General features: G+C 45.7%; 54 protein-coding genes and 1 pseudogene (1 of these 55 running past the window's edge). 24 read left to right on the forward strand and 31 right to left on the reverse strand.

What is annotated here, in order from left to right:
• Positions 1-120, forward strand: a pseudogene (locus ICN42_RS00005) (IS30 family transposase); the annotation flags it as partial.
• A gap of 363 nt (positions 121-483) precedes the next feature.
• Here ICN42_RS00005 and ICN42_RS00010 read toward each other — a convergent pair.
• From ICN42_RS00010 to ICN42_RS00020, 3 genes are all read right to left on the reverse strand, one after another.
• Positions 484-612, reverse strand: a complete 129-nt coding sequence (locus ICN42_RS00010; RefSeq protein ID WP_082783992.1) for a DUF3149 domain-containing protein — start codon at positions 610-612, stop codon at positions 484-486.
• A 113-nt stretch (positions 613-725) separates the two neighbouring features.
• A complete protein-coding gene (locus ICN42_RS00015; protein WP_062306413.1) occupies positions 726-1106 on the reverse strand; it encodes a rhodanese-like domain-containing protein in 381 nt (126 codons plus the stop codon).
• Positions 1107-1169: 63 nt separating this feature from the next.
• A complete protein-coding gene (locus ICN42_RS00020; protein ID WP_062306415.1) occupies positions 1170-1505 on the reverse strand; it encodes a hypothetical protein in 336 nt (111 codons plus the stop codon).
• Between the two features lie 151 nt (positions 1506-1656).
• Here ICN42_RS00020 and ICN42_RS00025 point away from each other — a divergent pair, with 151 nt between their 5' ends.
• Both ICN42_RS00025 and trxC read left to right on the forward strand, forming a co-directional pair.
• Positions 1657-1968: a hypothetical protein gene (locus tag ICN42_RS00025; RefSeq protein ID WP_062306418.1), complete on the forward strand. Its 312-nt coding sequence runs from the start codon at positions 1657-1659 to the stop codon at positions 1966-1968.
• A gap of 23 nt (positions 1969-1991) precedes the next feature.
• Complete coding sequence (gene trxC / locus ICN42_RS00030) at positions 1992-2411, forward strand: thioredoxin TrxC (RefSeq protein ID WP_062306420.1); 420 nt, start codon at positions 1992-1994, stop codon at positions 2409-2411.
• Between the two features lie 25 nt (positions 2412-2436).
• Here trxC and ICN42_RS00035 read toward each other — a convergent pair whose 3' ends face one another.
• On the reverse strand, positions 2437-2733 hold the full coding sequence (locus ICN42_RS00035; RefSeq protein WP_255539188.1) for a metalloregulator ArsR/SmtB family transcription factor: 297 nt from the start codon (positions 2731-2733) through the stop codon (positions 2437-2439).
• A 112-nt stretch (positions 2734-2845) separates the two neighbouring features.
• Here ICN42_RS00035 and ICN42_RS00040 point away from each other — a divergent pair, with 112 nt between their 5' ends.
• The 4 genes from ICN42_RS00040 to ICN42_RS00055 are packed head-to-tail and all read left to right on the forward strand — an operon-like array spanning position 2846 to position 8404.
• A complete protein-coding gene (locus ICN42_RS00040) occupies positions 2846-6064 on the forward strand; it encodes an efflux RND transporter permease subunit (protein WP_062306423.1) in 3219 nt (1072 codons plus the stop codon).
• A 19-nt stretch (positions 6065-6083) separates the two neighbouring features.
• Positions 6084-6293 (forward strand): DUF2892 domain-containing protein, encoded by a 210-nt coding sequence (locus tag ICN42_RS00045; protein WP_062306426.1) that lies wholly within the window; start codon positions 6084-6086, stop codon positions 6291-6293.
• Between the two features lie 15 nt (positions 6294-6308).
• Positions 6309-7691, forward strand: a complete 1383-nt coding sequence (locus tag ICN42_RS00050; protein WP_216249115.1) for a TolC family protein — start codon at positions 6309-6311, stop codon at positions 7689-7691.
• A 38-nt stretch (positions 7692-7729) separates the two neighbouring features.
• On the forward strand, positions 7730-8404 hold the full coding sequence (locus ICN42_RS00055) for a bifunctional 2-polyprenyl-6-hydroxyphenol methylase/3-demethylubiquinol 3-O-methyltransferase UbiG (protein ID WP_062306431.1): 675 nt from the start codon (positions 7730-7732) through the stop codon (positions 8402-8404).
• A gap of 43 nt (positions 8405-8447) precedes the next feature.
• Here ICN42_RS00055 and ICN42_RS00060 read toward each other — a convergent pair whose 3' ends face one another.
• From ICN42_RS00060 to ICN42_RS00075, 4 genes are all read right to left on the reverse strand, one after another.
• Complete coding sequence (locus ICN42_RS00060; RefSeq protein WP_216249118.1) at positions 8448-9164, reverse strand: Crp/Fnr family transcriptional regulator; 717 nt, start codon at positions 9162-9164, stop codon at positions 8448-8450.
• A 106-nt stretch (positions 9165-9270) separates the two neighbouring features.
• On the reverse strand, positions 9271-10287 hold the full coding sequence (locus ICN42_RS00065; RefSeq protein WP_216249121.1) for a cytochrome d ubiquinol oxidase subunit II: 1017 nt from the start codon (positions 10285-10287) through the stop codon (positions 9271-9273).
• A 3-nt stretch (positions 10288-10290) separates the two neighbouring features.
• Positions 10291-11634, reverse strand: a complete 1344-nt coding sequence (locus tag ICN42_RS00070; protein WP_255539189.1) for a cytochrome ubiquinol oxidase subunit I — start codon at positions 11632-11634, stop codon at positions 10291-10293.
• Positions 11635-12272: 638 nt separating this feature from the next.
• Entirely contained in the window at positions 12273-13394 is a 1122-nt protein-coding gene (locus tag ICN42_RS00075) for a choloylglycine hydrolase family protein (RefSeq protein ID WP_216249128.1), read from the reverse strand.
• Positions 13395-13556: 162 nt separating this feature from the next.
• Between ICN42_RS00075 and ICN42_RS00080 the strand changes: the two genes are divergently transcribed.
• The 3 genes from ICN42_RS00080 to ICN42_RS00090 are packed head-to-tail and all read left to right on the forward strand — an operon-like array spanning position 13557 to position 14793.
• Positions 13557-13754 (forward strand): hypothetical protein, encoded by a 198-nt coding sequence (locus tag ICN42_RS00080; protein WP_215310090.1) that lies wholly within the window; start codon positions 13557-13559, stop codon positions 13752-13754.
• A 2-nt stretch (positions 13755-13756) separates the two neighbouring features.
• Positions 13757-14113 (forward strand): hypothetical protein, encoded by a 357-nt coding sequence (locus ICN42_RS00085; RefSeq protein WP_216249131.1) that lies wholly within the window; start codon positions 13757-13759, stop codon positions 14111-14113.
• The gene (locus tag ICN42_RS00090) at positions 14110-14793 is read left to right on the forward strand and encodes a response regulator transcription factor (RefSeq protein ID WP_370625987.1); all 684 of its coding nucleotides are present in this window, start codon (positions 14110-14112) and stop codon (positions 14791-14793) included. The genes ICN42_RS00085 and ICN42_RS00090 overlap by 4 nt, the downstream gene beginning before the upstream one ends.
• Before the next feature lie 25 nt (positions 14794-14818).
• Here the strand turns inward: ICN42_RS00090 and ICN42_RS00095 are convergent, their stop codons facing one another.
• From ICN42_RS00095 to ICN42_RS00115, 5 genes are all read right to left on the reverse strand, one after another.
• Entirely contained in the window at positions 14819-15754 is a 936-nt protein-coding gene (locus ICN42_RS00095) for a ketopantoate reductase family protein (RefSeq protein WP_216249134.1), read from the reverse strand.
• A gap of 198 nt (positions 15755-15952) precedes the next feature.
• Positions 15953-16456 (reverse strand): hypothetical protein, encoded by a 504-nt coding sequence (locus ICN42_RS00100; RefSeq protein ID WP_216249137.1) that lies wholly within the window; start codon positions 16454-16456, stop codon positions 15953-15955.
• A gap of 43 nt (positions 16457-16499) precedes the next feature.
• Positions 16500-17027, reverse strand: a complete 528-nt coding sequence (locus ICN42_RS00105; protein WP_216249140.1) for a hypothetical protein — start codon at positions 17025-17027, stop codon at positions 16500-16502.
• Positions 17028-17037: 10 nt separating this feature from the next.
• A complete protein-coding gene (locus tag ICN42_RS00110) occupies positions 17038-17427 on the reverse strand; it encodes a hypothetical protein (RefSeq protein WP_216249144.1) in 390 nt (129 codons plus the stop codon).
• Positions 17393-17665: a hypothetical protein gene (locus ICN42_RS00115; RefSeq protein WP_216249148.1), complete on the reverse strand. Its 273-nt coding sequence runs from the start codon at positions 17663-17665 to the stop codon at positions 17393-17395. Before ICN42_RS00115 ends, ICN42_RS00110 begins: the two co-directional genes overlap by 35 nt.
• Positions 17666-17775: 110 nt before the next feature.
• Between ICN42_RS00115 and ICN42_RS00120 the strand changes: the two genes are divergently transcribed.
• Positions 17776-18729 (forward strand): hypothetical protein, encoded by a 954-nt coding sequence (locus ICN42_RS00120; protein ID WP_216249151.1) that lies wholly within the window; start codon positions 17776-17778, stop codon positions 18727-18729.
• Here ICN42_RS00120 and ICN42_RS00125 read toward each other — a convergent pair.
• The 7 genes from ICN42_RS00125 to rpsU form a co-directional block, all read right to left on the reverse strand.
• The gene (locus tag ICN42_RS00125; protein ID WP_216249153.1) at positions 18722-19294 is read right to left on the reverse strand and encodes a site-specific integrase; all 573 of its coding nucleotides are present in this window, start codon (positions 19292-19294) and stop codon (positions 18722-18724) included. The genes ICN42_RS00120 and ICN42_RS00125 overlap by 8 nt on opposite strands.
• 217 nt (positions 19295-19511) lie before the next feature.
• Positions 19512-20321 (reverse strand): hypothetical protein, encoded by an 810-nt coding sequence (locus ICN42_RS00130; RefSeq protein WP_216249156.1) that lies wholly within the window; start codon positions 20319-20321, stop codon positions 19512-19514.
• Positions 20322-20727: 406 nt separating this feature from the next.
• Positions 20728-21867, reverse strand: a complete 1140-nt coding sequence (locus tag ICN42_RS00135; protein ID WP_216249158.1) for a hypothetical protein — start codon at positions 21865-21867, stop codon at positions 20728-20730.
• Positions 21868-22487: 620 nt separating this feature from the next.
• The gene (gene rpoD / locus ICN42_RS00140) at positions 22488-25028 is read right to left on the reverse strand and encodes an RNA polymerase sigma factor RpoD (RefSeq protein WP_216249160.1); all 2541 of its coding nucleotides are present in this window, start codon (positions 25026-25028) and stop codon (positions 22488-22490) included.
• Positions 25029-25252: 224 nt separating this feature from the next.
• The gene (gene dnaG / locus ICN42_RS00145) at positions 25253-27202 is read right to left on the reverse strand and encodes a DNA primase (RefSeq protein WP_216249162.1); all 1950 of its coding nucleotides are present in this window, start codon (positions 27200-27202) and stop codon (positions 25253-25255) included.
• Positions 27203-27256: 54 nt separating this feature from the next.
• Positions 27257-27703 (reverse strand): GatB/YqeY domain-containing protein, encoded by a 447-nt coding sequence (locus ICN42_RS00150; RefSeq protein ID WP_216249164.1) that lies wholly within the window; start codon positions 27701-27703, stop codon positions 27257-27259.
• 119 nt (positions 27704-27822) lie between these two features.
• The gene (gene rpsU / locus ICN42_RS00155; RefSeq protein ID WP_011903537.1) at positions 27823-28035 is read right to left on the reverse strand and encodes a 30S ribosomal protein S21; all 213 of its coding nucleotides are present in this window, start codon (positions 28033-28035) and stop codon (positions 27823-27825) included.
• A gap of 78 nt (positions 28036-28113) precedes the next feature.
• Between rpsU and tsaD the strand changes: the two genes are divergently transcribed.
• Positions 28114-29187 carry a tRNA (adenosine(37)-N6)-threonylcarbamoyltransferase complex transferase subunit TsaD gene (gene tsaD / locus ICN42_RS00160; RefSeq protein WP_216249166.1) on the forward strand — a complete coding sequence of 358 codons (1074 nt, stop codon included), beginning with the start codon at positions 28114-28116 and terminating at the stop codon, positions 29185-29187.
• 40 nt (positions 29188-29227) lie between these two features.
• Here the strand turns inward: tsaD and folE2 are convergent, their stop codons facing one another.
• The 4 genes from folE2 to xseB are packed head-to-tail and all read right to left on the reverse strand — an operon-like array spanning position 29228 to position 33150.
• Positions 29228-30055 (reverse strand): GTP cyclohydrolase FolE2, encoded by an 828-nt coding sequence (folE2, locus tag ICN42_RS00165; RefSeq protein ID WP_216249169.1) that lies wholly within the window; start codon positions 30053-30055, stop codon positions 29228-29230.
• A 25-nt stretch (positions 30056-30080) separates the two neighbouring features.
• Positions 30081-31985, reverse strand: coding sequence for a 1-deoxy-D-xylulose-5-phosphate synthase (gene dxs, locus ICN42_RS00170; protein ID WP_216862415.1), 1905 nt, complete (start codon positions 31983-31985; stop codon positions 30081-30083).
• Positions 31986-32001: 16 nt separating this feature from the next.
• Complete coding sequence (locus ICN42_RS00175; RefSeq protein ID WP_216249171.1) at positions 32002-32895, reverse strand: polyprenyl synthetase family protein; 894 nt, start codon at positions 32893-32895, stop codon at positions 32002-32004.
• 21 nt (positions 32896-32916) lie between these two features.
• Positions 32917-33150, reverse strand: a complete 234-nt coding sequence (gene xseB / locus ICN42_RS00180) for an exodeoxyribonuclease VII small subunit (RefSeq protein WP_216249174.1) — start codon at positions 33148-33150, stop codon at positions 32917-32919.
• Positions 33151-33312: 162 nt separating this feature from the next.
• Here xseB and ICN42_RS00185 point away from each other — a divergent pair, with 162 nt between their 5' ends.
• Positions 33313-34419 carry an aromatic ring-hydroxylating dioxygenase subunit alpha gene (locus tag ICN42_RS00185; RefSeq protein ID WP_216249177.1) on the forward strand — a complete coding sequence of 369 codons (1107 nt, stop codon included), beginning with the start codon at positions 33313-33315 and terminating at the stop codon, positions 34417-34419.
• A gap of 73 nt (positions 34420-34492) precedes the next feature.
• Positions 34493-35323, forward strand: a complete 831-nt coding sequence (locus ICN42_RS00190) for a sulfurtransferase (protein ID WP_216249180.1) — start codon at positions 34493-34495, stop codon at positions 35321-35323.
• Here the strand turns inward: ICN42_RS00190 and ICN42_RS00195 are convergent.
• Genes ICN42_RS00195 through polA form a run of 3 tightly spaced genes read right to left on the reverse strand, consistent with a single transcriptional unit; the run spans position 35320 to position 39845 of the window.
• Positions 35320-36093 carry a ZIP family metal transporter gene (locus ICN42_RS00195; protein WP_216249182.1) on the reverse strand — a complete coding sequence of 258 codons (774 nt, stop codon included), beginning with the start codon at positions 36091-36093 and terminating at the stop codon, positions 35320-35322. The genes ICN42_RS00190 and ICN42_RS00195 overlap by 4 nt on opposite strands.
• A gap of 5 nt (positions 36094-36098) precedes the next feature.
• A complete protein-coding gene (locus ICN42_RS00200) occupies positions 36099-36995 on the reverse strand; it encodes a dienelactone hydrolase family protein (RefSeq protein ID WP_216249185.1) in 897 nt (298 codons plus the stop codon).
• A 21-nt stretch (positions 36996-37016) separates the two neighbouring features.
• The gene (gene polA / locus ICN42_RS00205; protein ID WP_216249187.1) at positions 37017-39845 is read right to left on the reverse strand and encodes a DNA polymerase I; all 2829 of its coding nucleotides are present in this window, start codon (positions 39843-39845) and stop codon (positions 37017-37019) included.
• 84 nt (positions 39846-39929) lie between these two features.
• Between polA and ICN42_RS00210 the strand changes: the two genes are divergently transcribed.
• The 3 genes from ICN42_RS00210 to ICN42_RS00220 are packed head-to-tail and all read left to right on the forward strand — an operon-like array spanning position 39930 to position 42137.
• The gene (locus tag ICN42_RS00210) at positions 39930-40334 is read left to right on the forward strand and encodes a hypothetical protein (RefSeq protein WP_255539190.1); all 405 of its coding nucleotides are present in this window, start codon (positions 39930-39932) and stop codon (positions 40332-40334) included.
• 46 nt (positions 40335-40380) lie between these two features.
• Positions 40381-41358 carry a homoserine kinase gene (locus ICN42_RS00215; RefSeq protein WP_216249192.1) on the forward strand — a complete coding sequence of 326 codons (978 nt, stop codon included), beginning with the start codon at positions 40381-40383 and terminating at the stop codon, positions 41356-41358.
• Positions 41355-42137, forward strand: a complete 783-nt coding sequence (locus ICN42_RS00220; protein WP_216249194.1) for a BPSS1780 family membrane protein — start codon at positions 41355-41357, stop codon at positions 42135-42137. Before ICN42_RS00215 ends, ICN42_RS00220 begins: the two co-directional genes overlap by 4 nt.
• A 22-nt stretch (positions 42138-42159) precedes the next feature.
• Here ICN42_RS00220 and ICN42_RS00225 read toward each other — a convergent pair whose 3' ends face one another.
• Positions 42160-44547 (reverse strand): UvrD-helicase domain-containing protein, encoded by a 2388-nt coding sequence (locus ICN42_RS00225; RefSeq protein ID WP_216249196.1) that lies wholly within the window; start codon positions 44545-44547, stop codon positions 42160-42162.
• Positions 44548-44571: 24 nt separating this feature from the next.
• On the opposite strand from ICN42_RS00225, the gene ICN42_RS00230 reads away from it, so the two are divergent.
• Positions 44572-47463 (forward strand): valine--tRNA ligase, encoded by a 2892-nt coding sequence (locus ICN42_RS00230; RefSeq protein ID WP_216249199.1) that lies wholly within the window; start codon positions 44572-44574, stop codon positions 47461-47463.
• A 51-nt stretch (positions 47464-47514) separates the two neighbouring features.
• Complete coding sequence (gene galU, locus ICN42_RS00235; protein ID WP_216249202.1) at positions 47515-48399, forward strand: UTP--glucose-1-phosphate uridylyltransferase GalU; 885 nt, start codon at positions 47515-47517, stop codon at positions 48397-48399.
• 97 nt (positions 48400-48496) lie between these two features.
• On the opposite strand, the gene ICN42_RS00240 is transcribed toward galU, so the two are convergent.
• The gene (locus tag ICN42_RS00240) at positions 48497-48724 is read right to left on the reverse strand and encodes a sulfurtransferase TusA family protein (RefSeq protein WP_216252777.1); all 228 of its coding nucleotides are present in this window, start codon (positions 48722-48724) and stop codon (positions 48497-48499) included.
• A gap of 8 nt (positions 48725-48732) precedes the next feature.
• Positions 48733-51357 carry an alanine--tRNA ligase gene (gene alaS, locus ICN42_RS00245; RefSeq protein WP_216249216.1) on the reverse strand — a complete coding sequence of 875 codons (2625 nt, stop codon included), beginning with the start codon at positions 51355-51357 and terminating at the stop codon, positions 48733-48735.
• A 125-nt stretch (positions 51358-51482) separates the two neighbouring features.
• Here alaS and ICN42_RS00250 point away from each other — a divergent pair, with 125 nt between their 5' ends.
• From ICN42_RS00250 to ICN42_RS00260, 3 genes are all read left to right on the forward strand, one after another.
• Entirely contained in the window at positions 51483-51941 is a 459-nt protein-coding gene (locus tag ICN42_RS00250) for a tripartite tricarboxylate transporter TctB family protein (RefSeq protein WP_216249219.1), read from the forward strand.
• A 19-nt stretch (positions 51942-51960) separates the two neighbouring features.
• A complete protein-coding gene (locus ICN42_RS00255) occupies positions 51961-53463 on the forward strand; it encodes a tripartite tricarboxylate transporter permease (protein ID WP_216225291.1) in 1503 nt (500 codons plus the stop codon).
• An 84-nt stretch (positions 53464-53547) separates the two neighbouring features.
• A complete protein-coding gene (locus tag ICN42_RS00260; RefSeq protein ID WP_216249222.1) occupies positions 53548-55320 on the forward strand; it encodes a glutamine--tRNA ligase/YqeY domain fusion protein in 1773 nt (590 codons plus the stop codon).
• Here the strand turns inward: ICN42_RS00260 and ICN42_RS00265 are convergent.
• Positions 55301-56188 carry an SDR family oxidoreductase gene (locus tag ICN42_RS00265; protein WP_216249224.1) on the reverse strand — a complete coding sequence of 296 codons (888 nt, stop codon included), beginning with the start codon at positions 56186-56188 and terminating at the stop codon, positions 55301-55303. The genes ICN42_RS00260 and ICN42_RS00265 overlap by 20 nt on opposite strands.
• A gap of 36 nt (positions 56189-56224) precedes the next feature.
• Here ICN42_RS00265 and ICN42_RS00270 point away from each other — a divergent pair, with 36 nt between their 5' ends.
• Together ICN42_RS00270 and ICN42_RS00275 are read left to right on the forward strand one after the other, a co-directional pair.
• On the forward strand, positions 56225-57265 hold the full coding sequence (locus ICN42_RS00270) for a 2Fe-2S iron-sulfur cluster-binding protein (RefSeq protein ID WP_216249227.1): 1041 nt from the start codon (positions 56225-56227) through the stop codon (positions 57263-57265).
• Positions 57266-57308: 43 nt separating this feature from the next.
• Positions 57309-57671, forward strand: partial view of an acetylornithine transaminase gene (locus ICN42_RS00275; protein WP_216249228.1) — the beginning only. Its footprint extends 831 nt past the window's final position; the window shows 363 of its 1194 coding nt (coding positions 1-363); it begins with the start codon at positions 57309-57311; its stop codon lies off the right edge, out of view.

A 57671-nucleotide genomic window follows, 5' to 3' on the forward strand; every position in this document is an offset into this window, starting at 1 on the left:
AATTACTCTCAAGCCAAGCTCAATGCAGTGGCAAGACAACTCAATGAACGACCTAGAAAAACACTAAACTATCAAACACCGGCAGAACGTTTTGCCCAATCTGTTGCATCGACGGGTTGAAATCAAGACCCATAAGAGACGGTCGCAGATAATAAAATCAGCCGAAGATGGTTTAAGCGCTTCTTAGTGGCCCGTCATGACTTGAACCTGGGACCAAAGGGTTATGAGAGCAGAAATCCAAAGAAAAACACTGGGATTTTGTGTGGTTACGCCTCCAAAATATCGGTGCGTGTATTTGTGTGACTAATTTGATAAGAGGAGAAGAAACTCAAGTTCACCCATTGGATTTCAAAAAAAGTGCTTTGGAGCAATGATCTCAATACCTCGCTACTCCAGAGCACTTTTAAAGAATGCGCCAGGCGTTACTTAAAGTAATGCTTCTTTGAAGTCTGGCAAAAACCCAGACCGATGTTGGTAAATAATCTATCCGCCCTCAGCACTTTTTTTAACAAATAGTCTGATAAAGAAAATAGCCATCCCAATCATAAATAAAATTACAGCCAAACTTAACTGACCAGCAAAAGATCCAAATAGTTCTATCCACATTTTCATTTTGACCTACCTCCTACTTTATGACTATAGAACTTTCAAATAAAGATCAATTTGACTGATATCAAAAAAATTGCCTATATCAACATGAGAGTGATAAATATTTTATGATGGTATTACTCGAATTTAATGGCTTCTGGCTTTGCAATAGGTTCGCCTGCTGCTGCCCAAGCATCGAATCCACCTGATATAGACTGCACATGAAGATAGCCCATTTCATGAAGGGCCTTAGATGCAAGTGCTGCCCTACCGCTATTCTTGCAGTACAACACAATTTTCATGTCTCGAGCGCTAAAACTCGGATCATTGCTTAACTTAAACTCCAGTAGCCCTCTAGATATATGGATTGCACCTGGGATATGGCCACTTGCATACTCATCTGTCTCACGGACGTCTAGCAATACATCTGCATCCTGAATAGCCTGCGTTGCATCAGCTAATTCAACTTCCTTTATTTCAGACTTTGCTGCTGCAACCAAATCATGTGCCGTCTTCATCTCAATCCTTATTAAATGGTGTAATTATCATTATATGATAATATATAATGATAAGCAAGAAGGTTAGACCTGAGGAAGTTCAACATCTTCCATTGGATAAGCATCAGCAACATATGCTGGTCCCTTCATCACCTTCACCAAAAATGCCCCAATGGCTATAGTAAGGATTGTGAGCCAATACACCACTAGGGTACCAATCACCAAAATATCAATTAACTTGATAGTCGATCCTGTAACCTGAATATAGTCATATGCAACTAGGGCCCTGGTCACAATAGATGGAAGGAGAATGATTAAACTTCCGATGCCCAATATTGCAGGCACGCCATGAAGAATCTTTCGCTCAACCCCAGGAGGGCATGTTACAAAGCCAGGAAGAATATTTAAGAGAGTATTCATAGGCTCTTACTCTAAGCTCAATTCATTCACGCCACTTTGTTTTAAATCAAACATATTTCACCGCCACCCATTAAGAGCGCCAACCCCACTAAGAGGAGAATTTGATCAAATACCCTATAAATTCATTCCCTGCCCGCTACAATAAAAAAATATGAATACAATTTCAGGACCAGTACAAGAAAATGATTATGAGAAAACAATTCATGAGCTTAATCGTGAAATTGTCAGACTTGCCTTTGCCTTGAATTTGGATTTATCCAATCATGCGTACTTGCATGAGTTCTTAACGGCCGATATTGATCGCACGCACGATCATTTTCATAAACGCGAAACATTGAAAGGTCTGATTGTCTTAAGAGGACAAATCTGCATGCAGGTCGGAGACGCTGGTATGGAGCCCCTACCTGGACCAATTCACGAATCAATTTATAAACTACTGCAAGTACATCAATCTATTGGGTGATTCAATAATTAAAAGGTGAAATCATGCTGATCAAGTGCCCTAGCTGTCATAAATTTAATCGCTTACCACTAGATAGAATTAATCAAAAGCCCATTTGCGGGATTTGTAAATCGAGCCTACTCTTAGGGCCTATCGACGCCGACCAAGCGAGCATTAAGGAAATCTTGAGCCAAAGCAAGATGCCTGTCCTTGTTGATTTTTGGGCTCCTTGGTGCGGTCCCTGCAAAATGTTTGCCCCCACCTTTCTATCTAGCGCTAAAAAGCATGGTGAAAGTATTCTTCATATCAAACTAGATACCGAAGCAAATCCAGCTATTGGCCAGGAATTTTTAATTAGATCCATTCCTACGCTAGCAGGCTTTAAAAATGGCACTGAAATAGAGAGGCTGAGTGGAGCGCTTTCTCCCCAACAGTTAGATCAGTTTATTTTGCGACTGCTGTAAAAAATCACATTAAACCAATCACTTACTACTGATTGCAGTAACTCTTGTAAAGAATACCCATTACATCAAGTGCAACCTCACTAGATAGCGAGTAATAAATCTGCTTGCCTTCTCTCCTAGTTCGAACCAAACCCTCATTGCGCAATATAGTTAATTGCTGAGAAAGTGTGGGTTGATGTATTCCTAAGGCACTCTCAAGATCTCCAACACACTTTTCACCCAGACTTATCTGACACAACAATAGCAATCTATCGCTATTTCCTAGCGTTTTAAGTAGCCTACAAGCCTCATTTGCAGATTCCTGCATTCTTTCCAGATCCATATTCACACCCATATCAGGCCCCAAAATTTTTGTAGAACAAACTCACACACATCATTCATTTTACTTTATTATATAATATAATTAAATAAATTAAAGAACAGAGTGCAGAGTCATGGATAACAAACTAGGGATTTCAGGCCGAATTGCAGCATTCTTTCAAGGGGCACAAATTACACCCTTGCTAGCGATCCTTGCTTTGCTTTTAGGTCTATTTGCCATTATCGTGACTCCGCGTGAAGAAGAGCCTCAAATTAATGTCACGATGGCTAATGTCATCATCCCCTTTCCCGGTGCAAGCGCTAAAAACGTAGAGGAGATGATCTCGATTCCAGCTGAGCAAGTGCTATCGCAGATTGCCGGCATCGAACATGTCATGTCGATGTCTCAAACAGGTCTTTCAGTGATCACCGTTCAATTCAAGGTTGGCGTCCCAAGAACAGAAGCTCTGGTAAGGCTGCACGATACCGTAGCAGCCAACTCAGATTGGTTGCCAAAAGGTCTCGGGGTCATGCCCGCCATCATTAAGCCCAAGGGAATTGATGACGTTCCAATACTCTCACTGACGCTATTTTCAAAAAATCCTTCAATCACATCGTATGAGTTGGAAAAAATAGCCAATGAAATTGAAATTGATTTAAAACGAGTGAAAGGGACGCGAGAAGTCACCACAATTGGCGGCCCAAAACGGGCAATCCGAATTGAGGTCAGCCCTGAGAAAATGGCACTCAAGGGTGTCACCATTCCAGAACTCAGAATGGCGCTAGAAACTGCCAATCTAGGCATGCCAGTTGGCGATCTTCTTACAGAACAAGGGACCGTTGCCATTGAAACTGGCCCTTTTCTAAGAAACTTAATAGATGTGGAGAGCATTGCCTTAGGAGTTCGCCAAGGCAACCCCGTTTACGTCAAGGATGTGGCTACAGTCATTGAGGGGCCAATGCAAAATCGACGCTTAGTTTGGCATGCGGACGTTGCTGATAAAGGCCCTGCAGATCATCCAGCGGTCACGATTTCAGTCACCAAAAAACCTGGTGAGAATGCCGTCGATGTTTCCAATCAAGTACTCAGCCAATTGCAATCCCTAAGGTCCACCCTAATACCCAAAGATATTGAGATAGCAGTCTCGCGTAATTATGGTGAAACTGCTAATGAAAAAGCTAGCAAACTCATCCAGAAACTCATTTTTGCAACATTGTCAGTAGTGGCTTTGATTTTCTTTGCATTAGGTCGTAGAGAGGCGATGATTGTTGGATCGGCGGTTGTACTTACCTTAGCCGCAACATTATTCGCCTCCTGGGCTTGGGGATTTACCATCAACAGAGTCTCCCTATTTGCCTTGATATTTTCAATTGGAATTTTGGTGGATGATGCCATTGTGGTGGTTGAAAACATTCATCGACATCAACTGCTATTCCCCAATAAACGCTTAAAAGAAATTATTCCTGGCGCAGTGGACGAAGTTGGCGGGCCCACCATTTTGGCAACACTTACCGTGATTGCTGCACTACTACCTATGGCCTTTATTAGCGGTCTGATGGGTCCATACATGAGCCCCATTCCTATTAACTCGAGTATGGGCATGCTGCTATCACTTGCAATTGCCTTCATGGTTACACCTTGGATGGCAAGAATTTGGCTTGCTCAACACTCAGATAGTCAAAAGGCACACTTTAATCTCGCTCAGTGGATCAGCCCAAAGTTTAAGAAAATATTTGATCCCCTACTGAGTGATCAATCTGGAAAAAGAAATAGGAAACTTCTCGCAGGCGGGGTGATCGGAGCAATCTTGATTTCACTCTCACTACCAATGACAGGCTTGGTGGTATTAAAGATGTTGCCATTTGATAACAAATCAGAATTTCAAGTGATCTTGGATATGCCGCCAAGTACTAGGGTCGAAAAGACCTCAGAGGTTTTGAGAGAAATGGGTGTAGCCCTATCTAAATCTCCTGAAGTAAGCAGCTACCAGATTTATGCAGGCACTTCCGCCCCGATAAACTTTAATGGCTTGGTACGCCAGTACTACTTTAGGCAAAGCCCAGCATTGGGCGATATTCAAGTTAACCTCGTAGATAAGCACCATCGGTCAGATCAAAGCCACCTCATTGCAAGCCGCATTCGTCCTGCATTGCAAGAGATAGCAAAAAAATATAACGCCAATGTCAAGGTGGTAGAAGTACCTCCAGGACCTCCAGTGCTTTCTCCTATCGTTGCTGAGATCTACGGCCCTACCCCAGAGGGCAGACTGAGTGTAAGTAAATCAGTGAGATCCGCTCTTGAGAAAACCGATGGCATTGTCGATATTGATGACAGTAGCATCGCAAAATCGCCAAAGCAGTTCTTGCTAGTTGATCGTCGGAAGGCAAGCTTAATGGGCGTTTCTCAACAAGCGATTGTGACAACCTTAAGGGCTGGTCTTGCTGGAGAAAATGTTGCTTACGTTCATGACGAATCCAAATACTCTGCGCCTACAGAAATCAGACTCCCAGAAAATAAACAGGACTCATTAAAAGAGTTGCTGAAATTGACTGTCAGAAACTCACAACGGGAGGCAGTGCCTCTTAGTCAATTAGTTTCTATCGTAGACGCGGACAGAGAGCAAACCATCTATCGCAAGGATCTTCTGCCGGTAAGCTATGTTATTGGAGATACCGCCGGAAAAGTGGATAGCCCTTTGTATGGCTTATTTAAGGCCAGATCGCTGACCAAAGAAATTAAAGATCCAAACGGCAAAGAAGTGGAAGAATTCTTTACTGCCGCCCCAAGTGATCCCTACCAAAGCTATGCCATCAAATGGGATGGTGAGTGGCAAGTTACTTATGAGACCTTCCGTGATATGGGCGCTGCTTATGCGGTTGGCTTAATACTCATATATCTACTAGTTGTAGCGCACTTTGGCTCCTATCTCACGCCACTCGTCATCATGGCGCCGATTCCCCTCACGATTGTTGGGGTGATGCCTGGGCATGCTCTGCTCGGCGCGCAATTTACAGCAACCTCCATGATTGGCATGATTGCACTGGCTGGCATCATTGTGCGTAACTCAATACTGCTGGTTGATTTTATTAACCTTCAGGTTCGCCAAGGCATTGCATTTAAGGATGCCGTGGTGGATGCCGCCATCACGCGAGCCCAACCTATTGCACTTACAGGGTTAGCAGCAATGCTGGGGGCATTCTTTATATTGGATGATCCGATTTTCAATGGCCTTGCAATCTCATTAATTTTTGGAATTCTGGTATCAACAGCGCTCACTTTGGTAGTGATTCCCCTGCTCTATTACTCAGCTTATGCACATCGAGTAGACAAAATTCTCCAATCAACCCATTAATTCATTTAAGGAATTCATCATGACATCTTGGCAAATTGTTCGCATCATTGCAGGCACATTTATTTTCATCTCAGTAGCGCTTGGCGCTCCCGGAAGTCCATGGTTTGCAAATGAATGGTTCTTAGCCTTTACCGCTTTTGTTGGCGTCAACATTTTGCAAAGTGGTTTAACTCGCTGGTGCCTCATGGAAACAATTGTTCGCAAGTTGGGCGCTAAAGCTGGCGCATAAATTCAAAGGTTACCAATGAAACTCCTCGATATAAAACCTTTTGCAGCGGCTGCGATGGCATTGCTAACCATTTCATCCAATTCGGCTATGGCAACAAGCTTAATGGAGGTATGGCGTGAAGCCCAAAATAGAGACCCAGAATTCATTGCCAGTCGCTATGAGCAGATGGTTGGAGAGAAGAGACGCGATCAGGGAACTTCCTTATGGCTTCCAAGCGTTAACTTAACCGCCCTCACCGGCAGCATGAGCTACAACACCTCAACCACTGGCGCGCAATTCTATGCACCAGGTATGGGCACCTTTAATGGGGCTAATTTCAATACCTCAGTCAATAATGGTTTCGTTAACCGATATACCGTCGGCGCTACCCAATCAATTTATAACCGCGAGCGCCTCGCCCAAAGCCGACAGCTCAATCTCTCAGCCGATGCCTCCAATCTTGGTGCTCAAGTAGCGAACCAAAATCTGATCTTGTTGGTTGCCGAACGCTATTTCGATGTCCTTAGTGCCGAAGAGTCTGTTAGATTGGTCAAAAAACAAGAAGCAGCAATTGCCAATACGCGCCAACAAATTGAGAAGCGCTTTAGGCTTGGCGATGCCAGTCAAACTGATATGCAAGAAGCAAACGAGAGATTGGACACGGTAAAAGTACGCGCTCTAGATGCAAGTAATAATCTTGCAGTCAAAAAACTTGCCTTACAGGACTTATTCGGGGGCGTAGTTAATATTGAGAAATCAAAAATCAACTTAAATGTTGCGCAACTATCACTTCCAAACCTCGAAACTCATGTAGGAAAGCTTAAGTCCCAGAATATCCAACTGCAAATGCTTTCAACGCAAGAAAAAGCTGCGAAAGAAGAGGCTGAAAAGTACGGTGCAGCAGCCTCACCTAAGTTGGATGCGGTTGCACAGTCCTCTAAAGATAGTTTAAGTGGATCTGGCAATTTTGGCCCCGCTAACAATACAGCAACCAATAATTATCTCGTTGGATTACAGCTTTCAATCCCTCTATATACCGGCGGCTACCGCACGGCTAAGCAAGAAGAGTCATTGCTCTTGGTTGAAAAGATTAAAGCCGAGTACAACAAGTCTGAGCAGAATCTAGAGAGAACCTTAAGATCAGTTTGGTATTCACTCAATAGCGCAAAGGATAAGCTGACGGCATTATCAAGTGCCCAAAAGACTGGCGAAGCAAGGTTAAGCTCTACTCGGGTCGGGTATGCGCATGGTTCTCGCACCACGATGGAACTTTTGGGAGCCGAAAGCGACCTTATTGCCAATGACTATGCGCTTTATATGGAAAAAGTGAACTATCTTCTTAATCGATTACGCCTAGCTGCGCTTACGGGTGAAATCTCAGAGCAGGATCTTTCAATGGTAAATGCATACCTTAATTGATCCAACAAAAGCAAACTTAGAAGAACGAAGGAAATCAGATGAAGAATTTAGAAGCTAAAAAAATGTGGGATGACCGCTTTAATAGCGAAGACTTTCTATTCGGAACTGAAGCAAACACATTTTTACAAGAGATGGCCCCAAAGCACCTCAAAGAAAATGCCCGAATTTTGTGTATTGCAGATGGCGAAGGCAGAAACTCTACTTGGCTAGCCCAGCAGAATCACCAAGTTGATGCGTTTGACTTTTCTGATATCGCAATTGAGAAAGCAAAAAAGTTTGCGAGCAGTAAAAATGTAGAGGTCAATTACGTTGTATCTGATTGTCAGTCAATAAATTGGGAGGCGGGCGATTACGATGCAATCATTGCGATATTCATTCAATTCTCAAACCCCAAAGAACGCTCAAGATTATTTAAAGATATGCTATTAGCATTAAAGCCGGGCGGCGTCTTAATCCTGCAGGGTTACACGCCCAAGCAATTGGAATATAAAACCGGTGGGCCAAGTCAGATTGAAAATTTGTACACAGAACGAGTTATAAAGAGTTTGCTTAAGAATACAAAAATTGAAGTCTTAAAAAGCTATGAAGCAGAATTAAGCGAGGGAAAAGCGCATTCTGGAAAATCAGCACTAATTGGGGTGGTGGCAATTAAGAAGCCAGTATCAATATGGCAGTTCGCCCTATCAGCAATCATGATGCCGATGTTTTCATAATCAGCGGTGAATTATTTTCTAGCTATTAATTACTATCAGCGAATTACAGTCCTCGTTTTGCAAAATCTTTTAGTGCATTCATATTGGGAATTTGGACTGAAAGCCTTGTAACATCTGAAATTAAGCCCAGCTCTGACATAGATGCCAAGGCCCTACTAATTGTTTCAAATTTGACATCCATCATTAAGCCCATATCCTCACGCCTAAAAAGTGGCGAGACTGTGTGGGAGCTCGATTCTTTTGCAAGCTGAATAAAAAATCTGGCTAGGCGAATTTCAATTCGCCCAGTATTGATCTCAGAGAACCATGCCTCAGATTCCGAGAGCGCCTCCCCCCATTTTTTGACTATTTGACGATGTAATCTTGGAGACCATTCTCCCAGACTTGAAATAACATTTTTAGGAATCTTACACGCACGAATATTAGTCAGCGCTGTAGCAGCGTGCTTGTAATAATCACCCAATAAGGCCTCCATCCCAAATAAATCTCCCGGTTTCACAAGCCGCACAATTCTGCTGGTGCCATCAGGATTGAGATGGAGTAACTTTAAATAACCTTGACGCAAGGTATAAACATGCTGAGCAGATTCACCCTGGGAATAAATCAAAGAATTTGCTTCATACTTTAAATCGTCAATTGGTGAATGAATTTTAGAGAAATCTACTTCATTTAACTCTGCGAACAAAGCAGAGCTTCGGATAGTGCATGACTCACAGTCACTCTGACCCTGCCAAGCAATCTTTACATCTACAGGCTTCATTATCGCAATATTCTCAAGTTAACTCTATAGACATTTTTTTATGCGTATATTTGTAAATACGTTTATGCGTATATACAGGCTGCATAATAAACAGGGTAAAACGTTACTAATAGTAAGTGAGTGCACTAGCTTTACCCTTAAAGATTCTGTATGAAAAAAGGGTATAACCCAGAATGGTAGGTAGAACTACGATTGCACCCCAAAAAATAAACCATAGAGATTCAGTAGCTGCAGCCGCTTGCCACAATGTCATTTTCCCAATAATGACATATGGAAAAATACTATAAGCAATACCAAAAAATGCCAGCCAAAAAATGGCAACAACACAGGCAAAAGGTAACCACTCTCTCTTGCTGGAGCCTTTTTCTATTGCATAAATAAAATGATTGGCGAGAAAAAATAAAATAGCAGTAGCAATGGGAATTGGGGAGAGCCAAAGAATTTGTGGCCAAGAAAACCATTTATGCATAATTTCAGGGCTGAAGTATGGCGTGGCAGCAGAGACCAATGCAATACCAAATCCAGTGAGCCACAGACTGGTTTTAGCCCATCTAAATGATTGCTGCTGAAGCTGACCTTCTGTTTTTAAGATTAGCCATGTTGATCCAAGTAGCGCGTAACCGGCAGGTAAGCACATTCCAACTAGCAGTGAAAAAACCCAACCCAAAATTCCTGAATCAAAACCCACGATCAGGCGGCCGATCATAATGCCCTGAGATGCAGAGGCAATCAGGCTGCCGATATAAAACAATAAATTCCAAAGTGGCTTTTGCTCAATATTGACTTTGACCCTAAAGTCAAATGACACACCTCGTAAAATTAACCCCATCAACATTGCCGCTACAGGTAAATAGAGCTCAGTCAGTATCGGCCCATGAGCTAATGGAAACGCAACGAGTAATAGGCCAACACCTAAAACAATCCACGTTTCATTGGCATCCCAAAAAGGGCCAATCGATGCAATCATCATATCTTTATCATGGTCCGATGCTCGATTGAGTAGCACCCCAATTCCTAAGTCGTAGCCGTCCAGAACCACATAAGACAGCATGGCAAATCCCATGGCGACAAAGAAAAATAGTGGGAGCCAAATAGATGCTTGGGTATAGTCAATTGTGGTCATAACTTAAGTCCTAAAAAGACTCCACGAAGCTTCAGATTTCTTTTCAAGATGAGTTTTGGGATTTTCTATATCGTCGGCTTGGCGAGCCAAATAGAAGACTACCCAAATGTAAGCAGCTAGCAAACCCACGTATAGGGTTAGGTAAGCAAAAAGAGTAGAAAAGACCATGCTAGTTGGCAAAGTAGTTGCAGCTTGTGCAGTAGTGAGTACTCCAGTCACCAAATAAGGTTGTCGCCCAATTTCAGTTACGTACCAACCGGCTAAGACGGCAACCCAGCCAGAAAAGGTCATCAGAACTAAGCCTTTGGCTATCAACTTTGGAAGAGGTTTATTTTGACGCATCTGCCAACGTCCTAACCATGAAAATAAGAGCATCAACACACCAATACCAACCATCACTCTAAAAGCAAAAAATACAGGGGCAACAGGCGGAATCTTATCTCCAAAGTCATTTAATCCTTTGACCTCGCCATCCCAACTATGGGTTAAGTAAAAAGACGCCAACTTAGGAATACTGATCTCATAGTCGTTGGTACGAGTTTGTTTATTGGGTATCCCAAAGATCACTGCAGGCACACCAGTACCGCCATTCCAAATTCCCTCCATAGCGGCTAGCTTTGCAGGTTGATGATGAAGGGTGTTTAGGCCATGTAGATCTCCAAGCATAATTTGAATAGGCGTTAAAACCATAGCAGCAGTGAGCGCCATTTTCATCACCATCAAATTTGCTTCCGAGCGGCTATTACGAAGGTAGCGGTAAGCAGAAATACCGGCTAAGAAAAACGATACTGTTAAAAATGAAGCTAACATCATGTGCCCCAGGCGATAAGGCATCGATGGATTAAAGATGATAGCTATCCAATCAACGGCATGCGCTCTGCCATCAATCATGGTAAAACCCTGCGGAGTTTGCATCCATGAATTTAAAGCAATAATCCAAAAGGCTGAAAGGCTCGTCCCAAAAGCCACCAAAAAAGTAGCTAATGTATGCACTCTTTGCGAAACACGCTTTGCACCAAATAGCATGACGCCTAAGAAAGTTGCCTCAAGGAAAAAGGCTGTTAGGACTTCATAGGCCAATAATGGACCGGCAATATTGCCAACGGTTTCCATGTACCCAGGCCAGTTTGTTCCAAACTGAAAGCTCATCGTGATACCACTCACGACACCTAAAGCAAATGTTAAGGCAAAGACTTTGATCCAGAACTGATATGCCTCTTTCCAGCAATCTAACCCAGTCCTGTTGTGTTTAATCTTGAAGTAGAAAAGGAACCAGCCTAAGGCAATCGAAATAGTCGGGAACAAAATATGGAAGGAAATATTTGCACCAAACTGGATTCTGCTCATAATAAGTGTGTCCAACATCCTATTGCCCCTTATTTTTGATGTACTTTTTTATTATCCTCTTAACCACTATGAATTGCTGAGCTTGGCTTTATACCCATCTCATTTAATCGACCGTTAAGACAATGCGAGCGTCAAACCTCAAAATGGATTAATTTACGGGGAGTTGATGATGGCTGACCTATAGTGCCGTGAAAATTAATGTGTAAAGTGTGTGGAGTTTGCCTACACACTTTCTAGCATGTCCAGCGTTACTTAAAGTAACGCTCAAATGACCAAACCTCACCTTTAGTCTCAAAAGCTAGCTTTTTGTGATGTTTAGGTTAACTTTAGGTTCTCTGGTTATGAGAGTAGAAGCCCATGATAGACCCCTATAAACAGGGGGTCTGCGGGTGGTCAGTGTCGGTGTGTAAGCAAATGTGTAAGCAAATTCAGGGATTTAAAAGAAGCGTGGGATCACTCTTTAGTTTTGAAAACCAAAGGTGTTTGGAGCAACCATCTAGCACTTCGTTGCTCCAAAGTTCTTTTTTTGAAGATTGATAAGCGTTACTTAAAGTAACACTCGCTTTTCTGGACGGTGGCTAACGACCCATATTAGACACCCAAAGAAAAACCACCCGAAGGTGGTTTTATGGGGTAGCTTATTTTAAGAACTCTGTCGTCACATCATTTTGTGGGTATGGTAATTTATCGACCTGCCAAGTCTTTGATTTCCCGGACTTAAATACTTCATTCAAATTAATCTCGATAAAGTTCGTACGATTTGCGTAGTTAGCAATTTTCATGCGATTATTTTTTAAATCTTTAATATTTACCCACTGCGTGTAATCAGAAACAACCTGCTTTCCATCCGTTGAACGAGCAACTCCAACAGGAATATCAACGTTATTCAATATATGATCAGCAGCTTGCATAGCATCAGCACTATTAGCTGGCTGATAGGCAAACTGCTTCAAATAAGTAGCTCTGACAAAACGTGATGGTGGAGTGTAATCCGCCGGTAAACCCAGCAAACCACCACCCTGACCCAGCTCAGTCACATTGACATTGCCTACAGTTACAGATGATGTTGCAGTCGATGTAAGCGATAGATAGTTGCGTACATTATTAAGATGCCAGTCATACGTAGGGGCATTAGTTAACACTCCCGCAACGTTGTTATGGATCATCATTTGACCCTTAACAAACTCGACCACAATACTGTCGCCACCACGATCAGTTAATACGAGGTGTAACCAAGGTGGTGTTGGTAAGCCCTTGACTTCGCTTGGGTCAAACCAAACCTTATATTTAGGGAGCTCGCTTCGCAACTCCTTAACCGAGCTAAACATTCCTAAAATAAAACCTCCTAAGTTCAAGATAGAAACATAGTTCTTATCTTGTGGAGTAACGGTTTGATATTCAGTAAAGCCAGGCAAAAAATTTCCGCTAATACCAAGGCCAGCCTCATTTTGACCCTCTAAATATGCAGGAGGGCCTGCTAATACTCCAGGCGCAATTGCGACAAAAGCATACTTACTCGATAGGCTTGTTGCAGGCAGCTTTAGTGATGCTGGTGCGCTAAGGGAAATAGGCGTGCCTTTGGGGTTTGCCGTGAGCTGCCACTTCATATCAAAAGCCCATTCCATGGTTCTACCCGCAACTACCGATCCATCTTTTGCAACTATATTTACAGCAGTACATGCATTGCTCGTAAATGGGGCAAATGCCAAAGTAGCGGAAACCGAAGCAGCCACTATTTTTCTCATCATTATTTGCTTCACGAAAACTCCTTAGCACAGGTCAAATTGAATATCAAAAGGATAGCATCGTTAAGTCAAACCAAGACTTCCTTTTAAGTACTCTTTTAATTTTGCGGCAGTGCATTATAAAAATTAGAACCAATTCTCATGCTCTGAGCGTATAGTTATTTTTAAGGGGAATAGATGAAGCGGATTGTAGATATCTACCGAAAAGAGCAAAGGGGCCAAGTTCTCTGGACTTATATCGTCTCTCTAGGCGGAGATGGTTCTCACCCTGGTCTTGAAGACTTTAAAAAAGAAGCTTTACGATTAGCCGTTATGGATAAACGTGGCTCACTTGCAAACTTAGATGCTTATGTCCATCTTGAAATCATCAAATAACCATGGGTAATAGCACATTACACGCAATCGCTATTGACGAACTTCGCTACTCAAATCCAGAGTTTTATCGAGAGTATTGCCTACTCATTGAGGGAATTAGCAATCAAATTCGAGAGTTAGCGAAAAATCAAGCTGATCGTTTAGATTACAGTAGCTTTACCGAAAGCTATGACCGAGCTAGCCATGAGCCGGTATTGCAAGTGGTCATTGGAATCCAAGAGACAGAGTTGTATATTCATATCTATATCCACAAAGACAATTACTTTGTTATCGGCAAATCTGGAAGTGGCGCGATGGCCAGAAATGCGGAAGAAGCGCTAGCACTTGTAGCGCAAAAGATAAAAGCGACTAAAAAATGAATCGGCAGCGAACAATGCTCAATCAACCCAACCCTTCCCTTACGGGAAAAGGCGGTGTGGTGTATGTCATTGATGATGATGAAGCGATTCGAGATTCCCTGGCTCTACTACTTAATGCCTATGGTTTTAGGGTCAGCCCTCATGAAAGTGCCGAGAGATTCTTGCAATCACTAGCCGCTAGTGATCAACAATCTTTGGGCTGTGCTTTAGTAGATATTCACCTTGGTGGCATGTCTGGAATCGAACTTCAAGAAACGCTTCTGAATATGGGCCTTAATATTCCCATTGCGTTTATTACTGGCCATGGGGAGATCACCACTGCGGTAAATGCACTTAAAAAGGGGGCTTTTGACTTTATTCAAAAACCAGTAGATGAAGAAAAGCTTTATAGCTTAATCAATGAAATGCTATCAAAGGCCTATCTTAGTAAAGAACAATCTACGGAGCTCAAAGAGATCAAAGAGAGATTTAGACTTCTAACCCAAAGAGAATTTGATGTGCTTGATCGCATTGTTGCTGGCAGGATTAATAAGGAAGTTGGCATGGACTTAGGTATTTCAATTAAAACCGTAGAAGCGCATCGAGCGAACCTCATGGAAAAGCTCAAGGTAAATCGTGCAGCTAAACTACTTCAGTTAACCTTGAGATATCGAGAGGCTAAAGCCAAAGGGCTTATTTAATGGGGGCCGTTACCCAAAGTAACGCTCAAATAGGCATTCTGGATTCCAACATTTTTATCATTGCATAGACTGATTCATTCAATGGGGTAGGAATTTCATATTCCTTTCCAAGCTTAACAATATAGCCGTTGAGATAATCAATTTCGGATTTCTTTCCACGCCTTAAGTCCTGCGCAGTTGACGATATCTGAGTAGACATAGTTTTTGCTATAGCATCATTAGCCGCCATTGCTTCATGCCTCTCTATATGCAGTCCTTTTTGAGCGGCTATCTGTAAAAACTCCTCAGTAATCCCGTTAATTAATTTCACAATTTCAGGAACCTTTACCATTTCCCCGTATGCAATCTGACCAATTCCTGAAATGGCGTTGTAGGAGCAATTAACCAAAAACTTTAACCACATGTCCTTTAGTATTTGGGGCGCTATTTCACAAGGCACAGCTGCACTCTGAAAAAGTTCACAAACGCCAGCAAGATTCTCAGAATCCCTTAGGAACAACTCCCCCACAGTTCCCACCAATAACTCACCCCTGCCATGATGTTTCATCACCCTATCGCCCACCATTCCACAGGCCACATAAACGACAGCGGGATATACAGCATTGGAAATAATTTGTGAGGCTACATCTACATTAGCAACCCCGTTCTGTAAACTCAGTACAACTGTTTCTTTTGGAAGAATTGGCGCTAAGTCTTTGAGTGCTTTCTCGGTATCATGCGACTTGACGCAAAGCAAAATCAAATCAGCATCAGATAAAAGTGATATGTCATTACTCGCTTTGATGGGTATGGTCTCATTAAATGTTTGACACTCCATTGCTAACCCATGATCCTGTATTGCTAGAGCGCGATCCGATCTTCCGACTAGGGTAACGTCGTGATGGGCACGAGCCAACATGCCACCAAAAAAGCAGCCCACAGCCCCAGCACCCAATACATAAATCTTCTTGAAATTCTTCAATTTCTTATTGTTTAGTTATTTTTCTCTAAAAAATATCCGCTATCTAAGCGGATACAAGCCATAGCTAGTTATGGAGGAGACTTTTTTAATCCTACGCTCACTTTTTGATGTAAGCAAGCGTTACTTAAAGTAACGCTCAAAAGACAAAACCCCAGCTATCTCTAACTGGGGTCTGCTTTTCTGGCGGTTTCGTCAGACTTAAGTTCTTGTCCCGCTTGGAAATGGATATCCAGGCGCCGTTTTATCTACCTTAACCGGATCTAATAATTCAATATTATCCTGAATTACTGCACAGGAAGATTCATCAACTATGTTGACCTTGAATGGGGCCAAAATTTGAACCCCATCCGACTCTACTTCCCAAGCGTGGTCACCGTCATACAGCCAAACCTGCCAGCCATCGTAATAAGCATCTTCGATCTCAGCCTGTTCATCCTCACCAATATCATCACTAAACTCAAATTCAGTAGCTATGGCATCATCAAACTCACATCCCCACCCTGTCTCAAGCGCACAATAAACATATCTAGCATCTTTGGTGGGCAGGTTGCATTCCTCAAACTCCAAAAATCCCTGCCCAAATCGATAGGTTGTTGAAACATTAAACCAACTTAGCGATCCATCTTCGTTTTTTCTATACATCTCCGCGTCGAATATGGCACTCTTTTTTTCTAAAGGCAATACTTGGTATAAGTTAGTCATAGTTAATTCCTTTTTATTATTTAATTGTATGTTTAATAAAGCTTTATAGGTAGTAGAACTCAGACGACTTCATTCTACGAATCCAAGTTTTAATGGTTCTTATTCCAACCTGATAATGTTCTGCGGCAGCTGTAATGGATTGGAATCTTCCATCGGGGGTCATTACAGGTTTCGGTAAACAACTCCTTCTTGATATCTCGTCCTCAGACATCTCATTAGCAAATCGAAAATTATCTGTCCGAGTTTTTGTAATCCAAACTTTCACAGCATTACCCGTTACCGCGTAATGCTGGGCGGCTGCCGTAATAGATGGAAATAGCCCTTCCGGGGTAATTACCGCCCTAGACCGTCCATTCTTTTCCCCATAGTTCCAATTAACGCGGCGAGTCCCATCTGCATAACTTGCTGTAACAATTTGACGCATTTTGTGACAATGCTCCTCTCCCCAAGTTACTTCGTGGGTATGAGGCATTAAGCTCATCCTCTGCTTATGTTGACTCCAATGCATAAATTCCTCCCAGTCAACTTGGTTTTTATTGGCTAACATAACTACAAATTTTTCTGCTTGCACAATTTTCCCCTTAAGAAAGATCATCAAGCAAGCCATTGTTGGCCATGCATTTCCAATTGTCGGGATCAGCCGTCATCAGCTGCGCAAGCTTAACTGCTGTTCTTAAGCTAACTTTATTAAGGCCCTCTAAGTTCTCATAAATGTAATCCAATACTTCATGCTGCCCACCCTCACTAAGATTAAAGTCTTTAAGTAAATTCTTTTTAATTACCATAAAACAGACTTGTTTGAATAAACTATCTTTTGTATTGTCAGCAATGCAAATTGAAAAACTGCGATCCTTTAATGCGTCTAAGTGAGCTGAAAGCTTATTTCTGCTACCACCAAAGCCAATATTTGAGATAAGAATTACGCTGCCACGAAACTCAAAGCTTGTTGGTACTTTTACCGTAGTCTTCAAATAGGTTTTTACGCACCATTTTCAATAACTCACTCTTATCACTAGCAGCGTCAAACCGTTCGACTAATTCGTATATTTTGGTTAGTAGTTCATATAGGGCTAAACGGCCAGCCACGATATATCGGTCGTTAAATTGCTCATGCTCACGTGCTAGGTCATTAGCTTGGCCAATCAAACTCTTGCTAATAACCAAGCCAGTTGCACCCCCATTTATAGCTATTACTGTTGCTTTTGTCATTTGCTTCTCCTTACTAAACATAGCGAATCTGCTATGAATTGAGTTTAGGATGTATTGACTGTTTTGTTGATTGATCTATAAATCTATGAATTAAGTGCTAATATATTTTTATGAAAAAAGAGATAAGCTCCTCAATTCCAGGACGCACGATGTCCGACTGGTCGACCAAAGGTATTCAGGGCTATGTAATGCTAATGTTGGAATTTTTGCGAATTAGCCCAAGCTATGCGTTGGCTAAAAAGATACGGGGAAGCAAGCTTAGTGAAAGCAAGATTAAGCAGCTAATCATCGAGTTATATTCAAAAGACAAACGAGAGCCTCTTTCTAAGTTAGAAATCAACCAAGCCCTTGTCGACTTTAATCAGGTATTAGAGACTTACGACCTCTTTGGGGATGTTTCCAAAACCCCATTTAAAGAATGGTGGCTAAAGCGCGGAGTAGATATCTACGGCTCACCACACAACAAACCAAAAGTTTGCCAAATCGCCCGCATTGAAAAAGATGAGGTATTTGAACCTCACTTCAATAAAAATTTAGAACAGTATCTTGGGAAGATTAGATTTACCGAAGGTAATCCAACCAGCTTGGTGCTGGGTGTGCCTCTAGGTATGCCTAAAAGCTATCTCTTGAGGCAGATATCAAAGCTAATAGACTTGGCTAAGATTCCCTTGCCCCCAAAATCCCAAAGAGCCAGCAGACCGCTTGCAGCTAAAAGACTTAGGTCAGAACCATTATTAATTCAATTAAGAACAATAATGTATAGGGCTCGACTGCCGGAGGCCCAGCTGTGGAAGATAGGAATCCATGCCAAGGTAAGCCCAAAACATAGCAAGGCATTAAATCTAGAGCTCAAGAAAAAAACAGCAGCCTCATCCCAGCCTAAAGAGCATATGGCTATGCTCACTAGTCGAGCACTTTTAAAAGCTAAGTACGTTGCAGAAAATGCCGCTAGAGGAATCTACCCTAGCTCGAAGAAGGTATTGATACCGCACTACGATTTCAACGAGCTATATGAACGAATGCGCTTATATAGACCAGAGCTAAAAGCCCGAAAAGCTAAATGAGCTCTACCGCCCTACGCTTCATATCGTCATTGACATCAATATAGGCTTGAGTCGTACTGATATTTTTATGGCCAGCCAAACTCATCAGCACCCTCACCCCAATTCCTTTACTGGCTAAATTGGTAATAAAGCTTCTGCGTCCACTATGACTAGTAGCACCCTCTATTTGACACTGCCTATAAATGGCATTCATATGCTGAGTTAAGGTATTAGCCGTAAACCCTCTTCTTGGGAATTTCTGAGTCGGAAAGAACGCCCATAGAGAATCTCTTACTTTTAAGCTATCCGCATAGCTCTGCAGCTCACCTTTTAGCTTCTCGCTAACAAATACAGCACGAGCAACTGCGCCCTTGGTCTGCTCTGCTCTCAAACGAATCTCGCTTTTAACATCGTTATTGGCGTCTAAAACGTCGCACATACGTAGCGCAGCAACTTCACCCACTCTGAGCCCAGCCCAGTGAGTTAATAAGAATATAGCGCGATTACGTAGTGCGTGCTTTGAACCCTTAACAAAATTGAGCACTAACTCTAATTCCTCAGATTTAAATGTCTTTGCTTGTGGCATATAGATAGCTCCTAAAACACATATTTACTTATCTATAAGCATATTTTCTGATGTGTCAGTTGGACAAGTGGGAGTGTCAAAATGCCACGGATTGCTAGACTTGTTGAGATTCAATGGGTTACAAGCTGAACTAATGATTTCAGCAATTTTGTGTGGTTTTTTCTTTTTTGGAATTTTCGTGGAAAACCATGGCGGAAATGGCAAAAAATAAACTGCCTTAATCCTGGCTACAGAAATAATCGTAATCAATTGGTTGTTTAGCGAAAAATTTAGAAAATATATCAATGCCTCGATCTAAATCCTCCGAAAGACTCTCGATTTGAGCAAGTGCATCGTTTAGCTCCAACTGCGTATAGCCTTCCTGATCTTCGCTGTCGTCATCATCAACATCATAATTAACTGAACTCATACCATCCCAAGGTTCTTTCGTATACAAGCCATGTATATTTGGCCCTCTTGATAACATATCTGCAATATGACCACTATCAATCTCCCTATACACAAGGTTGTAATTTGCATAAGAAATATCCGCAAGAGCATTTATGAGTGAGTCAACAACATCAGCAAAGTCAAGCTTACGAAACTCTTCATTTCTTTCTTCTATAAATTTATCAACGTACATAAGACGATCGAATGATCTGAGATCTTTTATTCCACTAGGGTGAGGTATAAAATTTTCGGCAATGTCTCCTCCTTTTTTTGTAACAGCCAATATTTGTTGAGTAGCGAGGTTAATAAAAATAAGGTTCGGCTTGATACTTTCATCATTAAATACCTCACCAAAATCTGGGTAAACAGATAGTAGCTCTTTAGTACTGATCGACTCATCAATGAAAATTGCTAATAAATGATGATGGTATTCAGCGCCATATTTCTTATCGAAAGCATCCATCATATCCAAATCTACCAAGGAGTTATTTTCATTCGACTCAATGCGATCTCGATCATAGACATCAATGAGATTTCCTGATGCATTTAGCTTTTTTATCAGTGCTAATGCTCGAGGCGTTCCGCCAGTTAACTTCATGCATAACTCCTTAGCGCTGAATTATTGATAGACAGCATTAAGGGCGAACTACATTCGCCCGTGATTTCGCTTCTCGCTCATCACATTTATTTCTTTCTATATTACATAAGAATCATGATTGGTTGATAGATTCTTTAGTCAAACGACGGCTATAGCACTTAGAAAGTCCTATTAGCCGCCGCAACGTGTAGATTGGTTCGATGAGTTCCTCAGCAACACGACCCTAAAAGAATTTACTGGAGACAGATGTACTAAAACTCCAAACCTATTGCTAGGAATTCTGCGGCCTACTTGTGGTGCATAACCTTTAGAGCGGTTATGCCAAGTGCGGGCTCATTAGCCGACGTATTACAACCCGCGTTTTTGCCATTTAAGGTGGGCTAACCTTGATAGCCTCAATAAAGATCTACATCCATGTCAAGCAATCATTATGGATGTAACCATAAATGCTTAGGTCATCATCCCAGTGAGATACGTGCCAAAATAACCCGGAATTATCCATGCCTTCAATTGAATAATTTGAATCAATTTTCACTACCCCGGGAGGCGTTAATCCTCTAATCTTGCTAGATTTGCTAGCCTTCTCATATATAGGAACGCCCTCATTTATTAATTCAATATAGAAATATTTTCTATTTGGACTTTTTGACTTTATATAACTTTGGTCTGCACATAAGAGTATCTCTGTCGTTGCATGTAATACATATTCTGCACGCTCTAAAATTCCCTCCTCATCAAATTTAGAAAGATCATTTTTGACTATCCAGGAGGATTTTTTATCACTTCGATATACCTCTGGAGTTAATCGCCAGACATTCCAGTAAGCAACCGAATCAATGTTGAGCTTCATAAGCTCCATCTCTAAAGCATTATGGTCATAAATTATGTAATCGGTCGGCTCTTTTACGTTCTCCTCAAGGTACTTTTTATTTCTCGCGAAATAGGGAACTTTTGAGGTAAGCGACATCAATCCGTTTAACTGCTTATCCTCCAAAAACTGCTTCGCATCGTAAGCGCACTCGAACTTCACATAAATTGCTTTTCTTGCATTTTCTAAGCAACCTCTAAAATCCTTAGCGTTAAAGCACTGCTCAGCCGAACCTAATAAATCCTTATACTCAGAATCTCTAAGTAACTCCACTAAGCTTATTGCAGAAAAACTTTTCCCAAAATGGGATTGACTAGCCTGGTTAAAAAACTCCCAAACAATCAAAAATAAAGGTTCCAATTCATTTTTTGCAGGCTCCAACCCATGGTGCTTTGAGTTCACGCGAAGCTTATTCAAACTATTTAAGTTTTGGCGAAAAGGCAACTCTAGTGGAGAAATTTTTTCATTTATTAATTCAATATATTTACTAAATGCGGCCTTGTCAGGCACATTAACATCCAATTTTTCACATAACCCAAGGAGAAAAGATTCCACAGAATCCTGCAAGAGGTTACATGCGATTGATATCCGTACCCCATTGTTAGATTTAATATTTTCTTGGGCTTGGAAATAAAGACTTCGAGAAAGAAGCAGTTTATTAATTAGTGACTTGTTCATTAAGACATTCTAGCGTTACTTAAAGTAACGCTTAAAAGACAAAACCCCCACCATTTCTGATGAGGGTTTGCTTTTCTGGTGGGCCCACCAGGACTTGAACCTGGGACCAAAGGATTCTGGTTTGTGTAGCTTTCACTACTCCCTGGACTATGCCTTCATCATATTCAAACTTAACGTCTGAACTTAGATGGGTGCCGTCTAGTCTCTACACCTTCAACAGCACTTTCATACTGAAGCTTGGCTCGGCGTTAGCTTGTGCAGCTTTTGGCTGCATTTAGCTTTCTCCGAATTTGACACCATCCCTTATGCAGTTTCCACGCATAAGGCACAACTTTCGCTATGAGTCCTCTGCTCTAACCAACTGAGCTATGGGCCCTAAAACTGTTTTTACTACACACCTTGCTGCTGGTGTTTACCGCTTCAAAACCACACTAAAACCGCATTTACTACACACCATGAAAAAAGCTCTGGTGTGTAAGCGGTGTGTAGTGAATTTATACCGCCTAATTCACCACTAACCTCTTGAATCTATTGAGGTCTTAGTTACAAGACCCCTAGGGCTTCTTTCTTATGAGTCCTCTGCTCTAACCAACTGAGCTATAGGCCCGTTAGTCTTTGGATCAATCTTCTTCGAGGAAGGTCTTGAGTTTATCGCTACGGCTTGGATGACGCATTTTTCTCAGAGCCTTGGCTTCGATCTGACGAATACGCTCACGCGTCACATCAAACTGCTTACCAACTTCTTCGAGGGTGTGATCTGTGCTCATCTCCACACCGAAGCGCATACGCAATACTTTTGCTTCGCGTGGAGTCAATGAATCCAATACATCCTTCACCACATCGCGCATCGAATCATGCAATGCAGCTTCAGCTGGCGCTAATGTATTGCTATCCTCAATAAAGTCGCCCAGATTGGAATCCGCATCATCGCCAATTGGAGTCTCCATGGAGATAGGCTCTTTAGCAATCTTCATAATCTTACGAATCTTGTCCTCAGGAATCTCCATCTTGAGTGCCAAGGTTGCAGCATCTGGCTCATGACCAGTTTCCTGCAAAATTTGACGGCTAATACGGTTCATCTTATTGATCGTCTCAATCATATGAACTGGAATACGGATCGTACGAGCTTGGTCGGCAATAGAACGGGTAATTGCCTGACGAATCCACCAGGTTGCATAGGTAGAGAACTTATAACCACGACGGTATTCAAACTTATCTACCGCCTTCATCAAACCGATATTACCCTCTTGAATCAAGTCCAAGAACTGCAATCCACGGTTGGTGTATTTCTTAGCAATCGAGATTACTAAACGTAAGTTGGCAACAGTCATTTCACGTTTTGCTTCACGCGCGCGCTTCTCGCCGGCGATCATTTGCTTATTTACTTCTTTTAATTCTGGAAGCGGCAAGACAACACGTGTCTGAATATCAATCAACTTCTGCTGTAGTTCCTGAACCGCTGGAACATTACGCTGCAACAATGCTGTGTATGGCTTGTTTTCTTTAAGTAGCTTGGTGGTCCACTCTAAGTTCATGGACATCTTTGGAAAGTCTTTTAATACTTCACCACGATTAACGCCAACTTTGTCTACCAACAAGCTTACGATACCGCGCTCTAGTTTCCAAACTTGGTCTACTTGCGAACGCATTGTGTCGCATAACTTCTCAACACTCTTAGCAGTCAAACGGAAACCAAGTAATTCGCCACGAATCGCTTCTTGTGCCTTGATATAAGCTGGGCAGTTGTAGCCTTCTTTATCAAAAGCCTTGCGCATCTTCTCAGCTTGGGTGCGAACAATCGCAAACTTCTCAAGTGAGATCTGCTTCAGCTCTTCTAATTGTTTAGCATTGGCTGTAGCTGCACCACCGCCACCGCCGCCTTCATCTTCACCACCTTCTTCGTCGCCCTCTTCTGCGTCTGGGTCAACTTCTGGCTCTTCTGGTCCAAGCTTAATATCTTCGGCATTAGGATCAACCAATCCATCCACGAATTGATCAATCTCCATCTCGCCACTAGCGATCTTATCTACGTTAACCAAGATCTCGCCAATCGTGACAGGGCAAGCAGCCAAAGCCATCACCATGTCTTTAAGACCAGCTTCAATCTTCTTCGCAATAACGATCTCGCCTTCACGAGTCAAGAGATCAACGGTACCCATCTCGCGCATGTACATACGCACTGGATCAGTTGTACGCCCGAACTCCGAATCCACTGTGGAGAGAGCTGCTTCAGCTTCTTCTTCCGCCTCTTCTTCGGTAGTCGCTGCAGAAGCATTTTCATTCAAGAGCAGTGTTTCAGCATCAGGAGCCTGCTCATACACGGTAATGTTGATGTCATTCAAGAGGCTGATCAGCGTTTCTAACGCATCTGCATCAGACAACTCATCTGACATCACGTCATTCATTTCGCCATGAGTTAAGTAGCCCTTGGACTTACCCATCTTGATCAATGTCTTCAGACGGGTACGACGTAATTCTTGTTGCTCTTCAGAGCCTAACTGTTGTGCTGCGAATTCTTTTAAGAGCGCCTTTTCTTTTGCCTTACGCTCGCGCGCTTTTTGACGATCAGTCAATACTGGCTCAGCGCCTTCTGCAGGAGCATCCGCTTTTGGCTTGCGGCCTTTTTTTACTTCTTCAGTAGTTTCAACTTCCGTTTCAACCTCTTTTACTTTTTTGCCCTTAGCTTCCTTAACCTCTTTAGCCTCTTTAGCAACCTTAGCTGGCTTTTCTACTTCCGCCTTAGGAGCAACAGCAGTCTTACCTTTTTTAGGCGCCTCTACTTTAGCTTCTGGTTTAACGGTCTTAGTTGGAGCTTTAGCAACTGTCTTGGCAACAGCTTTCACTGGAGCCTTTACAGGCGCTTTTGCTACTGGCTTAGCTGATCTAGCTGGTGCTTTAGCTACAACCTTGGCCACCGCCTTCGTGGGAGCTTTGGCCGCTGGCTTAGCTACCGGCTTCACTGTCTTTGCTACTGGCTTAACTGGTTTAGCGGGCGCCTTTGCTTTAGCTGCAGGCTTGGCAGCAGCCTTAACTGGTGCCTTTACTACTTTTGCGGGGGCTTTTGCTTTAGCAACTGGCTTAGCTGGTGTCTTCGCTTTAGCTACAGGCTTAGCTGCTGGCTTGGCTGATTTGGCTACTGGTTTTTTCTTAATATTAGGCATTTATTAGCACTTACTCACATTACTGATGATTGTTCTCGACTGACTAGGCACAGCCACGTTGTCCACTTGCCCCAAATTTCTTCAAAATAAAGCGCAAGTGGCTGAATTAAATCGGTTTTTTTCTGGGAATAGAGGATTATAGTCGATTGCGACTTTTTCACCCCTTCCCTTATAGAAGATATGGGGTAAATTTCGGGTTTTTCTAGGCCTAAATCAGTAAATTCTTAGGAGAATTTCAATCTTTCGCCCAACTCGCGATATCGAGCCCGATCTTGCTCTGTAGCAGTGCTTCCAGCGATCTTTTGAGCAATTTGTGTCATTTCTGTTTTGAGGTGGATGAGCTCGAGTTTTTTGAAGGCACCATCCAAATCTGCAATCGCTCCTTCAATCTCTAAATCTGAGCCCATGACCCGCTTTCTCAATACTTCATAAAGTGGGGCCAGCTCACTGCGAGATAACTGCTCTTGGAATAAAGCAAATGCGCCGGCACCAACAGCTGGTGGCTTCCCATTCTCACCAGGAATTAGCTCAACTAAATCACACTGAGCCAACAAGTCTTTCATGAGCTCCAATGCTTTTGCGGAACGTAATTCAGAAGCCTGCAAAGCAAGCGCCCGTTTGTTAGCATCCAAGGCCTTTCCTAAATGCGGAAACTGGATCAAGACTCGCAACATTTGCTCTGCTAAATCTGTAGGGGCTTGAGGAGGTGGAATATTTTGTAAGGGCGCTCTTTTAGCTGAACCCTTAGATGCTTGCCAAGGCGCACCTTGTGTCCTGTTACCACTATTGGCTTGAATAAAGTTTGGTGCGCGCTGACTTGTGCTGGCGTATGAGCCTTGCTGTACTGGTGCAGGAGCAACCGTTAAACCACAGAAGGATTCTAATTCGGCAGGCGTTGAATTGGTTCGAATGGCTAGCTCGCGCAAAATTTGCGTGCGCAAAGCTATTGGCGGCATGGATAGCAATAAAGGTTTTGCTGCGTGATGTGTTTGCGCCCTACCCTCAGGAGTTGTCAACTCATGCTCTTGGCTGACAATCTTGAAGAAGAAGCTAGAAATCGACATGGCCTCTTTAATGACCTTTTCAAAGGCGGGCGCCCCATATGCGCGAACATAACTATCGGGGTCATGCTCCGTTGGCAAGAATAAGAAACGAATCTCTTTGTCATCCGACATCAAGGGCAAACAGGCCTCAAGCGCACGTTGTGCAGCACGCTGACCAGCAGAGTCACCATCAAACGAAAAGACGACGCGATCTGTTTGACGCAACAACATGCGCACGTGATTCGCAGTACAAGCTGTACCTAGTGTGGCCACCGCATTAGGGAAGCCCAATTGCGCGAGTGCCACGACATCCATATAACCCTCGCAGACAAGTACGTACTCTTGCGAACGAATGGCCTGCCTTGCTTCGAACAATCCGTATAGCGTATTGCCTTTAGAGAACAGCGGTGTTTCTGGAGAATTTAAATACTTAGGCTCACCTTGATCCAAGATGCGTCCGCCAAAGCCAATAGTCTGACCTTTGGGATTGCGAATCGGAAACATAATGCGGTCACGAAAGCGATCATAACGACGCGCTGTTTGATTACTGTCGCCTTGCTCACTCTGAATCAGTAAGCCGCCCTCAAGCAAAGTCTTCGCCACCTCATCATTGGCATAAGTACCAAAGACCGCTTCAAGACCCTGCCAACCATCAGGCGCATAACCTAAGGCATAACGCTTAGCGATCTCACCAGTGAGACCGCGTCCCTTAAGATATTCGACTGCACGTGGCGCCACCTTCAACTGTTGGCGATACCAATCAGCAGCCGCACTCATAACTTCACTCAGTGCCATAGTCTGCTGTTGGCGTGCAACATCGTTAGCGGTGCGCTCTTCACGCGGCACATCTAATCCAGCCGAACGCGCCAAGTCTTCAATGGCATCCACATAACCAAGACCGGAATACTCCATCAGAAAACTAATGGCAGAGCCATGCGCTCCACAACCAAAGCAGTGATAGAACTGCTTAGTCGGCGATACTGAAAATGAAGGTGATTTCTCAGAATGAAAGGGGCACAAACCTTGAAAGTTCGCGCCCGCTTTTTTTAACTTAACATGCTGCCCAACGACATCAACGATATCAATCCGATTTAACAAATCGGCAATGAAGGATTGGGGTATGAGAGCCATCAGTAGTGGATGAGGCTTGGTTTTTAACTATTTACTTTTTAGCTTACTTTCAGCTTATTTAGCAAGCGCGACTTTTACTAAACCTGAAACTTTTCCCATATCCGCTTTACCTGCTAGCTGAGCTTTGAGCACGCCAATGACTTTGCCCATATCTTGTGGGCCAGCAGCACCAGTCGATGCAACCGCTGCAGCAACAGCTGCTTCTACCTCGGCATCAGATAGCTGTGCTGGTAAATAGGCTTGCAAAATCACCATCTCAGCAGCTTCAATTGCGACTAAATCATCGCGATTCGCTTTTTCAAATTGAGAAATGGAATCTTTGCGTTGCTTAATCATCTTCTCAATTGTAGAAATCACACTGGCATCATCCATCACAATGCGCTCATCGACTTCACGTTGTTTGATAGCTGCCAATAAAAGACGAATGGTTCCTAAGCGCGCCACTTCTTTTGCACGCATCGCGTTTTTCATATCTTCGGTGATTTGATCTTTCAGACTCATGGCATTTTTCCCGGTATTCAATATCTAATAAATTGCTGGCGATTCAAAAGCAAAAACCCGCTGCGTTTCACCGTCAGCGGGTTTCAAAGCCTCTCGGTGAGGAGAGCTTTTAAATTCGATTAGTAAAGCTTTTTAGGCAACATCTGGCTGCGAATACGCTTGTAATGGCGTTTAGCAGCAGCGGCCTTCTTACGCTTACGTTCAGCCGTTGGCTTCTCATAGAACTCGCGGGCACGCAAATCTGTCAAAAGACCATTTTTTTCAATGGTGCGCTTGAAACGGCGCAATGCCACTTCAAAAGGTTCGTTCTCACGGAGGCGGACTGTAGTCATACTTGTTTAACTCGTATATGCTCGAAAAATATCGAAAAATTTAACTGAAGTGCGATTCTAGCACGACCAAATGAAAAAATGATTGTTTTAGGCATAGAAACTTCTTGCGACGAGACCGGGGTGGCCGTATACAACACTACCCCCTGGGAAAATCACGCCCCAGCTCATCAGGGCATCCTAGGACAGGCTTTGCACTCTCAGATTGCCATGCACCGGGACTATGGGGGCGTTGTCCCAGAATTAGCCTCTAGAGACCATATTCGACGAGTTTTACCGCTGCTGGACGATGCTTTGCATGAGGCTGGCCTCCATTTAAAGGATATTGATGCCGTGGCCTACACCCAGGGTCCTGGGTTGGCTGGCGCTTTATTGGTGGGTAGCGCTTTTGCCAAATCCCTGGCCCAAGGCCTGAATTTGCCCTCAATCGGGGTTCATCACCTTGAGGGACACCTACTTTCCCCACTTTTAGGGGTTTCCGTCCCTGAATTCCCTTTTATTGCCCTCCTAGTCTCTGGCGGACACACTCAGCTCATGTTGGTTAGCGGGGTTGGTAAATACCAACTTCTAGGTGAAACCTTGGATGATGCCGCCGGCGAAGCCTTTGATAAAACGGCTAAGTTATTAGGTTTGGACTACCCAGGTGGAGCCGCTATCTCTAAATTAGCGGAAAAAGGGCAATCTGGACGATTTGACTTACCCAAACCGATGATGCATTCGGGAGATTTGGATTTTTCCTTCTCTGGACTTAAAACGGCGGTTCTGAATCAAGTGAAAAAATTTGAAGCACTGGGTATTACCGATTCTGCTGAGATGGCAAGCTTTCATGCGGATCTCGCACGAAGCTTTGTGGACTCACTGGTTGCAGTACTAGTCAGTAAATCAGAAAAAGCCCTCAAGCAAACTGGCTGCAAACATCTAGTGCTTGCGGGAGGTGTAGGCGCCAATTTGCAATTACGTACAGCTTTGAATGCCAGCTCCAAAAAGAATCGATTTGATGTGCACTACCCACCGGTAGATCTATGTACTGATAACGGCGTGATGATTGCGTTTGCAGGAGCATTGCGCATGTTGGCAGAAAATAATGGCTCTACTACTTCGGGCGCTTTTGATATCAAACCCCGCTGGGATTTGGCGAGTAACAATCTCTCTTAATCAGTACTTAATCGCTGATTAAGTACTGATTAGTTTTGCTTTACTTGGCGAGACTAATCTTGGCGTAAGCGCTGTGATTGTGGATAGACTCAAAATTCTCAGCCTCAACCACTAAAGACAAAATACGATCATCGTCTTTGAGATGGCCAGCGACATCGCGCACTAAGTCTTCTACAAACTTGGGATTGTCATAGGCGCGTTCGGTAACCCACTTCTCATCAGGGCGCTTGAGTAAACCCCACAACTCACTAGAGGCTTGACTCTCAGCGGCGGTGACCAAATCTTCTACTGTCATCTTAGTCTGCGAATCGAGCTCTACGGACATGGTCACGTGGGAGCGTTGATTATGTGCGCCGTATTCAGAGATCTCTTTCGAGCAAGGGCACAAACTCATTACTGGAACTTGAGCGCGTAGATTTAAATCAACATCAATCGCACCAGACGCATTTTGTTTGGCCTTCGCAGTCCAGGTCACCTCATAGTCCATCAAGCTTTCAACACCAGATACTGGCGCAGCTTTTTTCACGAAGTGTGTGTAGGTAAATTGAATACGACCTTCGCTGGCATTGAGTAGAGGCAGCATCTCGCGAACCATTGCCACAACGGATGCGCTATCAATAGGCTCATTGTGATTTTGCAAGAGCGCAATAAAACGAGACATGTGCGTACCCTTCACATGCGCAGGTAAGGCCACATCCATTTCGAAATTACCAACAGCTGGCATCACGCCAGTTTTAGTGCGGATCGTCAATGGATGACGTAGTCCCCGAATCCCCACCTGCTCAATTGGTAAGGCACGCTCATCATGCGAAGATTGCACATCCGGCATGACTTGCGGTTTGAGAAAGGCGGCATTAATGTCGTTCATGGATCTATTTTCAGGCAAAAATGACTTATTTGCCTGCGGCCACAGGATTTACGACAGATTTAACAGGAAAACGTAGGGAAATCGCCTTTGCTATCCCCTCAGAGTCCAGGCCGCATTTACTCATCAAGAGCTTGTAATCGCCATGCTCTATAAATTCATCTGGCAGGCCGAGTTGCAATAGAGGCTTGTTCATACCCATAGCGGAGAGCGCCTCTAAACACGCACTACCTGCACCGCCCTGAATAGCGCCATCCTCAATCGTCACAAAATAATCATGGTCTTGTGCCAAGGATTTGAGAAGCTCCAGATCCAATGGTTTTACAAAACGCATATTCGCGACTGAAGCATCGATTTGCTCAGCAACTTCGAGTGCTGGGTAGAGCAAAGTACCAAAAGCCAAAATTGCCAGGCGCTGACCAGCAGGCGCGCTGGACTTACGGCGCAACTCCCCTTTACCCAATGGCACAGTTCGCAATTCTTTTGAAGGAATAGTGCCAACACCAGCACCACGCGGATAGCGCACTGCACTTGGATGCGGTTGATGAAATGCCGTTGTCAATAAATCACGACACTCTGCTTCGTCAGCTGGTGTCAGCACCAACATATTTGGAATGCAGCGTAAGAATGGAATGTCATACGCGCCCGCATGTGTTGCGCCATCAGCACCCACTAAACCCGCACGGTCTAAAGCAAAGAGTACTGGCAGATCCTGAATCGCCACATCATGAATGAGTTGATCATAGGCGCGCTGTAAAAAGGTTGAGTAAATCGCCACCACTGGCTTCATACCTTCACACGCCATACCAGCAGCAAAAGTAACTGCATGCTGTTCGGCAATGCCTACGTCGTAATAACGCTTCGGAAAATTCTGTTCAAACTCAACAAGACCAGAGCCCTCACGCATTGCTGGCGTAATACCGACTAACAATGGATCGGCATGAGCCATATCGCATAACCATTCACCAAATACTTGCGTAAAGGTTTTTTGAGAAGGAGTAGTGGACTTCTTGACACCCTCTTCCGGATTGAACTTACTCGGGCCGTGATACAGAACTGGGTCTGCTTCAGCTAACTCATAGCCTTGACCCTTACGCGTCACAACATGCAAAAACTGGGGGCCACGACCTTCAAGCGCTAAACGGCGCACATTTTGCAACATCGGAATTAAGGCATCTAAATCATGACCGTCGATTGGTCCAAAGTAATTAAAGCCAAACTCTTGAAAAATCGTTGATGGCGAAACCATGCCCTTGGCATGATCCTCTAAACGTTTAGCGAACTCACGCAAAGGAGGAGCGATCGATAGAACGCTATCGATCCCTTTCTTGGTAGCGGAGTAAATATTGCCACTGAGCAATCTGGCCAAGTGGCGATTGAGCGCGCCCACTGCTGGTGAGATCGACATATCGTTGTCGTTCAGAATGACTACCAAGGGTAAGTCGTCATATACGCCCGCATTGTTCATAGCTTCAAATGCCATGCCACCAGTCATAGCGCTATCCCCAATCACCGCAACCGCAACTTGCTTCTCACCCTTAGTTTGGAAAGCGCGCGCCATACCCATCGCCGCAGAAATACTAGTAGAGGAGTGACCGGTACCAAAAGCATCGTATTCACTTTCGGCGCGACGTGGAAAACCAGACAGACCGTTGAACTGGCGCAAGGTATTCATACGCTCGCGACGACCAGTCAAAATTTTGTGCGGATAACTTTGGTGGCCCACATCCCAAACAATACGATCTGCCGGTGTATCAAATACATAATGCAAAGCAATGGATAACTCAACCGTGCCTAAATTGGAGGAGAGATGTCCCCCCGTTTTAGAAACAGAATCCAATACAAACTGACGCAACTCATCAGCAAGCGCAGGAAGCTGCTCACGTGGAAGTTTTTTTAAGTCTGCGGGGGAGTGAATGGAATTTAAAGTCATCAAATCTTCAATAATCTTATTTGCCTCTATTAACTACCAACAGAGCCAAATCTTTCAGAGCTTGGGCTTTAGGGCCAAAACTCTCTAAGCTAGCAATCGCTGTTTCTTGCAAATCTTTTGCTGCTTTCTTGGCATAGTCTAAACCCATCAAGGTGACATAGGTTGGCTTGTCATTAGCAGCATCTTTTCCAGCGGTTTTACCCAAGGTTTGACTATCCGCAGTGGCATCGAGAACATCATCCACAATTTGGAACGCTAGGCCCAGAGCTTCGGAGTAATTTTTGAGATGCGACATTTGGGTCGAATTCAGCTTAGCGGCAATTCCGCCTAGCTGGACTGAACAAGAAAGCAAAGCTCCTGTTTTCATCGCATGCATTTGCTTTAAACCCGCCAGATCTAACTTCTTGCCCACGCTTTCCAGATCGATTGCCTGGCCACCAGCCATGCCACGAGAACCGGATGCGTCAGCTAATGCACTGATCATCGCCAAGCGAGTATCAGCATCACATTGCGAATTGGCTAGAACTTCAAATGCGCGTGTTTGCAACGCATCGCCCACCAACAAAGCTGTCGCTTCGTCATAAGCTTTATGGACCGTAGGTCGACCACGACGCAAATCATCGTCATCCATAGAAGGTAAATCATCGTGCACCAAGGAATAGGCGTGAATACATTCAATCGCAACAGCTGCTGCATCCAATGCACTTTGATTTACCTGATCACCCAGATCGCCAGAGGCATAAACCAATAAAGGACGAATGCGCTTACCGCCACCCTGAGCGGCATAGCGCATTGCTTCATGCAAACGAGCGGGATTGGTATTGGCAGCATCGAGCAAGCGCTCTAAAGCCAGTTCAGTTCGCTGTCCGTGAGCCCGAACCCATTCCTCGAATAAAAGCGTGTTGTTCATGAAGGTCAATGTCAGTGCAACTTACGCTTCAAATACCCGCACTTGCTGCTCCACTTGGGCCAGCATGCCTTGGCAATGCTTCAAGAGGGCTGCACCACGTTGATAGGCCAAAAGGGTCTCTTCTAGGGAGAATTTGCCTGACTCCATGTCAGAAATCAGCTTTTCCAACTCCTTTACAGCCTGCTCATAACGTAGGTTAGGGTCGATTTGCACCTCAAGACCGGGTTTCTGACCCTCAGATTTCTTCGCTGGCATTAGCTCATTTCCTTCAAATTTCTTACAGATATAGCCCTACATATTAAAGCCAGACGTGGGTTAGATGGGTATAATCCCCTCCTTCCTTTCCAATATCGATCCGTCGATGGTTGGATTGGTTATTCCGCTTAGCTTCGGCTGACGTTTTCGGGGGTGGGGAGAATGACTAATCTGGCTACCGCGCAGCAACTTGCGCCGTCCAATTTACAACTGCCGGTTTCGGCATATTTTGACGTTGATCTCTATCAGCGTGAAATTGAACTGCTTTTTAAGCAGGGCCCAGGCTATGTTGGTCACGATCTCATGGTTCCTGAGATTGGCTCTTATCAAACCTTGACCTCAGAAAATGAGGGCCGCTTGCTGGTTCGCAACCAACAAGGTGTTGAACTCCTCTCCAATGTCTGCCGTCACCGCCAAGCACTCATGCTCAACGGCAAAGGCAAAGCCGACAATATTGTTTGCCCCCTACATCGCTGGACCTATGATTTAAATGGCCAATTATTAGGTGCACCCCATTTCGAAGATAAGCCTTGCCTCAATCTGGGTAAATCTCCTTTGCAAAATTGGCAGGGACTCCTATTTGAAGGTCCACGCGATGTGCGCACCGACCTTGCCAAACTGGGCGTCGCTGACGACCTCAACTTTGAGGGTTATGTTTTAGACCATGTTGAAGTCCATGAATGCAATTACAACTGGAAAACTTTCATCGAGGTCTATCTTGAGGACTATCACGTTGAACCGTTTCATCCGGGATTAGGGAAATTTGTTTCTTGTGAAGACTTGCGCTGGGAATTCGGTGACTGGCACAGCGTACAAACGGTTGGCATTCACAAGGACTTAGAGAAACCTGGTTCACCCGTTTACAAAAAATGGCATGAGGCTGTTTTACGTCATCATGAAGGTAAGACCCCCCGCCATGGCGCCATCTGGCTTACCTACTACCCTAATGTGATGGTGGAGTGGTACCCAGGCGTTTTATGTGTTTCCACCTTACATCCTATGGGTCCTAATAAAACACGCAATGTCGTAGAGTTTTATTACCCAGAAGAAATTGCCCTCTTTGAGCGTGAGTTTGTCGATGCGGAGCGTGCGGCCTACATGGAAACTTGCATTGAGGATGATGAGATTGCGGAGCGCATGGATGCTGGTCGCGCTGCCTTACTAGCCCGTGGTCAAAATGAGGTGGGGCCTTATCAAAGCCCAATGGAAGACGGTATGCAACATTTTCACGAATGGTACCGTCGCGCTATGGGATATCAAGGCGCATAATTTAAGCGTGCCTTGAGTTACTCGATTCGCCCAAAATAAACCTGCCGTATTTCTCTTTGAACGGGGATAGCAAATGTCACCACTGATTACCGCAAACCAGTTAGAAGAAATCCTCAATAGTGGCGAGAATGTATTGCTCTGCGATTGCCGCTTTGACTTAGTCGATCCACTAGCAGGCCGCAAGTCTTATTTAGAGGGTCATATTCCAGGTGCGATCTATATCGATCTGGATCAGGATTTATCTGGCAGCAAGACCGGCAAAAATGGTCGCCACCCACTACCCACTTCAGAGGCCTGGGCACGAACTAAATCACGCTTAGGCATTGATTCAAAAACATTGGTGGTGGCTTACGATAATCAAGGCTCGGTATACGCAAGTCGCTTATGGTGGATGCTCAAGGCTACTGGTCATGCTAATGCGCAAGTCTTAGATGGTGGCCTTGATGCTTGGAATGGTCCAATCGGCACCCTGCCACGCCAAGCTGAGCCTACAAGCACCCCTGTGCCAACGATGCCTTATGTTGGACTGGTCTTGGTAGACGGCGTCGTGGAGAACCTGCAAAGCAAACAGAGTCTCGTCGTTGATGCTCGTGCAAGCGATCGCTTTCATGGTCAAAACGAAACTTTAGATCCAGTGGGTGGACATATACCCAATGCGATCAATTATTGCTTTAGAGAAAATCTCTCAGGCAAATCTTTCAAAGCTCCTGAGCAGTTGTACAAGAATTTTCATGATCTCTTGGGATCTACCAAGGCTTCTGAAGTCATTCACCAGTGTGGCTCTGGAGTAACGGCTTGTCATAACTTGCTAGCCATGGAAGTTGCAGGCCTCAAAGGCTCACGCCTATATGCAGGCAGCTGGAGTGAATGGTGCACCGACTCGAGCCGGCCAGTCGAGATTTAATGCAGCAGCGAGAGCAAGATCACAAAGCCAACACCGCAAGCAATCAAAATCGTTTGACGTAAAGACTCAGCCCAATGCGGGCGGCGATGCATTTGTGGAATGAGATCACTCACCGCAATGTAAATAAAACTACTCGAAGCAATCACGAGTAAATAAGGCATGGCTGCGTGAGCCTTCTCCAGAAAGAAGTAAGCCAATACGCCGCCCACTACCGCAGATAAACCACAAATGAAGTTGTACATTAATGCGCGAGTTCGCGAGAACCCTGCATTGAGCAGCACAATGAAATCCCCAATCTCTTGTGGGATCTCATGAGCAATGATGGCAATCGCGGTAAAGATACCCACCTGGTAATCAGCCATAAATGCAGCGGCAATCAACACGCCATCAACAAAGTTATGTAATCCATCGCCGACCAGAATCATCCAACCACTGCGACCCGCTACCTCGGCATCATGACCATGATGATGGTCATGGCCATCCCCTTCATGATGATGGCTGTGGCGTAGCAAAGCAATTTTCTCGAGCAAGAAAAAACCTAATAGCCCTGCAAGCAAAGTAGCAAATAAGAGCTGAGGGCTCGCACCCGGCATCGTAAATGCCTCAGGCAAGGAATGCAGCAAGGCCGTGGCTAGCAAAATACCAACTGAGACACTGACCATGCTGTGAACCATCTTCGATAGCAAAGACAAAGAAAAACTCGCGGCCACGAGAACGCTAGCAGTTCCAGCTAGCGCTGTTACCAACAAGATGCTTTGCAGTACCGACATAGAAATTATGCGACCCCGTTTTGCTTAAACCAGGCAATGCACTTTTCCCAACCATCCTTAGCGGGACCTTCGCGGTAACTTGCGCGGTAGTCAGCATGAAAAGCATGCGGTGCATCTGGATAGATTTCAAAACGACAAGCTTTAGCCGCTGGATTTTTTGGAGCTGCCTTTGCAAGCGCCTCGCGCATTTGTTCAACGCTCTCTAGGGAGATACCAGTATCAGCGCCTCCATATAAGCCCAGCACAGGCGCCTTTAGATCGGCAGCGATATCCACTGGGTGCCGTGGGTTGTTTTCTGTTTTTTCACCAATCACACGGCCATACCAAGCTACACCAGCCCTGACCTGAGGCAGTGTGGCAGATAACCAAGTAATGCGGCCACCCCAACAAAATCCAGTGACGCCAACCTTTTTCAAGTCACCGCCATTTTTACCAGCCCATACCAAGGCTGCCTGCAAGTCATTCAAAACTTGCGTATCAGAAGTGGGAGCTACGATATTTTTTTGAATCTCAGCAATGGTGCCGTAAGTGTTTGGATCGCCCACACGGGTAAAAAATTCTGGGGCAATGGCCAGATAACCCAACTTCGCAAAACGTCTAGTGACATCGGCAATGTATTCATGCACACCAAAGATTTCACTCACCACAATCACGATCGGCAAATTACCCTTAGCTTTGTCTGGACGAGAAACATAAGCGGGCAACTGAAAGCTTCCCACCGGAATCATTTGTTCGCCAGCCTTAATGCCAGCAAAGTCAGTTTCAATCGCCGCAGCAAGGACTGGCTCAGAGGCGGCTACAAAACCAATACCCATCGTTGTTGCAGTAATAGCAGAGGCTTTTATAAAACCCCTTCTATCGCTAGACACTATTTCTGAACCTTGATTTTTTTTCGTTGTCATTTTTCTGTCTCCTAACCTAATTTAGTGCGCTTCTTCCCAATTATCGCCAATCCCAATACCAACCACCAATGGAACCTTTAACTCCGCTACCTTACACATCAAATCTGGTAGTTTTGCCTGCAAGAGCTCGAGCTCATCAAAAGGCACATCAAACACCAACTCATCATGCACCTGCAGCAACATCCGCGTCTTTAACTGTTCTTTTTCCAACCAGTTCTCGACCGCAATCATGGCTAATTTAATCAAATCAGCTGCCGTTCCTTGCATCGGCGCATTAATCGCGGCCCGCTCCGCGCCTTGACGGCGTGGACCGTTCGACCCCTTAATCTCTGGTAACCATAGGCGCCTTCCAAATACCGTCTCAACATAGCCATTCTCCCTGGCCTCCTGACGAGTACGTTCCATGTATTGGGCCACCCCCGGATAGCGGTCAAAGTACTTGGCAATGTAATTTTGGGCAGCTGAGCGCTCAATCCCCAAGTTGCCAGCCAGACCAAAAGCACTCATGCCATAAATCAAGCCAAAATTAATCACCTTGGCATAACGACGCTGCTCTGAGGTAACACTTTCCAGTGGCACTCCAAAAATCTCAGCAGCCGTGGCTTGGTGCACGTCTTTACCAGCAGCGAATGCGGCTAGTAAATTCGCGTCTTCGGCAATATGCGCCATGATGCGTAATTCAATTTGAGAATAATCAGCTGAGAGCAACTTACAACCTTCAGCCGGAATAAACGCCTCACGAATGCGACGACCCTCTTCTGTGCGTACAGGGATATTTTGCAAGTTCGGATCGCTTGAAGCCAAACGCCCTGTCACTGCGGTCGCCTGAGAAAAACTCGTGTGTACGCGCCCTGTTTTTGGGTCAGCCATGCGCGGCAGTTTCTCGATATAGGTCGACATTAATTTAGCGAGACTACGGTAATCCAAGATGCGCGCAGGCAAAGGATAATCTTCAGCTAGCTTCTGCAATACCTCTTCATCAGTCGATGGCGCACCCGACGGCGTCTTCTTAATTACTGGAAGCTCCAACTGTCCAAACAAAATTTCTGCAATCTGTTTGGGGGACTGAATATTAAAAGGCTGCCCAGCTAGCTTATGAATCTCACCCTCTAAAGCCAGCAGACGTTTACCAACCTCTTGACCTTGTTGGGACAGCAGCGCTGAATCAATCCGAATGCCATTACGCTCCATGATCCCAAGGACACGCATTGCTGGCATCTCTATATGCTCATAGACATACAAGAGCCCCGGGCTCTCCTGAATTTGTGGCCACAACACTTGATGCAAGCGCAAGGTAATGTCGGCATCTTCAGCGGCGTAATCTGTCGCAATCTTCAAGTCCACTTGATCAAAGCCAATCTGATGCACGCCTTTACCGCATACCTCTTCGTACCGAATAGTCTTCATGCCAAGATGGCGCTCAGCCAGGCTATCCATATTGTGCGGCATGTGCGATTCAAGCACATAAGATTCCAGCATGGTGTCAAACGCAATACCCTGCAAGGTAATGCCATAGTTCGCAAAAATATGACTGTCGTACTTGAGGTTTTGACCGACCTTTAACTGCGTAGCGCTCTCGAGCCAAGGTTTCAGGCACTTCAAAACGAGTTCACGATTAAGTTGGGTTTCTCCATTACGGTGCGCTACTGGTATGTAGCATGCCTCTCCAGGAGTGACACTCAGCGAGATGCCAACAAGCTCCGCAGCCAGCGCATCTAAGCCAGTCGTTTCCGTATCAACAGCAGTGAGTGGCGCACCCTCAATTTTTTTAATCCAATGATCTAGCGCTACTTCATCAACAACACATTCATAGTGCTTGGCTATTGCGCCCTGCATATCAGTCGTCTCTTGCGATAAGGCCGTTGTCGCTGCAGTTGCGGTTGGGCCAAACTTCTTGGCTGCAACTGTTATATTTTCTTCAGAGGTATTTTTGATAGGGCTTCCAGCTAAATCAAAACCTCCGCTAGCTTCAGGCGCTACCCCTCCAAGTTGCTTTTCCACATCACGCAGCCAAGTCTTAAATGCGTAGCGCTCAAATAATTCTCGTAAGAGTGGCGCATCCTCTGGTTTCGCATGCAGATCATCCAAGCCTGGAAGGTGTGGAGATAAATCACAATCCGTTTTGACAGTAATGAGCTGGCGAGCTTGTGGGAGCCACTGCAAACTGTTACGCAGGTTCTCCCCCACAACGCCTTTCACTTGATCAGCATTTGCCATCAAATTATCTAAGTCACCAAACTCAGCCAACCATTTATTCGCTGTTTTAGGACCAGCCTTAGGAACACCGGGTACGTTATCGACCGTATCCCCAATGATCGATAGGTAATCTACGATGCGCTCGGGAGGTACGCCGAATTTGGCAATGACACCATCGATATCCAGCTTTTCATCGGTCATCGTATTAATTAAGGTGACTGATGGATTGACCAACTGGGCCAAATCTTTGTCGCCAGTAGAAATAATGGTTTCCCAGCCCGCTTGGGTAGCCTGGCAAGCTAGGGTTCCGATCACATCATCCGCCTCAACCCCTGAAACCATCAATACCGGCCAGCCCAATGCCTTCACCATGGCATGAATAGGCTCAATCTGCTTAACCAAATCTTCCGGCATGGGAGAGCGGTGCGCCTTGTACTCCGAATACATTTCATCTCTAAAGGTCTTGCCTTTGGCGTCGAAAACACAAGCAATATGGTCGGCCTTGAGTTCCGAGCGAGCCCGGCGCATCATATTGACCATGCCGTAGATTGCACCCGTTGGGTCACCCGCCCCATTTCTGAGGTCTGGCATGGCATGAAAGGCGCGATAGAGGTAGCTAGAACCGTCTACCAACAAGAGTCTATGTTTAGTCATACCGCAATCGTACAATCTAGTTGCTAACTGCCTACAGATCAGGTTCAAATCCTCCTGAAAAGAGGCCTAAAAAGGTGAAAAATGATGCATGCTCTAACTAACTTACTCCACTCTTCCTTGAGCCAAGCCCTTGTTCTTGCAAGCTTTTTAGTGGCTTTTGCCTCTTTTGGCCTGCACTCAGCGTACGCTCAGAACAATTCTCAAGCGCTAAGCCCTTCTGAGCTACAGCGTATTAATAGCCAGCCATTAGCACCTGCAGTGAGCGCGTCCGATGTGACAAATGCCACCCAGAGCCGCAAACCCAGCTTTCAGCACAAAGAGGCGACTGGCACTGAAGTAACGGAATACAAGGATGCCAATTCACCAACTCAGGTAGATGTGAAGACACGCTACACCAGCTACGAGATGGCGCCTCCTACAACAGTCATGCCAGGCGTACCAAAAGAAACTGAATTACTCAGCGTTCCTAGCATCAGCATTCCTTTTTAATCACTGATTCTCTGAACCTGATCATTCGCTCCCTTTATTTTTAGTCATGGCTGTCTTTACACCTATTGAATTGAGCGATATTGCCGATTGGATCGCAAGAGATTTTGATATTGGGCAAGCAGTCGAGATTCGTGGAATTCATGGTGGTATCGAGAACTCCAATTTCTTTCTCGATACTGAGAAGGATGGGAAAAAACAAGAATATGTACTCACTATTTTTGAAAGACTCTCAGCAGAGCAACTCCCCTACTATTTGGAGTTGATGCGTCACCTGGCCAACAAAGGCATTCCAGTTCCCAAGCCACTTGAAAATAAACAGGGGCACATTCTATTTACCCTCAAAGGTAAGCCTGCTGCCATTGTGAGTAAGCTACCTGGACTTTCCAGGCTAGCGCCCGAAGTAAATCATTGCGCCTTAGTTGGTGAGAACTTGGCAAAAATGCATTTGGCAAGCAGCGACTTCAAGGGCACCCAAGAAAATCTTCGCAGCCTTTCTTGGTGGCAAAAAACAGTTCCACAAGTCTTGTCGCACTTGAGCGATACACAGAAAGAATTACTTACAACTGAGCTTACCGATCAAGAACAATTCTTTGCTTCTGAAGCATATGCATTGCTGCCACAAGGCGCAAGCCATTGCGATCTCTTTAGAGATAATGTGCTTTTTGATCCGCGTGGCGCCAGTGATACATCTCAAGATCAGCTCGGCGGATTCTTTGACTTTTATTTTGCCGGAACAGATAAGTGGTTATTTGATTTAGCAGTCACCGTAAACGATTGGTGTCTTGCTGAGAACAAACAAGATTTAGATCCTGTCCGCTTTAAAGCGCTAATGGATGCCTATCAGGCTGTTCGCCCACTCACTAAGGAAGAACAGGTAAGCTGGCCCCTGATGATGCGTGCCGCGGCTCTGCGGTTTTGGATTTCACGCCTGTGGGATTTTTACTTACCGCGTGATGCTCAAATGCTCACGCCGCATGACCCCCGTCATTTTGAAAATATTCTCTTAAGCCGCAAAGCAATATGAAACTAAACTCCGTCGCCCCGAAAGAAGGCTACACCTGGATACGCCAAGGCATTTGGCTGTTCAAACAAAATCCTTTGGGATTTTTAATGTTGGTATTCATGTATGTGTTTGTGGCACAGCTTGCCGTACTCGTTCCTGTGATTGGCGTCTTTGCCGTTTTATTACTTACCCCCACTTTATCGGTTGGCTTTATGACTGCCTGTCGCCAAGCGATTCAAAAAGAACGGATTCGTCCATCGGTATATGTCATTGCTCTGCAATCGACTCCATTAATTCGTAAACGGATTCTTCAATTGGGTCTCGTATACGCCGCACTGATCCTAGTGCTCAGCTTTATCTTGAGCCTGCTTGTAGACTTTGAGTTGCTACTTCCGTTGATGACTAGCGATAAGCCCATCACTCCAGAGGCAGTTCGTCAGATTTATCTGATTCTTTTTTTTGGTGGCCTGCTCTATGTGCCAGTAGCAATGCTGATGTGGTTCTCACCTGTACTAGTTGCTTGGGCTGATATGCCAGTATCACAGGCACTCTTTTCCAGTGCGATTGCTTGCTGGACAAATCGTGGCGCATTCTTTTTATATATCGCGATTTGGGGCGCGATCTTAATTGCGATTCCCCTCACGATTGGCTCTATCTTAGATGCTCTAGATTTAAGTCAAGCCGCATCATTCATCATCGCGCCAATTTCCATGGCAGGACTCACCGTGATGCATTGCTCGTTCTTTGCTACCTGGAAAGCGTGCTTTGCCGAAAAAGAATCGGCAACGCTCATTGCTTAACTAGCCTCTTATTTATCAGTAGTTAGTCTATTGCCGCAAGCTTAGCGATACTGAGTTGCAACCATTTCACACCGTGGCGCTTGAAATTGACTTGAGCCCGCGCATCAGCATCATTACCCTCTAAACCAGTCACCCGCCCCTCACCAAACTTCGTGTGAAAAACATTTTGCCCAATCGTAAATGGATAATTACCTCGTGGTGGTGAAGCCATTCTGGTAACAGAGGTTGAGGCAGAGCCAACGCGACCCAGTTGTTTAGCGGGCCGTTCACGCTCATTACTGCTGTCAAAGAAATCGTTAGATCCGAACTCGCGCTGACGGGTATAGCCATCTTGCCAAGTGGATCCTGAGCGACCGCCATTTCCACTGGTAGTGCCACCCCAACGAGCATCCTTCATTTTTGGAGTGAGCCACTTTAGCGAATCGGAAGGCAACTCTTCTAAGAAGCGTGACGGCATGTTGTAACGCACTTGACCGTGCAGCATCCGTGACTGCGTATGAGAGAGATAGAGACGCTCTTTAGCGCGGGTAATCGCGACATACATGAGGCGACGCTCTTCCTCTAATCCGTTTTGCTCATTAATACTGTTCTCGTGTGGGAACAAGCCTTCTTCTAAGCCAGTAATAAATACCGCGGTGAATTCTAAGCCTTTAGCAGAGTGAACAGTCATCAGCTGAACAGCATCTTGACCCGCTTGGGCTTGGTTATCCCCAGCCTCTAATGAAGCATGCGATAGAAATGCAGCTAATGGTGAGACTTCCACTACACCAGGCGCATTCTCACCCGGTAGCGTGGCAGCAGTTGCGTCCTGGCCATAACCTTCTTCCGCAATAAATGCGGTTGCGGCATTGATTAATTCTTGTAAATTTTCTACGCGATCTTGTCCTTCACGCTCTGAGAGGTAGTGCTGAATCAAGCCGCTATTCTGAATCACAAACTCAACGGTTTCAGGCAAGGTATTGTGGCGAGTCGCCTCGCGCATGTGATCCACCAAACGCACAAAGCCACCCAAGGAGGCGCCAGCCTTGCCATCCAATGTAGATGCCGCTAGATACAGCGAGCTATTCTGAGCACGCGCCGCATCTTGCACAGCCTCAATGGATCTTGCGCCAATACCGCGTGTCGGGAAATTAACTACTCGTGAGAAGGAGGTATCGTCGTTCGGATTTTCTAGAAGACGTAAATACGCTAAGGCATGCTTAATCTCGGCGCGCTCGAAGAAGCGTAATCCGCCATACACACGATAGGGAATGGCAGCGGAAAACAAAGCATGCTCAATGATGCGTGATTGCGCATTGCTTCTATAGAGCAAGGCTACTTCAGTACGCTTGATACCGCTATTTACCAAGGCTTTGATTTCATCTACAAGCCACGCCGCTTCAGCGTGATCGCTTGGTGCATCGTAGATGCGGACGGGCTCGCCATGACCTGCATCGGTGCGCAGGTTTTTACCAAGACGATCCGTGTTATTGGAAATTAAATAGTTTGCGGTATTGAGAATATGACCATGCGAGCGGTAGTTTTGCTCAAGCTTGACCATCATGGGGTGATATTGCTTTTCATAAAGACGCATGTTCTCTACATCGGCACCGCGGAATGCATAAATACTTTGATCGTCATCACCCACCGCGAAGACTGCACTACTTCCAGCGCTACTCACATTCACACGGCTGGCATCGTGACCGGAAAGTAATTTCAGCCAAGCGTATTGGAGCGCATTGGTATCTTGAAACTCATCAATCAAAATATGACGGAAGCGCTCTTGATAATGTGTCCGAATCGCTTCGTTATGTTTAAGCAGTTCATAGCTGCGCAATAAGAGTTCTGCAAAGTCGACTACGCCTTCACGTTGACATTGCTCGTCGTAAGCTTCATACAGCTGTGCCATCTTGGCTTGAAAGTCATCACCAACCGATAGTTCGCGAGCGCGTTGGCCGCGCTCTTTGGCATGCGCAATGAAGTATTGCAACTGCTTAGGAGGATATTTTTCATCATCGACCTTTAAACCCTTCAAAAGGCGCTTAATGGCAGAAAGTTGATCTTGGGTATCCAAAATCTGAAAAGTGGACGGTAAACCCGCTTCTTTGTGATGCGCACGCAATAAACGGTTGCAAAGACCATGAAAAGTGCCAATCCACATACCACGGGTATTAATGGGCAACATGGCGCTTAAGCGCAACATCATCTCTTTAGCGGCCTTATTAGTGAAGGTCACCGCTAGGACCCCAATGGGCGAAACTTGACCCGTTTGGATCAACCAAGCTATACGGGTGGTGAGGACGCGGGTCTTTCCGCTACCAGCGCCAGCCAAAATGAGGGCTGACTGGGCTTGGCCATTTGAATTAACAGGCGGGAGGGTCACTGCCTCGCGTTGTTCTGGATTAAGGTTTGCGAGCAAGTCTGAGTACATCGCCCCAATTATAATTTGCCTCTTATGCCAAATGCTTCGAATACCCCTAATTCATCAGCGGCCAGTTCTTTAGACGAACTAGCCAAATCCTACGAACCCGCCCCAATTGAAGCTTATTGGGGTCCGGAATGGGAACGCCGAGGCATTGCCGACGCCACCCTAGATGAGGGCAAGGGAGACTTCTCGATTCAGTTACCACCACCGAATGTGACTGGCACCCTTCATATGGGTCACGCCTTTAACCAAACCATCATGGATGGCTTAGTGCGTCATGCCCGCATGTCTGGCAAAAATACCTTGTGGGTTCCAGGCACAGACCATGCCGGTATCGCTACGCAAATCGTCGTTGAGCGTCAGCTGGATGCACAGAAAGTTTCTCGTCATGATTTAGGTCGTGAGAAATTTTTAGAAAAAGTTTGGGAGTGGAAAGAAACCTCTGGCAATACCATCACCCGTCAGATTCGTCGTTTAGGTGCTTCGATTGATTGGGGTAAAGAATATTTCACGATGGACAGCAAGATGTCCAAAGCAGTTGTCGAAGTATTCGTTCGTTTGCATGAGCAGGGATTAATTTACCGCGGCAAACGTTTAGTGAACTGGGATCCAGTTCTAGGTACCGCAGTTTCAGATTTGGAAGTAGTGAGCGAAGAAGAAGATGGCTCCATGTGGCATATCCGCTATCCATTAGCGGATGGCTCTGGACACCTGACCGTTGCCACCACTCGCCCAGAGACCTTATTGGGCGACGTCGCCGTCATGGTCAACCCAGAAGACGAGCGCTATAAACACCTCATTGGCAAGTCAGTACAGCTACCACTCTGCAATCGGGAAATTCCGATCATTGCGGATGACTACGTTGATTTAGCTTTTGGTACTGGCGTAGTTAAAGTGACGCCTGCACACGATTTCAATGACTATGCCGTTGGACAGCGCCACCAATTGCCACTCATTAATATTTTGACTCTCGATGCCAAGATTAATGAAAATGCTCCTGCCGCTTATCAAGGTCTTGAGCGCTTTGCCGCACGCAAACAAATCGTTGCTGACCTTGAAACAGCAGGACTACTAGATAAAGTTCAGCCTCACAAATTAATGGTGCCACGTGGTGATCGCACTCAAACCATCATTGAGCCAATGCTCACAGACCAATGGTTTGTTGCGGTATCAAAACCAAGTCCTGACAATAAATACCAACCTGGTTCATCCATCGCTGGCGCTGCTTTAGATGCGGTAACTAAAGGCGATATCAAACTGGTTCCAGAAAACTGGATCAGCACTTATTCGCAGTGGCTGGAAAATATTCAGGACTGGTGCATCTCTCGTCAACTCTGGTGGGGTCATCAAATCCCCGCCTGGTATGGCGATGATGGTCAGATTTTTGTAGGCCGCTCCGAAGAAGAGGCGCAAGCCAAAGCCACTGCTGCCGGCTACACCGGCCAACTGAATCGTGATCCTGATGTTTTAGATACTTGGTTTAGCTCTGCGCTCGTGCCATTTAGCTCATTAGGCTGGCCTGAGGAAACGCCTGCACTAAACCATTTCTTGCCCTCATCCGTCCTAGTGACTGGTTTTGACATTATCTTCTTCTGGGTAGCCAGAATGGTCATGATGACTTGCCATTTCACGGGCAAGGTGCCGTTCCATACCGTCTACGTTCATGGCTTAGTGCGTGATGCCGAAGGCCAGAAGATGAGCAAATCTAAGGGGAATACCTTGGATCCCATTGATTTGATTGACGGCATCAAGATTGAAGACTTAGTGTCCAAGCGGACTACTGGCTTGATGAATCCTAGGCAAGCTGAAAGTATTGGCAAAAAGACTAAGAAAGAGTTTCCGGAAGGGATTCCCGCGTTTGGTACGGATGCTTTGCGCTTTACTTTTGCCTCACTGGCGTCACTTGGCCGCAACATTAACTTTGATCAGAAGCGCTGCGAGGGCTATCGCAACTTTTGCAACAAGTTGTGGAACGCCACCCGCTTCGTTCTCATGAACTGCCCTGGCAATGATGAAGAAAATGGTTTTGCACCATGTGATAACCAATGTGGTCCAGATGGTTATCTTGATTTTTCAGCAGCGGATAAATGGATCGTTTCTTTATTACAAAGAACAGAGGCTGATGTAGCCAAAGGTTTCCAAAACTATCGCTTTGACAATATCGCTACCAGTATTTATCAGTTTGTTTGGGATGAATACTGCGATTGGTATTTAGAATTGGCAAAAGTTCAATTGCAAACAGGTACCCCTGCACAGCAACGTGCTACTCGCAGAACGCTCTTGCGTGTTCTAGAAACCATTTTGCGCATGGCTCATCCGCTGATTCCATTCATTACTGAAACCCTCTGGCAAACCGTTGGGCCAAAGATTGGTAAAGAATTAGCTAAGCAAGATAAGCAAACCATTGCTCTACAGCCTTACCCCGTTGCTCAGCTCGATAAGATTGACGAGCAAAGTGAAGCTTGGGTTGCGCAAATTAAATCCATCGTAGATGCCTGTCGTAATCTGCGTGGCGAGATGCAAGTCTCTCCCGCGCTCAAGGTGCCCCTCTGGATTAGTGGGCCGCAAGACTTTCTGAGACAGGCAAGCCCATACATTACTGCCTTAGCCAAGTTATCAGAAGTCAAAATCTACGATGACGAATCTGCTTTAGAAAAAGATGCTCCTGGCGCCCCAATGGCCTTGGTTGGCGATTTCAAGCTATTGCTCAAAATTGAAGTAGACGTAGCAGCCGAGAGAATTCGCCTGGGCAAAGAAATTGAGCGCTTGGCCAATGAGATAACGAAGGCACGTAGCAAACTTGGCAATGAGAGCTTTGTGGCTCGCGCCCCAGAAGAGGTGGTTGCCCAAGAAAAGCAACGTCTTGCTGGCTTTGAGCAAAATCATGAGAAGCTTGTTGCACAATTAGAACGACTGAAATAACAGTAGCTAACTCAAGTAAATAAAGTAAAGCCTAAAGCGATCGGAATTTCCATGCCATTAAGCACTAAAGCCGTAACCAAAGCAGTCTTCCCAGTTGCAGGTCTAGGGACGCGATTCTTACCTGCTACTAAAGCTAGCCCAAAAGAAATGCTGAATGTCGTTGATAAGCCACTGATTCAGTATGCGGTTGAAGAGGCGATTGCCGCTGGCATCACCGAAATGATTTTCGTAACTGGCCGTAGCAAGCGCGCAATCGAAGATCACTTTGATAAAGCTTATGAATTAGAAGCTGAACTCGAGGCAAAGAATAAGCAGGCCTTGCTAGAGATCGTACGTAGCGTCAAGCCAAGCCATGTCGATTGCGTCTATGTACGCCAGCCAGAGGCACTTGGCCTGGGTCACGCTGTCTTGTGTGCAGAAAAGCTTGTGCGTGATGAGCCTTTTGCCATCATCCTCGCAGATGACTTGCTTGATGGCCAGCCCCCAGTACTCCAGCAAATGCTGAGAGTATTTGACGAGCAAAACGGCTCTGTCTTGGCAGTGGAAAAGATCGACCCATCTAAAAGTAGTTCCTATGGAATTATTTCTGGGACAGAAGTATCCAAAGGAATTTATCGTCTAGATGGCATTGTGGAGAAACCACAGCCCCAAGACGCCCCCTCTAACTTAGCGGTAGTAGGTCGCTATGTTTTATCTTCAGACATCTTTAAGCATATTCGCAATCTCAAGCCCGGCGCTGGCGGTGAAATTCAGCTGACTGATGCGATTGCCTCTTTACTCAAAGAAGAGCCAGTATTTGCTTATGAATATGATGGAGTGCGTTACGACTGTGGCAGTAAGCTAGGCTACCTCAAAGCTTCCGTGGAATTTGCTTTGCGGCATCCCGAAGTGAGTACTGAGTTTGCAGCGTACTTAAAGAGTCGTTCTTTAACTTAGGCCTTAAACACTATCTTCCGTGAGATAAAAACAAAAAGGCAGAAAGTGATTTCTGCCTTTTTGTTTGGTACTGAGAGTTTCCAGTATTTAAGGAGTCTTATCTTCTCTTTAAAAAGAATACCAAGATATCGCCCTCGGTAGTGCTGGAGAGCAACTCATTACCCGTCTGTTTGGCAAAGGCGGGAAAGTCATGCGCAGCACCAGCATCGGTTGCTTTCACTTTCAATACTTCGCCTGATTGCATGGTGGCTAGGGCTTTTTTAGTGCGCAAGATGGGAAGCGGGCAGTTCATACCAATCGCATCGACTTCAAGATTAAATTCGATAGCATCACTCATTTCGAGGCCACCCAATCTTTAACGCCAGCCAAAGCCGCGCCCAACTTACTAGGATCCGTACCGCCGGCCATCGCCATTTCTGGCTTACCGCCACCCTTACCGCCCACTTGCTGGGCAACAAAGTTCACCAAGTCACCTGCTTTGACTTTAGCAATTGAGTCCGCGGTAACGCCTGCGATCAAACTGACCTTATCGCCCTGAACAGAAGCCAAGACAATCGCTGCTGTTTTCAGCTTCGCTTTCAAGGCATCCATGGTCTCGCGTAAGACCTGCGCATCAGCACCATCCAAGCGCGCCGCTAATACCTTAAGGCCATTGACATCAATCGCTTGTGTTGCCAACTCATCACCTTGGCTTGCAGCAAGTTTGGAATTGACTTTATCTAACTCTCGCTCAGCCTGACGCAAGCTGTCTTGAAGCTGGGTAACCCGATTTACCAAATCTCCTGGATGGGTTTTAAGAATCGTTGCCGCTTCGTTGATCCTATCTTCTAAGCCTTGCAAGAAGTTCAAAGCGTTTCTGCCAGTGACCGCCTCAACACGACGAATTCCAGCAGCTACACCACCTTCAGAAACAATCTTCAAGCTACCGATATCACCAGTACGCCCAACGTGAGTTCCGCCGCATAGCTCCTTAGAGCTACCGATTTCTAGTACGCGAACTTCGTCGCCATACTTTTCACCAAAGAGCATCATGGCGCCGGTTTTTTGCGCATCATCTAGAGACATCACTTTTCCGGAGGTTGCGGTATTCGCCAGAATCTCGGCATTCACAATATCTTCAACCCGTCGAAGCTCTGCAGCAGTTATAGGGGCATTGTGCGTAAAGTCAAAACGGGTTTTGCTGGCGTCAACCAATGAACCTTTTTGTTGCACATGGTCACCCAATACTTCGCGCAATGCTTTATGCAGAATATGCGTAGCGCTGTGGTTGCGCATGATTTCAGTTCTTTGCTCAGCATCCACTAGGGCATTCAGTGTGTCGCCCACCTTAAGCTCACCCTCGAGTACTTCACCCTGATGACCAAATACATCGGCCTGAATCTTAAAAGTATCCTCAACAGCAAAGCGCACCGCTTCATTGCGCAACTCGCCCTTATCGCCAACCTGTCCACCAGACTCCGCATAAAAAGGGGTGTTATCTAATACGATTACTGCGGCATCGCCAGCTTTCACAGACTGCACGGCAGAGCCGTCCACATATAGCGCAGTGACTTTGGCGCCCTCATGCTTCAGAGTATCGTAGCCATGGAACTGAGTGGGTTTGCCGGAGTACTCTAGACCTTGAGCCACTTTAAACTTACCGGCCGCTCTCGCTTGGTCGCGTTGCTTTTGCATTGCCAACTCGAAACCTTCAGCGTCGACCGTGACATCACGTTCGCGGCAAACGTCCGCAGTCAAATCTAATGGGAAGCCAAAGGTATCGTGTAAACGGAAAGCAGTCTCACCATCAACCGTTTTGGCCCCACCAGCAAGAGCGCCTTCCAAAATTTCCATGCCATTAGCAATGGTCTGAAAGAAACGCTCCTCTTCCTGCTTAATTACTTCACTTACTTTATCTTTTGCTGCCTGTAGCTCTGGATAAGCCTGACCCATCTCCTTTACGAGCGCGGGAACGAGTTGATAGAAGAAAGGTTTGCGCGCACCCAATTTATAGCCATGGCGAATCGCACGGCGTGTAATACGGCGCAACACATAGCCACGACCCGCATTGCCCGGGATCACGCCATCCACTACGATAAAACTACAGGCACGAATGTGATCCGCAATTACTTTAAGAGATGGGCTAGCTGGATCACAATTCTCGCCACCAGCGGCATCGACAGCTTCTTTAGCTGCCTTGAGCAAATTAACAAAAAGATCAATCTCGTAATTGGAATGCACGTGCTGTAAAACAGCAGCAATCCGCTCAAGACCCATGCCGGTATCTACGCTAGGCTTAGGCAATGGATGCATATTGCCCGCTTCATCGCGATTGAACTGCATAAATACGTTATTCCAGATCTCGATGTAGCGATCACCATCCTCATCAGGGCTTCCTGGAGGGCCACCAGCGATATGAGCGCCATGGTCATAAAAGATTTCAGTACAAGGGCCGCATGGGCCTGTGTCGCCCATCATCCAGAAGTTGTCTGAAGCGTAACGAGCACCCTTGTTATCGCCAATACGAATAATGCGCTCAGCAGGAACGCCGATTTGCTTATTCCAAATCTCATAAGCTTCGTCGTCTTCTGCATACACAGTGACAAGCAACTTTTCTTCGGGAAGCTTAAAGACTTCAGTCAATAAGCCCCAGGCAAACTGAATCGCATCTTTCTTAAAGTAATCTCCAAAAGAAAAATTACCCAGCATTTCAAAGAAGGTGTGATGACGAGCCGTATAGCCAACGTTATCCAAGTCATTGTGTTTGCCGCCGGCACGGATACATTTTTGAGCAGTTGTGGCGCGGTTATAAGGGCGCTTATCAAAGCCTAAAAAGACGTCCTTAAACTGGTTCATCCCGGCATTCGTAAATAGCAAGGTAGGGTCGTCTCCAGGCACCACTGGGCTAGAAGGGACAATTTGGTGGCCTTTTTGGGCGAAGTAGTCCAGGTACGCCTGGCGAATTTGGGAGACTTTCATGGGAATAATTATCGCATTGGCACTAGTCAGGGGCAAACCCTAAGTAAACCTTCTCAATCCTGCCTTACAATCCCGTAACATCAATAAATAGATCGGCATTTAAGTCGATAAACAAGGAGCTCAACTTGAAAATTCGCAATCAACGGGATTTCGGCGCTGGAATCATGTACATGGTGATCGGCCTGTTCTTTACCATCATAGCAACGCAATACCCAATGGGTACTGCAGCCAAAATGGGGCCCGGATACTTCCCCTTCTGTCTTGGTATTCTGATGACCCTCTTGGGCTTATTGGTGCTCGTGAAGTCCTTAGGCGCCACGGCTGCCATCGAAAGCATTCCTAAATTCAACTGGCGCATTATTGGCTTGATTACTGGCTCCGTAGTGCTTTACGGCATTCTTCTGCCAACTATGGGCTTTGTTGTAGCGGTATTTGTACTGGTGTTCATGTCAGCTAGCGCGAGTCATGAATTCCATTGGAAGGGCACCTTGATCAATGCAACTTTCCTTGTTGCCTTTACCTATTCGGTGTTTGTATTGGGCTTGAAGCTTCAATTCCCACTTCTACCTTTCTTTCTTCAATAACGGACCGGGATACTGAAAAATGGACTTATTTGCTAATTTAGCCCTCGGTTTCGATACCGCCTTTACTCTTCAAAATCTCCTTTACTGCTTAATCGGCTGTGTATTGGGTACCTTAATTGGTGTTTTGCCTGGCTTAGGCCCAATTGCTACGATTGCAATGCTATTGCCTGCAACCTATGCCCTGCCTCCAATTGCCGCGTTGATTATGTTGGCTGGTATTTACTACGGCTCTCAGTACGGTGGCTCCACAACAGCGATTTTGCTCAACATCCCAGGAGAGACGTCCTCGGTGGTGACGGCGATTGATGGCTACCAAATGGCCAGAAATGGTCGAGCGGGCGTGGCTCTCTTTACCGCTGGTATGGGGTCATTCTTTGCTGGTTGCGTAGCGACTTTGGTTTTGGCTGCTTTTGCCGCCCCCTTGTCCCAGTTAGCCTTTAAGTTTGGTCCTGCCGAATACTTCTCCTTAATGGTGTTGGGCTTAATTGGCGCAGTTGTTCTGGCATCAGGCTCTTTGATCAAGGCAATTGGCATGATCATCCTCGGCCTCTTGATGGGCTTGATTGGCACCGATGTGAACTCTGGCGTATCTCGTTACGCGTTTGACATCCCTGAATTAAGTGACGGCATTGGTTTCGTAGCCGTGGCGATGGGTGTATTCGGCTTCGCTGAAATCATGGGCAACCTTGAGAAAAAAGGTGAGGATGAGGGCTTCTTGAACAAGATGACCACCATGATCCCAACCAAACAAGATGTAAAACGCATGATTCCGTCTATCTTGCGCGGTACCACTATTGGTTCTATTTTGGGAATCTTGCCGGGCGGTGGCGCTGCTTTGGCTGCCTTTGGCGCCTACTCTGTCGAGAAGAAATCGTCCAAGTACAGCCATGAGTTTGGCAAAGGTGCGATTGAGGGTGTAGCAGGTCCGGAAGCTGCTAATAACGCTGCCGCTCAAACCTCCTTTATTCCATTGCTCACTTTGGGTATACCGCCAAATGCGGTGATGGCTTTGATGGTTGGCGCAATGACCATTCATAACATTCAACCAGGTCCTCAGGTGATGACCAGCAACCCAGCCTTGTTCTGGGGTCTGATCGCATCCATGTGGATCGGTAACGTGATGTTGATTCTCTTGAACTTGCCACTCATTGGTATTTGGGTAAAGCTCTTGAAGATTCCTTATCGCTTTATGTACCCAGCCATTTTGGTGTTCTGCTGTATCGGCGTTTACACCGTAAATAACACTGTGTTTGACGTATACATCACCGCCGCTTTTGGCATTATTGGCTACCTCTTCTTCAAACTCGGTTGCGAACCCCCTCCATTACTGCTTGGATTCGTGCTCGGACCGATGATGGAAGAGAACTTCCGTCGCGCCTTATTGTTGTCACGCGGTGATTTCACAACCTTCGTAACCCGTCCACTATCTTTAGGTTTGCTCATCGCAGCAGCCCTCTTGGTTGTGATCGTGGCTCTTCCTGCGGTGAAGAAAACCCGTGAAGAGGCTTTTGTAGAAGATTAATTCTCGAATGCTTCCCCGAAACGAGCCCGCAGTTGTTTGCGGGCTTTTTTCTTTATGGGTGGGGGTTTTCTCTACAATGGGCGCATGTCCCAAGATAGCAAACCATCTAAATCGCCTGCCAGCACCGTTGCTGAGCCCTCCAACTTTTTGCGCCAGATCATCGACCATGACCTAGCGAGTGGCGCCTACCAGAACCGCAGCAATCGCGATGGTCAAGCCATCCCCTCCATCATTACGCGCTTTCCACCAGAGCCTAATGGATACCTCCATATTGGTCATGCCAAAAGTATCTGCCTTAACTTTGGCTTAGCCGCTGACTACAACAATCAAGAAGGTGGCGCACGTTGCAATATGCGCCTGGACGATACCAATCCAGTCAAAGAAGATGTTGAGTACGCTGACAGTATTTTGGATGCGGTCAAATGGCTGGGCTTTGATTGGGGCGCACACCTTTATCACGCGAGCGATTACTTTGATCAACTTTATGAGTTTGCAGAAATTCTGATTCAGAATGGCAAAGCCTATGTCGATAGTCAAAGCGCAGATGACATCCACACCAATCGTGGCAACTTTGGCCAAGCTGGAAAAAATAGCCCCTACCGCGATCGAACTCCCGATAAAAATCTTGCCTTGTTCCGTGAGATGCGTGATGGCAAATACAAAGATGGTGAACATGTTCTACGCCTGAAGATTGACATGGCGCATCCCAATATTATTATGCGCGATCCTGTGGTCTACCGTATTCGCCATACCGATCATCACCGCACCGGTAGCAAGTGGTGTATCTACCCTTTATATGATTTCACGCACTGTATTTCTGATGCCTTGGAAAATGTTTCGCATTCCATTTGCACTCTCGAGTTTGAAAATAATCGCCCGCTCTACGATTGGATTGTTGCCTCGTTAGCAGAGCTTGGAATCTTTAAAAATCCCGTTCCACATCAATATGAATTTGCCCGCCTCAACTTAACCTACACCATCACCAGCAAGCGCAAGCTACTGCAATTGGTAGAAGAAAAACAGGTTGATGGCTGGGATGATCCCCGGATGCCAACTATCGTAGGTATCCGTCGCAGAGGGTATACGCCAGAGAGTATTCGTCTGTTCTGCGAACGCATTGGCGTCTCTAAAGCGGATAGCTGGATCGATATGAGCACCTTAGATCAAGCTCTTCGGGATGATCTCGAAGCCAAGGCTCCACGGGCCACAGCGGTCCTCAAGCCACTCAAACTAGTGATTGAAAACTTTAATGCCGCTGCGAGCGAGCCTTGCTCAGCACCGCGCCATCCCCAGCATCCAGAGTGGGGTAATCGTGAGTTTCATTTCACAAAAGAATTGTGGATTGAAGCAGATGACTTTATGAAAGAACCCGTCAAGGGATTTTTCAGACTCTATCCGCCGATTGGCGATCAGCCAGGTGGACGCGTGCGTTTGCGTCATGGCTTTGTGATTGAGTGCACTAGCTTTGAAGTGGATGCTAATGGCAATGTGATTCAAGTCAATGCGACCCACTTCCCAGATAGTAAGAGTGGTACTCCTGGCTCAAATAACTATAAGGTGAAGGGGAATATTCACTGGGTGAGCGCGGCCGAGGCTATTCCCGCGCAAGTGCGTCTTTACGATCACCTATTTACTGATCCGCACCCAGATAGTGGCGATAAGAATTTCTTAGACGCTCTCAACCCAAACTCCAAGCAAACAATTACTGCGTACTTAGAGCCCTGCATGATAGATGCCAAAGCAGAAGATCGCTTTCAGTTTGAGCGACACGGCTACTTCGTTGCCGATCAAAATGATTCAACACCTGGTAAGCCAGTGTTTAACCGTACAGCCGGACTCAAGGATTCTTGGAAATAGTTTTTAGGAACTCTGCTACGCTGGGATAGCGTAGCGGGGTTTTTAATTCTGGCAGTCGCGTATTGCTTACGCGCCGCGACTCTCGCATGAAAGACCAGAGCATTGGGGATACGATTTTCTCCAATTGCTCAGCTGGCAACCTTGGTGGTCGCTCCAAACCAAACGTATCCGCTACCTCATCAAAGTAATCACCCATCTTGGTTTCTCCGCCGTCACAGGCATTAATAATGCGCTGGGGCTTACCGTGATACACGGCAGCGCAAACCAGTCTTGCCAAATCATCACTCTGTATATGGTTCGAGTAAGCATCCTGCTCTGAAATTAAGGCAGGAGTGCCCGCCTGAATACGCTCAACTGGCAATCGATCGGCAGCATAAATGCCAGGGACACGGAGGATAGTAAGGACCACACCGTGAGAAGGCGCCCAAAGACGTAGGCAATTTTCTGCATCCACCCTACGCTTGGCTCGATCACTTTGAGGGTTGACGGGCGTCACTTCGCTTACCCTAGCACCCGCGTGATCCCCATACACACCAGTAGTACTCACATAAATCAGGCGCCCAACAGTATCAGAGCCTTGGGCTAAAATTCGAACGAGGTTGCGAGTTCGGCAATCGCGATGACCTGCATTTTGGGGTGGTGCCAAGTGGATCACGGTTTGCGCTAGTCCACTTAAGCGCCACAAGCTATCGGGCTTATCCAGATCCCCCAAAATTGGAATCGCGCCAACCGCTCTCAACTCCTGAAAACGCGTTTTCTGGGAAGTTAAGGCATACACGCGATGACTGCGAGCAAGCTGCTTGGCAACACGGAGGCCAATGTCACCACAGCCGACGATCAGGATTCGAGATTTACCAAAAGATTGCATAGGTCACATCGTAACGATTTATTGAAAGGAATGAGAGTGTCCTACCAAGTCACGCTCAAGGCGAGCGGCAAACAATTTACCGTACAGCAGGATGAAACCCTGCTGGAAGCAGCTTTACAACAGGGAATCACCCTGCCGTATGGCTGTAAAAATGGCGCCTGCGGATCCTGTAAAGGCAAGATTTTAGAAGGTCAAGTAGAGCATGGCCAGCATAGTGCCGCCGCTTTAAGTCCAGCTGATGAGGCCTCTGGCGGCACCTTGTTATGCTGCGCCCATGCCAAATCAGACCTACTCATTGAGGTACGTGAAGTTCAAGGTGCTGGCGATATCGCCATCCGAAAAGTGCCTTGTCGGGTGAATGCCATTTCAAAACCTAGTGCGGATGTGACGATTCTCAAATTGCAATTACCAGCAGCTGAGCGCTTTCAATTTCTAGCTGGGCAGTATTTAGAATTCCTACTGAAAGATGGGCAGCGCCGCGCCTACTCTATTGCTAACGCCCCCGATCAAGAAGGCCCGCTTGAGCTGCACATTCGGCATTTGCCAGGTGGGCTCTTTACCGACTCTGTCTTTGGCGTAAAAGAACCCGCATTAAAAGAAAAAGATATCCTACGTTTTGAAGGGCCTTTAGGTAGCTTCTTTTTAAGGGAAGACTCCAAGAAACCCATCATCTTTGTTGCGGCAGGCACCGGCTTCGCACCCATTAAATCAATCGTCGAGCAAATGCAGCTCAAAAAAATCCACCGCCCCATTCATCTTTACTGGGGTGGACGGCGCCCGAGCGATCTCTACCTTGATGCACTCTGCCAGTCATGGGCAAAGGATATGCCTGACTTTAAATACATCCCCGTCATTTCAGATGCCCTCCCGGAGGATCAATGGATTGGTCGTACGGGCTTTGTTCATCAAGCCGTCATGGCGGATCATCCTGACATGAGTCGATATCAGATCTACGCCTGCGGTGCCCCCGTGATGGTTAATGCGGCTCGCCAGGACTTTTCATCACAGTGCAAACTGCCTGAGGAAGAATTCTTTGCGGACTCTTTTACCAGTGCCGCCGATCTTGCAACAAACTAAGCGCGATAATAGAAACCTCAATAGATCTCATCCTGCACACGATATGAATAAGCCAGCCCAATCCGTAGATGCCCACTCAGTGATGTTTATTACCCCACGACCAGAGTTAGTCATGGTTGAGGGTAAAGGCTCATGGCTCACCGATAACAATGGCAAGCGTTACCTAGACTTTTTACAAGGTTGGGCAGTGAACTGTCTGGGCCATAGCAACCCTGGGATGATTGAAGCGCTCAATGCGCAAGCGCAGAAACTCATCAATCCGAGTCCCGCGTTTTATAACGAGCCCATGATTCGTTTATCAAATCTGCTGACAGAAAACAGTTGCTTTAACAAAGTATTCTTTGCCAACAGCGGAGCTGAAGCCAATGAAGGCGCTATTAAATTAGCGCGCAAATGGGGGCAACTG

The sequence above is a fragment of the Polynucleobacter sp. 71A-WALBACH genome, from assembly GCF_018882365.1.
Taxonomy (GTDB): Bacteria; Pseudomonadota; Gammaproteobacteria; order Burkholderiales; family Burkholderiaceae; genus Polynucleobacter.

What these genes read in the sequence shown, in the direction of transcription:
- ICN42_RS00010 (WP_082783992.1), bottom strand. Translation starts at nt 612, where the DNA reads ATGAAAATGTGGATAGAACTATTTGGATCTTTTGCTGGTCAGTTAAGT.
- ICN42_RS00015 (WP_062306413.1), bottom strand. Translation starts at nt 1,106, where the DNA reads ATGAAGACGGCACATGATTTGGTTGCAGCAGCAAAGTCTGAAATAAAG.
- ICN42_RS00020 (WP_062306415.1), bottom strand. Translation starts at nt 1,505, where the DNA reads ATGAATACTCTCTTAAATATTCTTCCTGGCTTTGTAACATGCCCTCCT.
- ICN42_RS00025 (WP_062306418.1), top strand. Translation starts at nt 1,657, where the DNA reads ATGAATACAATTTCAGGACCAGTACAAGAAAATGATTATGAGAAAACA.
- trxC (WP_062306420.1), top strand. Translation starts at nt 1,992, where the DNA reads ATGCTGATCAAGTGCCCTAGCTGTCATAAATTTAATCGCTTACCACTA.
- ICN42_RS00035 (WP_255539188.1), bottom strand. Translation starts at nt 2,733, where the DNA reads ATGGATCTGGAAAGAATGCAGGAATCTGCAAATGAGGCTTGTAGGCTA.
- ICN42_RS00040 (WP_062306423.1), top strand. Translation starts at nt 2,846, where the DNA reads ATGGATAACAAACTAGGGATTTCAGGCCGAATTGCAGCATTCTTTCAA.
- ICN42_RS00045 (WP_062306426.1), top strand. Translation starts at nt 6,084, where the DNA reads ATGACATCTTGGCAAATTGTTCGCATCATTGCAGGCACATTTATTTTC.
- ICN42_RS00050 (WP_216249115.1), top strand. Translation starts at nt 6,309, where the DNA reads ATGAAACTCCTCGATATAAAACCTTTTGCAGCGGCTGCGATGGCATTG.
- ICN42_RS00055 (WP_062306431.1), top strand. Translation starts at nt 7,730, where the DNA reads ATGAAGAATTTAGAAGCTAAAAAAATGTGGGATGACCGCTTTAATAGC.
- ICN42_RS00060 (WP_216249118.1), bottom strand. Translation starts at nt 9,164, where the DNA reads ATGAAGCCTGTAGATGTAAAGATTGCTTGGCAGGGTCAGAGTGACTGT.
- ICN42_RS00065 (WP_216249121.1), bottom strand. Translation starts at nt 10,287, where the DNA reads ATGACCACAATTGACTATACCCAAGCATCTATTTGGCTCCCACTATTT.
- ICN42_RS00070 (WP_255539189.1), bottom strand. Translation starts at nt 11,634, where the DNA reads ATGAGCAGAATCCAGTTTGGTGCAAATATTTCCTTCCATATTTTGTTC.
- ICN42_RS00080 (WP_215310090.1), top strand. Translation starts at nt 13,557, where the DNA reads ATGAAGCGGATTGTAGATATCTACCGAAAAGAGCAAAGGGGCCAAGTT.
- ICN42_RS00085 (WP_216249131.1), top strand. Translation starts at nt 13,757, where the DNA reads ATGGGTAATAGCACATTACACGCAATCGCTATTGACGAACTTCGCTAC.
- ICN42_RS00090 (WP_370625987.1), top strand. Translation starts at nt 14,110, where the DNA reads ATGAATCGGCAGCGAACAATGCTCAATCAACCCAACCCTTCCCTTACG.
- ICN42_RS00100 (WP_216249137.1), bottom strand. Translation starts at nt 16,456, where the DNA reads ATGACTAACTTATACCAAGTATTGCCTTTAGAAAAAAAGAGTGCCATA.
- ICN42_RS00115 (WP_216249148.1), bottom strand. Translation starts at nt 17,665, where the DNA reads ATGACAAAAGCAACAGTAATAGCTATAAATGGGGGTGCAACTGGCTTG.
- ICN42_RS00120 (WP_216249151.1), top strand. Translation starts at nt 17,776, where the DNA reads ATGAAAAAAGAGATAAGCTCCTCAATTCCAGGACGCACGATGTCCGAC.
- ICN42_RS00125 (WP_216249153.1), bottom strand. Translation starts at nt 19,294, where the DNA reads ATGCCACAAGCAAAGACATTTAAATCTGAGGAATTAGAGTTAGTGCTC.
- ICN42_RS00130 (WP_216249156.1), bottom strand. Translation starts at nt 20,321, where the DNA reads ATGAAGTTAACTGGCGGAACGCCTCGAGCATTAGCACTGATAAAAAAG.
- ICN42_RS00135 (WP_216249158.1), bottom strand. Translation starts at nt 21,867, where the DNA reads ATGAACAAGTCACTAATTAATAAACTGCTTCTTTCTCGAAGTCTTTAT.
- rpoD (WP_216249160.1), bottom strand. Translation starts at nt 25,028, where the DNA reads ATGCCTAATATTAAGAAAAAACCAGTAGCCAAATCAGCCAAGCCAGCA.
- dnaG (WP_216249162.1), bottom strand. Translation starts at nt 27,202, where the DNA reads ATGGCTCTCATACCCCAATCCTTCATTGCCGATTTGTTAAATCGGATT.
- ICN42_RS00150 (WP_216249164.1), bottom strand. Translation starts at nt 27,703, where the DNA reads ATGAGTCTGAAAGATCAAATCACCGAAGATATGAAAAACGCGATGCGT.
- rpsU (WP_011903537.1), bottom strand. Translation starts at nt 28,035, where the DNA reads ATGACTACAGTCCGCCTCCGTGAGAACGAACCTTTTGAAGTGGCATTG.
- tsaD (WP_216249166.1), top strand. Translation starts at nt 28,114, where the DNA reads ATGATTGTTTTAGGCATAGAAACTTCTTGCGACGAGACCGGGGTGGCC.
- folE2 (WP_216249169.1), bottom strand. Translation starts at nt 30,055, where the DNA reads ATGAACGACATTAATGCCGCCTTTCTCAAACCGCAAGTCATGCCGGAT.
- dxs (WP_216862415.1), bottom strand. Translation starts at nt 31,985, where the DNA reads ATGACTTTAAATTCCATTCACTCCCCCGCAGACTTAAAAAAACTTCCA.
- ICN42_RS00175 (WP_216249171.1), bottom strand. Translation starts at nt 32,895, where the DNA reads ATGAACAACACGCTTTTATTCGAGGAATGGGTTCGGGCTCACGGACAG.
- xseB (WP_216249174.1), bottom strand. Translation starts at nt 33,150, where the DNA reads ATGCCAGCGAAGAAATCTGAGGGTCAGAAACCCGGTCTTGAGGTGCAA.
- ICN42_RS00185 (WP_216249177.1), top strand. Translation starts at nt 33,313, where the DNA reads ATGACTAATCTGGCTACCGCGCAGCAACTTGCGCCGTCCAATTTACAA.
- ICN42_RS00190 (WP_216249180.1), top strand. Translation starts at nt 34,493, where the DNA reads ATGTCACCACTGATTACCGCAAACCAGTTAGAAGAAATCCTCAATAGT.
- ICN42_RS00195 (WP_216249182.1), bottom strand. Translation starts at nt 36,093, where the DNA reads ATGTCGGTACTGCAAAGCATCTTGTTGGTAACAGCGCTAGCTGGAACT.
- ICN42_RS00200 (WP_216249185.1), bottom strand. Translation starts at nt 36,995, where the DNA reads ATGACAACGAAAAAAAATCAAGGTTCAGAAATAGTGTCTAGCGATAGA.
- polA (WP_216249187.1), bottom strand. Translation starts at nt 39,845, where the DNA reads ATGACTAAACATAGACTCTTGTTGGTAGACGGTTCTAGCTACCTCTAT.
- ICN42_RS00210 (WP_255539190.1), top strand. Translation starts at nt 39,930, where the DNA reads ATGCATGCTCTAACTAACTTACTCCACTCTTCCTTGAGCCAAGCCCTT.
- ICN42_RS00215 (WP_216249192.1), top strand. Translation starts at nt 40,381, where the DNA reads ATGGCTGTCTTTACACCTATTGAATTGAGCGATATTGCCGATTGGATC.
- ICN42_RS00220 (WP_216249194.1), top strand. Translation starts at nt 41,355, where the DNA reads ATGAAACTAAACTCCGTCGCCCCGAAAGAAGGCTACACCTGGATACGC.
- ICN42_RS00225 (WP_216249196.1), bottom strand. Translation starts at nt 44,547, where the DNA reads ATGTACTCAGACTTGCTCGCAAACCTTAATCCAGAACAACGCGAGGCA.
- ICN42_RS00230 (WP_216249199.1), top strand. Translation starts at nt 44,572, where the DNA reads ATGCCAAATGCTTCGAATACCCCTAATTCATCAGCGGCCAGTTCTTTA.
- galU (WP_216249202.1), top strand. Translation starts at nt 47,515, where the DNA reads ATGCCATTAAGCACTAAAGCCGTAACCAAAGCAGTCTTCCCAGTTGCA.
- alaS (WP_216249216.1), bottom strand. Translation starts at nt 51,357, where the DNA reads ATGAAAGTCTCCCAAATTCGCCAGGCGTACCTGGACTACTTCGCCCAA.
- ICN42_RS00255 (WP_216225291.1), top strand. Translation starts at nt 51,961, where the DNA reads ATGGACTTATTTGCTAATTTAGCCCTCGGTTTCGATACCGCCTTTACT.
- ICN42_RS00260 (WP_216249222.1), top strand. Translation starts at nt 53,548, where the DNA reads ATGTCCCAAGATAGCAAACCATCTAAATCGCCTGCCAGCACCGTTGCT.
- ICN42_RS00265 (WP_216249224.1), bottom strand. Translation starts at nt 56,188, where the DNA reads ATGCAATCTTTTGGTAAATCTCGAATCCTGATCGTCGGCTGTGGTGAC.